Source organism: Mesorhizobium newzealandense, from assembly GCF_042682145.1.
Taxonomy (GTDB): Bacteria; Pseudomonadota; Alphaproteobacteria; order Rhizobiales; family Rhizobiaceae; genus Mesorhizobium; species Mesorhizobium newzealandense.
Map to the genome: position 1 here is coordinate 340606 of NZ_JBHUGZ010000014.1, position 55981 is coordinate 396586.

52 protein-coding genes (1 of these 52 cut by a window edge) are annotated in these 55981 nt (G+C 63.6%); 27 read left to right on the forward strand and 25 right to left on the reverse strand.

Going from position 1 to position 55981, the window contains the following annotated elements:
- Positions 1-205: 205 nt before the first annotated feature.
- Both ACFSOZ_RS22225 and ACFSOZ_RS22230 read left to right on the forward strand, forming a co-directional pair.
- A complete protein-coding gene (locus tag ACFSOZ_RS22225; RefSeq protein ID WP_379101533.1) occupies positions 206-2485 on the forward strand; it encodes an NADP-dependent malic enzyme in 2280 nt (759 codons plus the stop codon).
- 267 nt (positions 2486-2752) lie between these two features.
- On the forward strand, positions 2753-3841 hold the full coding sequence (locus ACFSOZ_RS22230) for a sensor domain-containing diguanylate cyclase (RefSeq protein WP_379101535.1): 1089 nt from the start codon (positions 2753-2755) through the stop codon (positions 3839-3841).
- A gap of 33 nt (positions 3842-3874) precedes the next feature.
- Here ACFSOZ_RS22230 and ACFSOZ_RS22235 read toward each other — a convergent pair whose 3' ends face one another.
- On the reverse strand, positions 3875-4780 hold the full coding sequence (locus tag ACFSOZ_RS22235; RefSeq protein WP_379101536.1) for a LysR substrate-binding domain-containing protein: 906 nt from the start codon (positions 4778-4780) through the stop codon (positions 3875-3877).
- 117 nt (positions 4781-4897) lie between these two features.
- On the opposite strand from ACFSOZ_RS22235, the gene ACFSOZ_RS22240 reads away from it, so the two are divergent.
- A complete protein-coding gene (locus ACFSOZ_RS22240; protein WP_379101538.1) occupies positions 4898-6004 on the forward strand; it encodes a polyamine ABC transporter substrate-binding protein in 1107 nt (368 codons plus the stop codon).
- Between the two features lie 50 nt (positions 6005-6054).
- The gene (gene speB, locus ACFSOZ_RS22245; protein ID WP_379101540.1) at positions 6055-7014 is read left to right on the forward strand and encodes an agmatinase; all 960 of its coding nucleotides are present in this window, start codon (positions 6055-6057) and stop codon (positions 7012-7014) included.
- 7 nt (positions 7015-7021) lie between these two features.
- On the opposite strand, the gene ACFSOZ_RS22250 is transcribed toward speB, so the two are convergent.
- Complete coding sequence (locus tag ACFSOZ_RS22250; protein WP_379101542.1) at positions 7022-7735, reverse strand: antitoxin Xre/MbcA/ParS-like domain-containing protein; 714 nt, start codon at positions 7733-7735, stop codon at positions 7022-7024.
- A 397-nt stretch (positions 7736-8132) separates the two neighbouring features.
- The gene (locus ACFSOZ_RS22255) at positions 8133-9125 is read right to left on the reverse strand and encodes an adenosine kinase (protein ID WP_379101544.1); all 993 of its coding nucleotides are present in this window, start codon (positions 9123-9125) and stop codon (positions 8133-8135) included.
- Positions 9126-9356: 231 nt separating this feature from the next.
- On the opposite strand from ACFSOZ_RS22255, the gene ACFSOZ_RS22260 reads away from it, so the two are divergent.
- Positions 9357-10274: a DMT family transporter gene (locus ACFSOZ_RS22260; protein ID WP_379101546.1), complete on the forward strand. Its 918-nt coding sequence runs from the start codon at positions 9357-9359 to the stop codon at positions 10272-10274.
- Between the two features lie 75 nt (positions 10275-10349).
- The gene (locus tag ACFSOZ_RS22265) at positions 10350-11051 is read left to right on the forward strand and encodes a sulfate transporter family protein (protein ID WP_379101548.1); all 702 of its coding nucleotides are present in this window, start codon (positions 10350-10352) and stop codon (positions 11049-11051) included.
- Positions 11052-11163: 112 nt separating this feature from the next.
- Here the strand turns inward: ACFSOZ_RS22265 and ACFSOZ_RS22270 are convergent, their stop codons facing one another.
- From ACFSOZ_RS22270 to ACFSOZ_RS22290, 5 genes are all read right to left on the reverse strand, one after another.
- Complete coding sequence (locus ACFSOZ_RS22270; RefSeq protein WP_379101550.1) at positions 11164-11967, reverse strand: isocitrate lyase/PEP mutase family protein; 804 nt, start codon at positions 11965-11967, stop codon at positions 11164-11166.
- A gap of 80 nt (positions 11968-12047) precedes the next feature.
- The gene (locus tag ACFSOZ_RS22275) at positions 12048-12902 is read right to left on the reverse strand and encodes a hypothetical protein (protein WP_379101551.1); all 855 of its coding nucleotides are present in this window, start codon (positions 12900-12902) and stop codon (positions 12048-12050) included.
- A gap of 78 nt (positions 12903-12980) precedes the next feature.
- The gene (locus ACFSOZ_RS22280) at positions 12981-13640 is read right to left on the reverse strand and encodes an HAD family hydrolase (protein WP_379101553.1); all 660 of its coding nucleotides are present in this window, start codon (positions 13638-13640) and stop codon (positions 12981-12983) included.
- Positions 13640-14125 (reverse strand): dUTP diphosphatase, encoded by a 486-nt coding sequence (gene dut, locus ACFSOZ_RS22285; RefSeq protein WP_379101555.1) that lies wholly within the window; start codon positions 14123-14125, stop codon positions 13640-13642. The genes ACFSOZ_RS22280 and dut overlap by 1 nt, the downstream gene beginning before the upstream one ends.
- A gap of 78 nt (positions 14126-14203) precedes the next feature.
- On the reverse strand, positions 14204-14674 hold the full coding sequence (locus ACFSOZ_RS22290) for an Lrp/AsnC family transcriptional regulator (RefSeq protein WP_379101559.1): 471 nt from the start codon (positions 14672-14674) through the stop codon (positions 14204-14206).
- A gap of 114 nt (positions 14675-14788) precedes the next feature.
- Here ACFSOZ_RS22290 and ACFSOZ_RS22295 point away from each other — a divergent pair, with 114 nt between their 5' ends.
- From ACFSOZ_RS22295 to ACFSOZ_RS22305, 3 genes are all read left to right on the forward strand, one after another.
- The gene (locus ACFSOZ_RS22295; RefSeq protein WP_379101561.1) at positions 14789-15043 is read left to right on the forward strand and encodes a DUF6356 family protein; all 255 of its coding nucleotides are present in this window, start codon (positions 14789-14791) and stop codon (positions 15041-15043) included.
- Between the two features lie 14 nt (positions 15044-15057).
- Positions 15058-15858, forward strand: coding sequence for a class II glutamine amidotransferase (locus ACFSOZ_RS22300; protein ID WP_379101563.1), 801 nt, complete (start codon positions 15058-15060; stop codon positions 15856-15858).
- A 166-nt stretch (positions 15859-16024) separates the two neighbouring features.
- Positions 16025-17398 carry an amidase gene (locus ACFSOZ_RS22305; protein WP_379101565.1) on the forward strand — a complete coding sequence of 458 codons (1374 nt, stop codon included), beginning with the start codon at positions 16025-16027 and terminating at the stop codon, positions 17396-17398.
- Here the strand turns inward: ACFSOZ_RS22305 and ACFSOZ_RS22310 are convergent.
- Positions 17392-18465, reverse strand: coding sequence for an NAD(P)/FAD-dependent oxidoreductase (locus ACFSOZ_RS22310; protein WP_379101567.1), 1074 nt, complete (start codon positions 18463-18465; stop codon positions 17392-17394). The genes ACFSOZ_RS22305 and ACFSOZ_RS22310 overlap by 7 nt on opposite strands.
- Before the next feature lie 140 nt (positions 18466-18605).
- Between ACFSOZ_RS22310 and ACFSOZ_RS22315 the strand changes: the two genes are divergently transcribed.
- Complete coding sequence (locus tag ACFSOZ_RS22315) at positions 18606-20198, forward strand: peptide chain release factor 3 (protein WP_379101569.1); 1593 nt, start codon at positions 18606-18608, stop codon at positions 20196-20198.
- Between the two features lie 179 nt (positions 20199-20377).
- Here ACFSOZ_RS22315 and ACFSOZ_RS22320 read toward each other — a convergent pair whose 3' ends face one another.
- The gene (locus tag ACFSOZ_RS22320; RefSeq protein ID WP_379101571.1) at positions 20378-20848 is read right to left on the reverse strand and encodes a VOC family protein; all 471 of its coding nucleotides are present in this window, start codon (positions 20846-20848) and stop codon (positions 20378-20380) included.
- A gap of 272 nt (positions 20849-21120) precedes the next feature.
- Between ACFSOZ_RS22320 and ilvD the strand changes: the two genes are divergently transcribed.
- From ilvD to ACFSOZ_RS22335, 3 genes are all read left to right on the forward strand, one after another.
- Positions 21121-22965 carry a dihydroxy-acid dehydratase gene (gene ilvD, locus ACFSOZ_RS22325; protein ID WP_379101573.1) on the forward strand — a complete coding sequence of 615 codons (1845 nt, stop codon included), beginning with the start codon at positions 21121-21123 and terminating at the stop codon, positions 22963-22965.
- A 78-nt stretch (positions 22966-23043) separates the two neighbouring features.
- A complete protein-coding gene (locus ACFSOZ_RS22330; RefSeq protein WP_379101575.1) occupies positions 23044-24336 on the forward strand; it encodes an amidohydrolase family protein in 1293 nt (430 codons plus the stop codon).
- Positions 24337-24453: 117 nt separating this feature from the next.
- Positions 24454-25377 carry a DMT family transporter gene (locus ACFSOZ_RS22335; protein WP_379101577.1) on the forward strand — a complete coding sequence of 308 codons (924 nt, stop codon included), beginning with the start codon at positions 24454-24456 and terminating at the stop codon, positions 25375-25377.
- 18 nt (positions 25378-25395) lie between these two features.
- Here ACFSOZ_RS22335 and ACFSOZ_RS22340 read toward each other — a convergent pair whose 3' ends face one another.
- On the reverse strand, positions 25396-26298 hold the full coding sequence (locus ACFSOZ_RS22340) for a phosphotransferase (RefSeq protein WP_379101579.1): 903 nt from the start codon (positions 26296-26298) through the stop codon (positions 25396-25398).
- A gap of 107 nt (positions 26299-26405) precedes the next feature.
- Here ACFSOZ_RS22340 and ACFSOZ_RS22345 point away from each other — a divergent pair, with 107 nt between their 5' ends.
- Positions 26406-27038, forward strand: coding sequence for a class I SAM-dependent DNA methyltransferase (locus ACFSOZ_RS22345; RefSeq protein WP_379101581.1), 633 nt, complete (start codon positions 26406-26408; stop codon positions 27036-27038).
- 1 nt (position 27039) lies between these two features.
- Here ACFSOZ_RS22345 and ACFSOZ_RS22350 read toward each other — a convergent pair whose 3' ends face one another.
- Positions 27040-29481: a GcvT family protein gene (locus tag ACFSOZ_RS22350; RefSeq protein ID WP_379101583.1), complete on the reverse strand. Its 2442-nt coding sequence runs from the start codon at positions 29479-29481 to the stop codon at positions 27040-27042.
- On the reverse strand, positions 29478-30365 hold the full coding sequence (locus ACFSOZ_RS22355; protein WP_379101585.1) for a phosphotransferase: 888 nt from the start codon (positions 30363-30365) through the stop codon (positions 29478-29480). The genes ACFSOZ_RS22350 and ACFSOZ_RS22355 overlap by 4 nt, the downstream gene beginning before the upstream one ends.
- A gap of 412 nt (positions 30366-30777) precedes the next feature.
- Between ACFSOZ_RS22355 and ACFSOZ_RS22360 the strand changes: the two genes are divergently transcribed.
- From ACFSOZ_RS22360 to ACFSOZ_RS22395, 8 genes are all read left to right on the forward strand, one after another.
- On the forward strand, positions 30778-31554 hold the full coding sequence (locus ACFSOZ_RS22360; RefSeq protein WP_379101587.1) for a DeoR/GlpR family DNA-binding transcription regulator: 777 nt from the start codon (positions 30778-30780) through the stop codon (positions 31552-31554).
- 107 nt (positions 31555-31661) lie between these two features.
- The gene (locus tag ACFSOZ_RS22365; protein ID WP_379101589.1) at positions 31662-32573 is read left to right on the forward strand and encodes a LysR family transcriptional regulator; all 912 of its coding nucleotides are present in this window, start codon (positions 31662-31664) and stop codon (positions 32571-32573) included.
- A gap of 220 nt (positions 32574-32793) precedes the next feature.
- Positions 32794-33948, forward strand: coding sequence for an ABC transporter substrate-binding protein (locus ACFSOZ_RS22370; protein ID WP_379101590.1), 1155 nt, complete (start codon positions 32794-32796; stop codon positions 33946-33948).
- Positions 33949-34150: 202 nt separating this feature from the next.
- Positions 34151-35149: an ABC transporter ATP-binding protein gene (locus tag ACFSOZ_RS22375; RefSeq protein WP_379101592.1), complete on the forward strand. Its 999-nt coding sequence runs from the start codon at positions 34151-34153 to the stop codon at positions 35147-35149.
- Complete coding sequence (locus ACFSOZ_RS22380) at positions 35146-36114, forward strand: ABC transporter permease (RefSeq protein WP_379101594.1); 969 nt, start codon at positions 35146-35148, stop codon at positions 36112-36114. The genes ACFSOZ_RS22375 and ACFSOZ_RS22380 overlap by 4 nt, the downstream gene beginning before the upstream one ends.
- Entirely contained in the window at positions 36104-36919 is an 816-nt protein-coding gene (locus tag ACFSOZ_RS22385; protein WP_379101596.1) for an ABC transporter permease, read from the forward strand. The genes ACFSOZ_RS22380 and ACFSOZ_RS22385 overlap by 11 nt, the downstream gene beginning before the upstream one ends.
- A gap of 30 nt (positions 36920-36949) precedes the next feature.
- Complete coding sequence (locus ACFSOZ_RS22390; RefSeq protein WP_379101597.1) at positions 36950-38377, forward strand: gamma-aminobutyraldehyde dehydrogenase; 1428 nt, start codon at positions 36950-36952, stop codon at positions 38375-38377.
- Positions 38378-38520: 143 nt separating this feature from the next.
- Positions 38521-39006 carry an ester cyclase gene (locus ACFSOZ_RS22395; protein WP_379101598.1) on the forward strand — a complete coding sequence of 162 codons (486 nt, stop codon included), beginning with the start codon at positions 38521-38523 and terminating at the stop codon, positions 39004-39006.
- Between the two features lie 208 nt (positions 39007-39214).
- Here the strand turns inward: ACFSOZ_RS22395 and ACFSOZ_RS22400 are convergent, their stop codons facing one another.
- The 10 genes from ACFSOZ_RS22400 to ACFSOZ_RS22445 all read right to left on the reverse strand — a co-directional run bounded on the left by ACFSOZ_RS22400 (position 39215) and on the right by ACFSOZ_RS22445 (position 49415).
- Positions 39215-39529: a hypothetical protein gene (locus tag ACFSOZ_RS22400; RefSeq protein ID WP_379101600.1), complete on the reverse strand. Its 315-nt coding sequence runs from the start codon at positions 39527-39529 to the stop codon at positions 39215-39217.
- A 55-nt stretch (positions 39530-39584) separates the two neighbouring features.
- Entirely contained in the window at positions 39585-39947 is a 363-nt protein-coding gene (locus tag ACFSOZ_RS22405; RefSeq protein ID WP_379101601.1) for a nuclear transport factor 2 family protein, read from the reverse strand.
- An 86-nt stretch (positions 39948-40033) separates the two neighbouring features.
- Positions 40034-40513 carry a carboxymuconolactone decarboxylase family protein gene (locus ACFSOZ_RS22410; protein WP_379101603.1) on the reverse strand — a complete coding sequence of 160 codons (480 nt, stop codon included), beginning with the start codon at positions 40511-40513 and terminating at the stop codon, positions 40034-40036.
- Positions 40514-40623: 110 nt separating this feature from the next.
- Positions 40624-42177: an alpha/beta fold hydrolase gene (locus ACFSOZ_RS22415; RefSeq protein ID WP_379101605.1), complete on the reverse strand. Its 1554-nt coding sequence runs from the start codon at positions 42175-42177 to the stop codon at positions 40624-40626.
- Positions 42178-42289: 112 nt separating this feature from the next.
- On the reverse strand, positions 42290-42601 hold the full coding sequence (locus tag ACFSOZ_RS22420; protein ID WP_379101607.1) for a formate dehydrogenase subunit delta: 312 nt from the start codon (positions 42599-42601) through the stop codon (positions 42290-42292).
- Positions 42591-43421 (reverse strand): formate dehydrogenase accessory sulfurtransferase FdhD, encoded by an 831-nt coding sequence (gene fdhD, locus ACFSOZ_RS22425; protein ID WP_379101609.1) that lies wholly within the window; start codon positions 43419-43421, stop codon positions 42591-42593. Before fdhD ends, ACFSOZ_RS22420 begins: the two co-directional genes overlap by 11 nt.
- Before the next feature lie 2 nt (positions 43422-43423).
- Positions 43424-46336 (reverse strand): formate dehydrogenase subunit alpha, encoded by a 2913-nt coding sequence (gene fdhF, locus ACFSOZ_RS22430; RefSeq protein WP_379101611.1) that lies wholly within the window; start codon positions 46334-46336, stop codon positions 43424-43426.
- A gap of 10 nt (positions 46337-46346) precedes the next feature.
- Positions 46347-47903 (reverse strand): formate dehydrogenase beta subunit, encoded by a 1557-nt coding sequence (locus ACFSOZ_RS22435; protein ID WP_379101613.1) that lies wholly within the window; start codon positions 47901-47903, stop codon positions 46347-46349.
- A complete protein-coding gene (locus tag ACFSOZ_RS22440) occupies positions 47900-48379 on the reverse strand; it encodes a formate dehydrogenase subunit gamma (protein WP_379101615.1) in 480 nt (159 codons plus the stop codon). The genes ACFSOZ_RS22435 and ACFSOZ_RS22440 overlap by 4 nt, the downstream gene beginning before the upstream one ends.
- A 136-nt stretch (positions 48380-48515) precedes the next feature.
- Positions 48516-49415, reverse strand: a complete 900-nt coding sequence (locus ACFSOZ_RS22445) for a LysR family transcriptional regulator (RefSeq protein WP_379101616.1) — start codon at positions 49413-49415, stop codon at positions 48516-48518.
- Positions 49416-49565: 150 nt separating this feature from the next.
- Between ACFSOZ_RS22445 and ACFSOZ_RS22450 the strand changes: the two genes are divergently transcribed.
- Together ACFSOZ_RS22450 and ACFSOZ_RS22455 are read left to right on the forward strand one after the other, a co-directional pair.
- Positions 49566-50207, forward strand: a complete 642-nt coding sequence (locus tag ACFSOZ_RS22450; RefSeq protein ID WP_379101618.1) for a DUF47 family protein — start codon at positions 49566-49568, stop codon at positions 50205-50207.
- A gap of 3 nt (positions 50208-50210) precedes the next feature.
- Positions 50211-51215 carry an inorganic phosphate transporter gene (locus ACFSOZ_RS22455; RefSeq protein WP_379101620.1) on the forward strand — a complete coding sequence of 335 codons (1005 nt, stop codon included), beginning with the start codon at positions 50211-50213 and terminating at the stop codon, positions 51213-51215.
- 44 nt (positions 51216-51259) lie between these two features.
- Here ACFSOZ_RS22455 and ACFSOZ_RS22460 read toward each other — a convergent pair whose 3' ends face one another.
- Complete coding sequence (locus tag ACFSOZ_RS22460; protein WP_379101622.1) at positions 51260-51637, reverse strand: VOC family protein; 378 nt, start codon at positions 51635-51637, stop codon at positions 51260-51262.
- A gap of 203 nt (positions 51638-51840) precedes the next feature.
- Between ACFSOZ_RS22460 and ACFSOZ_RS22465 the strand changes: the two genes are divergently transcribed.
- Positions 51841-53010, forward strand: coding sequence for an Mrp/NBP35 family ATP-binding protein (locus ACFSOZ_RS22465; protein WP_379101623.1), 1170 nt, complete (start codon positions 51841-51843; stop codon positions 53008-53010).
- Between the two features lie 32 nt (positions 53011-53042).
- Here the strand turns inward: ACFSOZ_RS22465 and ACFSOZ_RS22470 are convergent, their stop codons facing one another.
- The gene (locus ACFSOZ_RS22470) at positions 53043-53492 is read right to left on the reverse strand and encodes an SRPBCC family protein (RefSeq protein WP_379101625.1); all 450 of its coding nucleotides are present in this window, start codon (positions 53490-53492) and stop codon (positions 53043-53045) included.
- A 146-nt stretch (positions 53493-53638) separates the two neighbouring features.
- On the opposite strand from ACFSOZ_RS22470, the gene ACFSOZ_RS22475 reads away from it, so the two are divergent.
- On the forward strand, positions 53639-55444 hold the full coding sequence (locus tag ACFSOZ_RS22475) for an IlvD/Edd family dehydratase (protein ID WP_379101627.1): 1806 nt from the start codon (positions 53639-53641) through the stop codon (positions 55442-55444).
- A 206-nt stretch (positions 55445-55650) separates the two neighbouring features.
- Positions 55651-55981, forward strand: partial view of a chromate resistance protein ChrB domain-containing protein gene (locus ACFSOZ_RS22480; protein ID WP_379101629.1) — the beginning only. It continues 494 nt past the right edge of the window; only the first 331 of its 825 coding nucleotides appear in the window; the start codon lies at positions 55651-55653; its stop codon lies off the right edge, out of view.

Here is a 55981-nt window from a genome sequence, read left to right on the forward strand (position 1 = left end):
TAGCAGATGTGATCGCGCGGTTTAATGCCGGCGCCTCGAAAAACGGGGGACGACCGATACGGCCGCTTGCTCGCAATCGCCAGCACCAACCGCGATTCCCGAACGCTGGCGGTTTACACGCGGCGGCGTGTGGTCTTAATTCGGAACCGACACAAGGCACCCCGCTTCAAGGAGGTGCCGCACCGGCGAGGAAATCAAAAGCATCATGGCCAGGAAAACCGAGAACAGCGGTCCGTCCGTCAGTGCGCAGGAAGCGCTCGAATTCCATGCCATGGGCCGCCCCGGCAAGCTGGAGGTCGTCGCCACCAAGCCGATGGCGACGCAGCGCGACCTCAGCCTCGCCTATTCGCCCGGCGTCGCGGTTCCTGTTCTGGCCATCGCCGAGGATCCCAGCCGCGCCTTCGACTACACGACGCGCGGCAACATGGTCGCCGTCATCTCCAACGGCACTGCCATCCTCGGTCTCGGCAATCTCGGCGCGCTGGCCTCCAAGCCGGTCATGGAAGGCAAGGCGGTGCTGTTCAAGCGTTTCGCCGACGTCGATTCCATCGACCTCGAGGTCGACACCGAGGACGCCGACGAGTTCATCAACTGCGTGCGCTTCCTCGGCCCGTCTTTCGGCGGCATCAACCTGGAGGACATCAAGGCGCCGGAGTGCTTCATCATCGAGCAGCGGCTGCGCGAGCTGATGGACATCCCGGTCTTCCATGACGACCAGCACGGCACCGCGATCATCTCGGCAGCCGGCCTGATCAACGCGCTGGAGATCACCGGCCGCGACATGAAAAACACGAAGATGGTCTGCAACGGCGCCGGCGCCGCCGGCATCGCCTGCATCGAATTGATGAAGGCAATGGGCTTTGCGCCCGACAACATCATCCTGTGCGACACCAAGGGCGTGGTCTTCCAAGGCCGCACCGAAGGCATGAACCAGTGGAAGTCGGCGCATGCGGTCAAGACCGAGGCGCGCAGCCTCGCCGAGGCGCTCGACGGCGCCGACGTTTTCCTCGGCCTCTCCGCCAAGGGCGCGCTGACCACCGCCATGGTGCAGTCGATGGCCAAGAACCCGATCATCTTCGCCATGGCCAATCCCGACCCGGAAATCACGCCGGAGGAAGTCGCCGAAATCCGCACCGATGCCATCATGGCGACCGGGCGCTCGGACTATCCGAACCAGGTCAACAACGTCCTCGGCTTCCCCTACATCTTCCGTGGTGCGCTGGATGTGCGGGCCACCACCATCAACGACGACATGAAGATCGCCGCCGCGCGCGCTTTGGCCGACCTGGCGCGCAAGGACGTGCCCGACGACGTCGCCGCCGCCTATCAGGGCAACCGGCCGAAATTCGGCCCCAACTACATCATCCCGGTCCCGTTCGACCCGCGTCTGATCTCGGCCATTCCGATCGCGGTCGCCAAGGCGGCGATGGATTCAGGCGTTGCCCGCAAGCCGATCCTCGATCTCGACCGATATGCCCAGGAGCTGTCGGCCCGCCGCGACCCGATCGCCTCGACCCTGCAGCGCATCTACGACCGCGTGCGCCGCCAGCCCAAGCGCATCGTCTTCGCCGAGGGCGAGGAGGAGCAGGTGATGCGCGCCGCCGTCTCCTATGTGAACCAGCGGCTTGGCACCGCCATCCTGCTCGGCCGCGACGACGTCATCAAGGAGAATGCCAAGCACGCCGGCATCGACCTCAACAAGCAAGGCATCGAGATCATCAATGCCCGGCTGTCGCGCCGCAACGGCATCTACACCGACTATCTCTACGAGCGCATGCAGCGCAAAGGTTTCCTGTTCCGCGATTGCCAGCGGCTGATCAACAACGACCGCAACCATTTCGCTGCCTGCATGGTGGCGCTGGGCGATGCCGATGGCATCGTCACCGGCGTGACCCGCAACTACTCCACCGCGCTCGACGACATCCGCCGCGTCATCGACGCCAAGCCCGGCCACCGCGTCATCGGTGTCTCGATCGTGCTCGCGCGGGGCAAGACCGTCCTCGTCGCCGACACCGCCGTGCACGACATGCCGAACGCCGAGCAGATCGCCGACATCGCCGAGGAGGCTGCAGGCTTTGCCCGCCGCATGGGCTACGAGCCGAGGCTTGCCATGCTCGCCTATTCGACCTTCGGCCATCCGCAGGGCGAGCGCTCCGAGCGCGTCCAGGAAGCCGTGCGCATCCTCGACAAGCGCCGCGTCGATTTCGAATATGATGGCGAAATGGCCGCCGACGTCGCGCTCAACGCCCGCGCCATGGCGCAGTATCCGTTCATCCGGCTGACCGGCCCGGCCAATGTGCTGATCATGCCGGCGTTCCACTCGGCCTCGATCTCGACCAAGATGCTGCAGGAACTCGGCGGGTCCACCGTCATCGGCCCGCTGCTGGTCGGGCTGAACAAGCCGGTGCAGATCGTCTCGCTGAATGCCAAGGATTCAGACATCGTCAACATGGCGGCGATCGCGGCATATACCGCGGGGGCTTGAGGAGCGGTCGCAGCGGACGAAAAGCCCACGAATGCTTTTCGAGCAAGGCAAGGCCTTGCGCGAGGGCAGCCCGAACGGAATTGCCGGCGCCACTCCGTCTGGATGTGTGAATCGCAGAATCCTGCGATTCAAGCCGAATTTGCGGGAAAATCACCGAAATCCATAAGATATTGATAATATTCGGTTGTTATACCAGAGAGCTGTCATCGATGTGCCAGCGCGGCATTTTGGACAGACTGGGGTGGTGACAATCATGGATTTGCAGCCGTGAAGCACGATACGACTCCCGCATCCGTGGTCGGCCAGGGAGCCTATCACGACGAGCGCCTGGACGCGCTGCTCAGCATCACCGGCCGCATGGATGGCTACCTCTACCGCTGCCGTAACGATGCGTCCTACACCATGCTCTATATCAGCGACGGTATTCTCACCGTCAGCGGCTATCCACCCATGGATTTCGTGCACAACGCCGTGCGCGACTACGTCTCGGCCATCCACCCGGACGACCTCGCCTCGGTCTATGCCGCCGTCGACGCCGCGCTCGAAGCGCGCCGCAACTGGAACGTTGACTATCGCATCGTACCGAGGGCCGGCGAACCGCTTTGGGTCCGCGAGATCGGCGGCGGTGTCTGGGACGCCGCCGGCGAACTCGAATTCCTGGAAGGCTTCGTCGTCGACATCAGCGACCGCAAGGTTGTCGAGGACCTCAATTCCCAGCTGCTGCTGGATCTGAAGACCGCCAACGAGGAGCTATCCGTGCAGAAGCGCGAGATCGAATTGGCGAAGCAGCAGAGCGACCATTCGGCTAACCATGATCTGTTGACGGACCTGCCCAACCGGCGTGCCTTCCACAACGAACTCAAATCGGTGGTCGCCCGCTGCGGCGCCACCGGGGAGGCGGCCGGTCTTCTGTTCATCGACCTCGACCGCTTCAAGGAAGTCAACGACACGCTCGGCCACGAGGCCGGCGATGCGCTGCTGCAGCGCGTATCGAGCCAGCTTCGCTCGATCCTGCGCAGCGCCGATTTCGTGGCCCGGCTTGGCGGTGACGAGTTCGCCTTCCTGTTCTCGGGCGACGCCGATCTGGCACAGCAGAAGGCCGTGCGCGTTGCCGAGCGCATCCTGGAAAGGTTGCGGATCAAGGTTCCCACGCCGAATGGCGCCATCCAGGTCGGCTGCACCGTTGGCGTGGCCATGTACCCGGCGGAAGCCGCCGATTCCGAAGCGTTGATCGCACTCGCCGACCGGCTGATGTACATCGGAAAAAAGAGTGGCCGCAACCGGTTGGTCACCGCCAACGAAATGGCGCCGCAGCCATCGTCCGGGCCTCAACATTCAATTCGCAAGACTGCCTAGATGTAGAGCCTCGGAGGGTGTCCATCAAAGCCCTCAAGCCATATCCATCACCCGCTTGTGGCTGGCAATCTCCGCCAACAGCCACTCCCGGAACCGCCTGATGCCGGCCGAGCCACGATTGCCGGGCTTCTGTTGCAGGCAGTAGCTTTCGGGAATTGTGTGGCGGACCGGGAACGGTGCGACCAGCTGCCCGCTGGCCAGCAGGTCCTGCGCCATGATGTTGTCGACCAGCGCCACACCGCCGCCATTGACCGCCTCGCGCACGGCGAGCGCCGGGTCGTGGAAGATCGGGCCGGATTTCGCCTCGACCTTCAGGCCTTCCTCCTCGAACCATTCCTCCCACCAGGCGGTGGTGTTCTCGTGCAGCAGCCGGAGCCGGGCAAGATCGGCGAGCGTTGTTGGCGCATGCGGTCCGGCAAGAAGGGCCGGCGCGCAGACCGGAAAGATCACCAGCGAAACAAGCGGCACATAGTCGGCATTGCCGGCATCGGCGGTGAACAGCACGCGCAGATCGGCGCTCGGGTTGCCGCCCCTGTTCTGGTCGTCGTGGATCGACAGGTCGAGTTCGAAGTCGGGATTTTCAGTGCGGAAGCGCGGCAGACGGTCGGCCAGCCACAGATTCATGAAGGTCGCGTTGATCGACAGCGAGGCGCGCTTGGCGGTGTCCGGCCGGCCGTGGCTGCCCATCTCTTCGGTGGCATTCTCGATCGACCTGAAGGCGGCGGATAGCCGGCGGGCATAGTGGGTGGCTTTCGGCGTCAGCGTCACCTGCCGGAAGCCGCGCTCGAACAGCTCCATGCCCAGCCCCTGTTCCAGCGAGCGGATGTGGCGGCTCACCGCTGAGGGCGTCAGCCGCAGCTCGTCGGCGGCGTTCTTGAAGCTGCGCAGGCGCGCTGCCGCTTCGAAAGCCCGGATCGCATTCAACGAAGGCAGCTTCATGGATCGCAGACATGCCATGAGATGAGTTTTTGTCAAGCGTCAGCGGATAAAATGCCGTTTGTCGGGCCATGTTGCTGCGGGCAATCCTCAAGCGATCCAATCCTTGGGGAAATCGCCATGCGCCGTCTCGCCGCCCTTGCAATATCGATGCTTGCCCTGTCGGCTTCCGACCTCACGAGCAGCGCTTCGGCGGCCGAGGACAAGACCGTCAACATCTATTTCTGGTACGACTACGTGCCGGCCGACACCATTGCCGAATTCGAGAAGCAAACCGGCATCAAGGTCGTCTACGACACATTCGATGCCGTCGAGATGCTGACGACCAAGGCGCTGACCGGCGGCTCCGGCTACGACCTGGTCATGCCGGGCGCAGCGATCGTCGGCCAGTACATCAAGGCCGGCGCCGTCCAGAAACTCGACAAGGCGAAGCTTCCCGGCGTCAGGGGCCTCAATCCTGACATCATGGCCTTCCTGGCCAGGCAGGATCCGGGCAACGTCTACGCGGTGCCCTATGCCTATGGCACCACAGGCATCATCTACAACAAGGCAAAAATCGCCGAGCGCATGAAGGACGCGCCGGTCGACAGCCTCGACATGATCTTCAAGCCGGAGGTGGTAAGCAAATTCGCGGATTGCGGCATCGCCATGGTCGATTCCCCCGAGGGCGTCATGTCGATCGCGCTCAACTACCTCGGCTTCGACCCATTCTCGACCGACGAAGGCGAGATCAGGAAGGCCGCCGATCTGCTGACGGCGATCAAGCCTTACGTCCGCCACTTCAAATCGGGTTCGATCATGGGCGAAATGGCGGCCGGAGATCTCTGCCTGGCGCTTGGCTGGAGCGGCGATGCGATGGGTGCCGCGACGCGGGCGGCGGATGCCAAAAGCGGCGCCGATGTCGGCTACTCCATCCCGAAAGAGGGCACGGAAATCTTCTTCGACGTCGTCACCATTCCTGTCGATGCGCCGCATCCCGAAAACGCCCACGCCCTCATGGATTTCCTGATGACGCCGAGGGTTGCCGCCCGCTTTACCAACGCGACGCTCTACCCGAACGCGGTCGAGGCGGCGGCGCCGATGGTCAACGAGGCTGTCCGCGACAATCCCGACATCTATCTTTCGAAAGACACGATGAAGCACCTCTTCGCTGCCCAGCCGCGCGACCAGAAATCGCTGCGCCTGGTCACCCGGCTGTGGACCGGCTTCATCACCGGCACGAACTGATCCCGGCCTGCTCTGGCTCTACACCTCCCTCCAGCAAAGATGTGACCGACATGCTCAAATCCCTGCCGCGTTCGCGCGAAACCGACGATGCCGTTTTCGGCAAGAACATCTATGGCGGCTCGCACGAGCCGGTCTATGGCGGTGTGTTGTCCTTCATGCGCCGCAGGCTGACCCGCAACCTCGACGGCGTCGATGTCGCCATATGGGGCATCCCGTTCGACGCCGCCGTTTCCAACCGGCCGGGTGCTCGCTTCGGTCCGCAGGGCGTGCGGCGCGCCTCGGCGATCCTGGAAGGCGATCCGCAATATCCTTTCCGCGCCGATCCGTTCGAGCGGCTGGCGGTCATCGATTACGGCGATTGCGGCCTCGATTTCGGCCGCCATGACGAAACCCCATGGCAGATCGAGGCGCAGGCGAGCGAGGTCGTCGATGCCGGCGTCACGCTGCTGTCCATCGGCGGCGACCACTACGTCACCTGGCCGCTGCTCAGGGCGCATGCGAGGAAATATGGGCCGCTGGCGCTGGTCCAGTTCGATGCACACCAGGACACCTGGCTCGACGAGGAAAAGCGCCTCGACCATGGCTCGTTCGTCGCCAGGGCCGTTGCCGAAGGCCTGGTCAGGCCGGACCGCTCGATCCAGGTCGGCATCCGCACCCATGCGCCGGAAACCTGCGGCCTTGAAATCCTGCATGGTGAGGATGTCGCGGAACTCGGTGTGGCCGGTGTCGTCGAACGCATCAAGGCGCGCGTCGGCGATGCCAGGACCTATCTGACCTTCGACATCGATTGTCTTGACCCGGCCTTTGCCCCGGGCACCGGCACCCCGGTCGCCGGCGGCCTGTCCTCACGCGAGGCGCTGATGATCCTGCGGCGTCTCGGCTCGCTCGATATTGTCGGCGCCGATGTCGTCGAGGTGGCGCCCGCCTATGACCATGCCGATGTCACGTCGATCGCCGGCGCTGCGGTGCTGCAGCATTATCTTGGGCTGCTGGCCGAAAGGAAACGCTAGCCCGGTTTCAGCCCGGCGCGAACACGCGTGCGGCCTCGACGACCTCATCGACCTGATCCTGCCGGAGCAGGTCGATCGCAATACGACCTTCGAGCTGCGCCGAGGGACGCGTCAGCCACAGCCAGGCCAGTCTGGGATTGCTGATCAGGGCCTGCACGTCGCGGATGCCCGCTACCGGCCTGCCGTCGACGAACTGCGCCAGCGGGAAGACATGCTTGCGGCCGCCCTTGCGCAGGGCGATGACCTCACCCCGCCTTTGCCAGCGATGCAGGGTCGAGCGGGCGATGCGCAGATTCTCTTCCAGATAGGTCGATCCGGCGACGCGGCCGGCCCAGTCCTCGATCAGCATCGATTCGAGGTCGTCGGCTCGCGGCGGTGAGGAAACAGGTCCATCGATATCCGCCAGGGATGCCGGCGGCAGCGCCGTTGCGCCGCTTGTGCCGGCCTCGCTGCGGCGCGCGGCTTCCGCCGCCAGTGCGCGCACGAATTTCGACGCAAGGCCTGGAAGGTCGGCATGGATGGCATCGATGGCACGCTGATGCTTCGGCGACAGCAAGGTGACCGCGGACGCTATGCTGCCGGCGATCTTGCCGACCGAGACCATGGTGGGTCTGTTGATGGCCTCGTCATAGTGGGCAAGCGCACGTTCGACCTTTTCCGCGACCATCTCCGCGAAGTCATCGGGCTTGATGCCGGTGCTCTGGAACTGAAATCTGTTCATGCGTCTGTCTTCTGGCCGCGCGCTCCCCTCCCACAGCTACGGCCGGTTGTTGAACGGCTAGAGCGGAAAGCGGAAATCGCGGCGGCAACAGAGGCAGCGGCCTGACAGCATGCTGTCTTGCATTTTTTGACACCCCAACTGGCTGCGGGCGCCCTGAAATGTCAGTCCAAGGTCGCCTCGATTGCGTGTAGGGGCGATGTATGACAGCTGCGCGACGGTGAGAAGCGGGGCGCGCCTTCCCTTCTCCCCTTGTGGGAGAAGGTGGATCGGCGCGCAGCGCCGAGACGGATGAGGGGTGTTGGACGGAGAGCGGTCGGTGCCAAGCTGGAGCACCCCTCATCCGACCTCGCTTCGCGAGGCCACCTTCTCCCGCAAGGGGAGAAGGGAGAAACTGCCCCTACAGCAACCCCGCCTGTTCAGCCTCGCGGCGCAGGTTCTGGCGCGGGCGCGGGCCGATCTGCTGGATCACCAATCCGGCTGCCAGTGAGCCAAGGTCGCCGCAGGTCTTGAGGTCGCGGCCTTGCGTGTAGCCATGCAGGAAACCGGCGGCATAGAGGTCGCCGGCGCCTGTCGTGTCGACCAGTTCCTTGATCGCCGTCGCCTGGATGACCACGGTCTCGTCGCCGCGCACGATGACCGAGCCTTTTTCCGATCGGGTGACGGCGGCGATCCGGCAATCCTTGCGGATCTGCGCCAGCGCCTCGTCGAACGACGATGTCTGGTAGAGCGACTTGATCTCGTCGCTGTTGGCAAAGACGATGTCTACCGTGCCCGAGCGCATCAGATCGAGGAACTCGTCGCGGTAGCGGTCGACGCAGAACGAATCCGAGAGAGTCATCGACACTTCGCGGCCCGCCGCGTGCGCCAGCTTGGCTGTCTGCCGGATCGCCTCCTTGGCGCGCGGCGGATCCCACAGATAGCCTTCGAAATACGTGACCTTGGCGCCGGAAGCCTTGTCGGCCTCGACATCCTCCGGCCCGAGCTCGACGCAGGCGCCGAGATAGGTGTTCATCGAGCGTTCGCCGTCGGGGGTGACGAAGATCATCGAGCGCGCCGTCGGCGGCAGGCCTGACAGCGGCCTGGTGTCGAAGGCGACGCCTTGTGCATGGATGTCGTGCGCATAGATTTCGCCCAGCGCATCGTTGGAGACCTTGCCGAAGAAGGCGGCGCGGCCGCCGAAGCTGGCGACGCCGGCCGCCGTGTTGCCGGCGCTGCCGCCGGACGCTTCGATCGCCGGGCCCATGCGGCTGTAGAGCAGTTCGGCGCGCTGGGTGTCGATGAGGTTCATCGCGCCCTTGATGATGCCGTTGGTCTCGAGGAATTCCTCGTCGCACTGGGCGATGATGTCGACAATGGCATTGCCGATGCAAAGCACGTCATAATTCGGCATCAATGTCTCCGCCAAAAACCCCAGCAGGCTTCTTGCCATGCCGGCCGGGCGCGGGTCTAGCGATTTGAAACCGGTTTGCCTAGGGCGCGATACGCAGATCGCGCCGCAAACAAGCCAAAAGGCGCATCCGCAACCAGGCGCTATGACAATTCGACCGTGGCCGAAGCATTTCATCGCGCCGCCGCCTACAAGCCTGATCAGCCAATTACGCTTCGAAGGCGAGCCAGTCCCATGTCGACAAAGAACGGGCCAACAAAGAACGATATGACGACCGACCTGGCGCTGCTCGCCGTGCTGGCGGTGCTTTGGGGCGCCTCCTATACCTTCATCAAGATCGGCGTCGAAACGATCCCGCCGGTCACGTTCATTGCCGCGCGCACACTGATCGCGGGTGGTATTCTCTTCGCCATCATCCGCTGGCGTGGGCTCACCATGCCGGGCGATGCGGCAAGCTGGCGCCGCTTCGCCTTCCAGGCATGCCTCAACAGCGTCGTGCCGTTCACGCTGATCGCCGCGGCCGAACGCTCGGTTGACGCGGGCCTCGCCACCATCCTCAACGCGACCTCGCCTATCTTCACCTTCCTGCTGACCGCGCTCATCACCCGCCATGAACCGGTCACGTTGCGCAAACTGATTGGCGTCGGCGCCGGCATCGCCGGCATCTGTCTCATCATCGGCACCGAGGCGCTGGGTGGTCTCGGTCACGAGCTCTGGGCGCAGTTGGCAATCGTCGCGGCGACGATCTGCTATGCCGGTGCGGCGATTTTCGGCCGTGGCTTCAAGGGCCTCGATCCGATGCTGCCCGCCGCCGGTTCGATGCTCTGCGGCGCCATCATATTGGTGCCGCTCAGCCTGGTCGTCGACCAGCCATGGACGCGGACACCGTCGACGGCGTCGATCCTGGCCTTGCTCGGCCTGTCGGTGTTTTCGACCGCGCTGGCCTTCGTCATCTATTTCCGCCTCATCCACACGCTGGGCTCGGTCGGCACCACCTCGCAAGCCTATCTGCGCGTGCCGATCGGCGTCGGCATCGGCGCCGTCTTTCTTGGCGAAAGCCTTGGGTCGACGGCGTGGCTTGGCATGGGTTTTGTTGTCGCCGGCGTCGCGGCGATGACCATCCCGGTTCGAAAGCCGGCGATGGCGCGGTAGCTATCCGGCGCTTGTGGCGGGTGGGTGCGTCGCCTATCTCCGGGGCGACCCGTTCGACGTGAGGTTGGAAGCACCGTGATCTCAAGCGCCGCCCGTACCGCCGCCGGCCAGTTGTTCTCGCCCGAGTTCCGTTCGGTGTTCATCAAGACGCTGGGCTTGACCTTGCTGGCGCTGGTGGCCTTGTGGTTCGGCCTCACCAGCCTCGTCGAGTGGCTGGCCCTGCCATGGCTCCATGCGCTGTTGCCCGGCATGCCGTCCTGGGCCGGCGCGCTGGGCGGCATCATCGCCGCCATCGCGCTGGCCTTCGGCATGGCGTTGCTCATCGCACCAGTGACGGCGATCGTCGCCGGCCTGTTTCTCGACGACATCGCCGAAGTGGTCGAACGCACCGACTATCCCGGCGATCCGACCGGACGCGCCATGCCCGCGCTGCGCTCGCTGGTCTTGTCAGCCAGGTTCCTGGGCGTCGTCATCCTCGGCAACCTCGTCGCCCTGCTGCTTCTCTTGGTGCCGGGTGTCAACATTGCCGCCTTCTTCATCGTCAATGGCTATCTCCTCGGCCGCGAGTTCTTCGAATTCGCCGCCATGCGCTTTCGCCCGGAAGAAGAGGCAAGGGCCTTGCGCAGGCACTATGCCGGCACGGTGTTTCTCGCCGGGCTGGTCATATCAGCCTTCCTCGCCGTGCCGCTGCTCAACCTAGTGACGCCGCTGTTCGCCGCCGCCATGATGGTGCATCTGCACAAGGCGATTTCGACACGGGAAGCTGGCTCGACTTGAGTATCGGCGAACTTGGCGAAGGAGAAATCCGCGCCCGAGCTCATCACGATTCTCAGCGGCTCGCCGCCCGTATGCATGTCGACGACGGTCGGCGTCATGCGACGGGCCTCATTCAAGTTGAAGATTTGGCAAACAGCGCCTGCAATTTGCCGAACGGCATGGCGGCGCGGGTGAAGTCGAACGTGCCGTCCTGCTGGATCTCGCGCGCCGCCGTTTCCAGCATGCCATAGGCAAAATTGGCCAGCCACGGCCCGAGCGAAATGCGTTTGACGCCGGCCGTAGCGAGATCGGCAATGGTGAAACCGGGCCTCGCCATGACGTTGACAGGCTTGCTTACCGCCGAGCAGATCGTGCGGACCATCTCGACATCGCTGATCCCTGGCGCATAAAGCACGTCGGCGCCAGCCTTCTCGAAGGCCTGCAGCCGCTTGATCGTGTCGTCGAGATCCGACTTTCCCCACAGGAAATTCTCGGCCCGCGCCGTGAAGACGAAATCGCGCTTCAACGCCCGCGCCGCCTCAACGGCCGCGGCGACGCGCTCGACGGCGTGCGAGAAATCATAGATCGGCTTGTCCGGATCGCCGGTGTGGTCCTCGATCGAGCAGCCGGCAAGGCCGGCCGCTTCGGCCGCGAAGATGGTTTCGGCGGCACGCTCGGCGCTGTCGCCCTTGCCTTTCTCGAGGTCGGCCGAGACCGGCAGGCTGGTCGCCGCCGTCACTTCGCGGCAATGATGGATCATCGCCTCGAAGGTCACCGACCCGTCCGGCAGGCCGCGCGAAAAGGCGAAGCCGGCACTGGTCGTCGCCAGCGCCTTGAAGCCGAACGAATCCAGCAGCTTCGTCGTGCCGACATCCCAGGGATTGGGCATGACGAAAGTCGAGGCATGCAGGTCACGAAAGATCTTGCCCTTGTCCATGGTAGTTCCCCCATCATGTGCGGCGTGGTGGAGAGGATTCTAGCTTGCCCTCCTTGCCCGGGCAAACGAATGCGCTTGGTTCAGAAGCGTTTCTCGTTCTCTGCTGCCAATCTGTCCAGCGCGTCGGAATCCTTGACGTAGCGCGACGTTTTTGTGTCCCAGCGATAGGTGGCCGAAATGTCCTGCGATGCCGCTTCGGGCGGCGCGTCGTCGCAGCTTTCCTCGCTGGGCGCGGTGGTGTCGGTCACCGTCACCTTAAGGGCGGCATAAGGCTGGCCGTCGGCGATGGTCTGGAACGCCACGTCCTGCTTGCGGCTGTAGGCGCACAGCTTTTCATCGAACGTATAGATCATGTCGATCAGTTCGAACTTGTCATCGCGGACCATGATCAGCGGCGTGATCACATAGTTCTGGTTCGAATTGAAATGCATGCTCATGGTGATGAGGACGTCATCGTTGGCGCTGACCGAAAGCTTGCCGGGGTCGCGGAAATAGGTGCCACGGTCGACGGCGACATTGACGGCGTCGAGCAGCGTCGGCTTGCCGGCAATGTCGTACAGCGCCAGCACCGCATAGCCTTCGGCGCTGTCAGGAGAATCGCCGAGGTCGAACAGCATCGTCAGCCGGTCCTCGCCGCCGGCCTTGATGGCAAGCACTGCGGCATTGGAAAAGCCCGATGTCTCTGGCGGCGAACCGCCACTATCGGGCCCCTCGACATGCCGCATCTTGATCGGCAACCCGCCTCTGTAGAGGCCGTCCTTGTCTGCGGCGAGATCTGGAATGACCATCCTCGCCAGGTCGAGATAGGTGACGTCCTTGTGGCCCGGCAACGCGCTGGCGAGGTCCGGGAAGCTGACGGCTTGCGCATCCGCCGCGGTCCACAAGAACGGCAGCAGCATCAGGGCGAGGATGAAGCGAAGCAGGGTCGTTGGCATGGGCGCCTCGGGCTGTCGGGCGCGCGGAAGGTAGCATAGCGGTCCGGGGCGTCCAGTCCGTCCGTCAAAGCCGGCGGATCAGCAGATTGGCACCAGTCCGGCCAGTTCGCGCATGTCGTCGAACAGGATGCCGCCGGCCTGGATCAGGCCGTCGCGGTCGGAATAGGGATCGCCATGATAGGAGAACACCCGCATGCCCGCGGCGATGCCGGCTTGCGTGCCGGCGACGCTGTCCTCGATGACGATGCAGTCGGCAGGCGCAAAGCCCATGGTCTTCGCCGCATGCAGGAACAGGTCGGGGAACGGCTTGCCGCGTCCGACCATGGTTGAGCTGAACATCGCATGTTCGAACAGCGGCAACAGCCCGGTCTGGCCAAGCGTGATGTGCATCTTCGACACCCGGGCAGAGGTGGCGACGCAATAGGCGATACCGGCTGAGCGCACGGCTTCGACAAATTCGCGGACGTAAGGGATCGCCTCGACCCCGTGCGCGAACAGGTCCGGCAGTCCGGCATTCCAGCGCTCGACGAAATCGGCGCCGAGCCTGACGCTGGTTTCCTCTTCGATCTCTTTTTGCACCGAAGCCATGCTGCGGCCGGAGAAATTCTTGCGGCAATATTCGAAGCTTGTCGGATAGCCAGCAGCGCTCAGCCATTCGCCGAGGCGTCGATTGGCGAGATTCTCGGTATCGACCAGAATCCCGTCGCAGTCGAAGATGACAAGCTTCGGAATTTGCATCAGGCGGTGCCGGTCGATCCGAACCCGCCCGAGCCACGCGCCGTGCCGCCGGCCAACGTCCGCTCTTCCACCGCCGCCTGCGTCACCGCCGCGAAAACGATCTGGGCGATGCGCATGCCGCGCGTCACCGCGAAATCCTCGTCGCCGAGATTGATCAGCAGCACCTTCACCTCGCCGCGATAGTCGCTGTCGATGGTGCCGGGTGTGTTGAGAACGGTAAGTCCATGTTTGAAGGCGAGGCCAGAGCGTGGCCGGACCTGGCCTTCCATGCCTTCCGGAATTTCCAGGATCAGCCCGGTCGGCACCAGCGCGCGTTTTCCCGGCAGGATCAGCAGCGGCCGGTCGTCGGGCACCGCGGCCCGCAGATCCATGCCGGCCGCACCTGTGCTTTCATAGGCAGGGAGGGGAAGTCCTTCACCATGCGGCAACCTGACGAAGCCGACGGTCGGACCGATGACGGAGGGAGTTTGAAGGGCTGCGCGCATAAAATCGATCCTATCGGCGCGAACGGCGATTCGGTCAACTCGGCTCTGGGGCTATCAACGGCTTTCTTTCGGGCATCACTATGGCATGACCATCGGAACAACCGTAGTCTCCTTGATCTCCTCCATCACGAAGGACGCCGAAACATCCGACAGCGCCACCTTGGCGATGAGCCGCTGATAGAGCCGGTCATAGGCCTTCACGTCGGCGACGCGGGCGCGCAGCACATAGTCGAGGTCACCGGACATGCGATAGACGCCGGTGATCTCGGGAAAGCCGGTCACCGCGGCCCGGAATTTCTGCAGCCAGTCCGGGTCGTGGTTGGACGTGCGGATCAGGATGAATACCGAAAGGCCAAGCCCGAGCTTGTCGGCATCGACCAACGCCACGCGGCCGGTGATGACACCATCCTCCTCAAGCCGCTTCACCCGGCGCCAGCAGGCATTGCGCGACAAGGCCACCCGTTCCGACAGCTGGTCGACCGACAGCGTGCCGTCGCGCTGCAATTCAGTCAGCAATTTTCGGTCGATTTCATCGATTTCCAGCGCCATGTGGGATGTTTGTCCCATGGAATGGCCAAATACAAGGACATTTTGAGACCGATGAACCGGCAAAGCGTGTCAGGATACTCATATCAGGAACTCAAGCGCTGAAGGGGAACCAACATGTCGGCACGGCTCGCAAAGATTTTCACCTCGCATCCGGCCAAGGTCGGCGAAACCTATTTCGGCCATATGGGCTTTGCCGCCTGGTTCTCGTCACGGTTGCTGGTGGCGGCGGGTGCCGCGCTCGTTCACGCTTTCTTGCCATTTCTGTTTGAGACTACCGCCAGCCGAATCGTCCGCGAGCTTTACGAGCGGACGCACAACAGAGGCACACGCACGACCGAAGGCCCCTCGGCGCTTCCGGATCGTGCCTAGAGGACGACAGAGCGATGTGCCGGTGGGCGGCCTATTTCGGTGAAGCGGTCTTTCTCGAAGACATCCTCACGGCGCCCTGTCACTCACTGATCGCCCAGAGCCATTGTGCCCAGGAAGCAAAATCGCCGACCAATGGCGACGGTTTCGGCCTTGCCTGGTATGGCGACCGTCCGGAGCCGGGTCTTTACCGCGATATCCTGCCGGCCTGGTCCGATCCCAACCTGAAGAGCCTGTGCCGGCAGATCAAATCCGGCCTGTTCCTTGCCCATGTACGGGCGTCGACCGGCGGCGCCACCAGCCGTATGAACTGCCATCCCTTTATCTCGGGCCGCTGGTCGTTCATGCACAACGGCCAGATCGGCGGCTTCGAGAAGATCCGCCGCGCGCTGGAGAATTCGCTGTCCGACGCCGTCTTTGACCAGCGCGAAGGCACCACCGATTCCGAACTGTTTTTTCTCCTTATGATCGACGAGGGATTGGCCGCCGATCCGCAAGGCGCCGTCTCGCGCGCCACCAGCCGCGTGCTCGACGCCTCGCGCCGCGCCGGGCTCGAGCCGGCGTTGAAACTCACCGCCGCCTTTTCGGACGGGCAGGCGCTGCATGCGGTGCGCTATGCCACCGACGCCCACGCCCCGACGCTCTACACCTCCGTCTTGCGCAAAGGCGGCGGCCGCTGCATCGTTTCCGAACCCTTCGATCGCGAAGGCGGCGACTGGCAGGCGATCCCGCCATCGAGCTTCGTCACCATGACCAGCGACGGCATCACCATCCGTCCCTTTGCTCCGGCATCGGCCAGGCTGGCGCTGGCCGTCTAGGTGCAATTGCAGCAACGTGGCCGGATAGCGCCGACCTCAATCGACCAGAGCGCAATTCCGATCAAATGCGGCGGACCCTCCAGTGCTCCACTCCGCTTGAAGTCTTGAAGTCGCGCCGCTATCCGCCATCTTGCCGGACGAGCGCGGCCAAGCAGGAGCATTCGTCATGGACCTCGTCTTTTCCTCGACCGTCGAACTGGCCGCCGCGATCGCCACGCGGAAAATCTCCGCCGTCGAAGCATTCGACGCGCATTTGGCGCAGATCGACAAGCACAACGAGGCGGTCAACGGCGTCATTTCGCTCGACCGGGAGGGCGCTCGCGAGCGCGCCAAAAAGGCCGACGCAGCCCAAGCGCGCGGCGCCGCACTCGGGCCGCTGCACGGCGTGCCGTTCACGCTGAAGGACATGCATGAGACGGCAGGCATGAAGACCACGGTCGGCTTCCCGCCCTTCGCCGACTATGTCGCCAAACGGGACAGCCCGGTTGTTGCCCGGCTGAAGGCGGCCGGCGGCGTGCTGATGGCCAAGACCAATGTCGCCGCCATGCTGTCGGATTGGCAGTCGAACAATCCGCTGTTCGGCCGCACCAGCAATCCCTGGAACCTCCAGCGCACCGCCGGCGGCTCCAGTGGCGGTGCGGCGGCCGCACTTTGCTCAGGGATGACGCCGTTCGATGTCGGCACCGACATGCAGGATTCGATCCGCCTGCCTGCCGCCTTCTGCGGTGTCTATGGCCTCAAACCGACCGAACATCGCGTCTCGCTGGCCGGCGCCTTCCCCGATCCGGGCGGTGCCGCGCGCAGCGTGCGGTTGATGTCCTGCCTCGGTCCGCTGGCGCGTAGCGTCGAGGACCTGGCGCTTATCTACCGGATCATAGCCGGGCCTGACGGAAGCGACACCGATCTTGCGCCGGTGCCGGTCGAAGACATGCCGAAGCTCAGCCTCAAGACACTGCGCGTCGCCTTCGCGCCGTCCTTTCCCGGGTTTCCGGTGGCCGGTGACATCAGCGCTGCAGTCGAAGGTCTCGCCAGGCATCTGCAATCGGCAGGAGCGACCGTCGAGGAAGCGAAACTCCCAAAGCTCGATCTGCACGACGATCTCGAGCGGGGCGGCGCGCTGATCGGCATGATGATGGAAGCGGCACAGCCGCAGCCCCCAGAGGAACCGACATCGGTGTCACTCTGGTTCGAGGCGCTTGCCCGCCGCGACAAATCCATTCTCGCCTGGGACCAGTTCTTCGAAAACTGGGATGCGCTGCTCTGCCCGGTCGCCATGACCACAGCCTTCCCGCATTGCGAGCCCGGCACGCCGATCCAGGTCGACGGCAAGGAACAGAGCTACTGGATGCTGCCGGCCAATGGCGCTGTCTTCAACTACAGCGGCCATCCGGCACTTTCGCTGCCGTGCGGACAGCATAGCGACGGCTTGCCGATTGGCCTGCAACTGGTCGGCAAACGCTGGTCGGACGAGCGGTTGCTCGGCATTGCCAAGGCAATCGAACCCTTGACCGGTGGCTTTTGCCGTCCGCCTGACTATTGAGCGAAGCGCGACAATCCGTAAGCGCCCAGCAGCGGGTCGCGGTCGCCGTCGAGGATTTCCCGTGCGGCGAACAGGCCGACAGCCGGCGCCAGCGTGATGCCGGAATGCATGACGGCGACGTAGACACCGTCCATGCCTTCAGCGCGGCCGATGATCGGAAACCCGTCGATCGGCGTCGGCCGGTAGCCGACCGTGTGGAAATCCAGCTCCAGTTCGTCGCCGCCGCGCAGGCTGGCTTTCAGGGCCGCAAACAAATCGCGGGCGGTGACTTCGGCATCCATGCCCGGGTCGGCGCCGCCAAAATCCGAGCCGGCGATGATGCGGCCCTCCGCCGTCTGGCGCATGTGCAGCCGCTCGGCCAGCACCAGCCCGTTGAGCAGTTTTCTGTATGGCCGCGAATGGACGATCAGGCCGGGCGGCGTCTCGATCGGCAGTCTGATCCCGGCGGTCGCGGCAATATCCGGTGAGCCGACGCCGGCCGCGATCACCACTTCGTCGGCTTCTATCAGGCCATGCGACGTGTCCACCCCGGTGATCCTGCCGCCGGTCTGGACCAGCGCCGTCACCGTGCTGGAAATGATCCGCGCTCCGCGCCGTTCGGCATCGGCCAGCAGCGCCTTGGTGGCGGCGACCGGCTCGGCGACGCCCTCTTCGGCGACATGCAAGGCGACATCGGGAAGCTCGGCGAGATTGGGCTCGATGCGCGCGACGCCAACGCGGTCGACTTGGCTGATGCCGTAGCCCCAGGCGGAATGCTCGGTGGCGTAGGTTTCCATCGCCGCCGCCGACAAATCCCAGCACAAGCCGCCGCACCAACTGAGCGGAATTTCGGGCAACTTCTGCGCCAGCCGCGACCATTCGGCCATCGCACGGATGCGCAGCCGGAAATACGGCTCCGGATTGCCCCAACTGGCGTTGATCCAAGCGAACGAGTTCGGCGTCGCGACCCCGCCTGCGGCGCTGTCGGCGATCACCGTCACCTGGGCACCCGCCTTGCTCAGATGCCAGGCTATGGAGGCACCGATGATCCCGGCGCCGATGACGATCACTTGCTTGACTGCACTCATGCTGAACCTCTGCCGAACGGATCTTTTGATGCCATCGCGGCGGGCCTATCTCAAGTGCCAGGAGGTCAATCCGGTCAAATCTGTTCGACAGGCTGGAAATGCACTGCTAGAAGCCCGCGCCACAGACAGGATTCCAGACATTGGCTGAAGACATCGAACAAGCGGTATCCCGCCGCCGCACCTTCGCGATCATCGCGCACCCTGACGCCGGCAAGACGACGCTGACTGAAAAGCTGCTGCTGTTCGGCGGCGCCATCCAGCTTGCCGGCGAGGTCAAGGCCAAGAAGGACAAGATCCAGACCCGGTCCGACTGGATGAAGATCGAGCGCGAGCGCGGTATTTCGGTCGTTACCTCGGTGATGACCTTCGAGTACGAGGACAATGTCTTCAACCTGCTCGACACGCCCGGCCACGAGGATTTCGCCGACGACACCTATCGCACGCTGTCGGCGGTCGACAGCGCGGTCATGGTCATCGATGCCGCCAAGGGCATCGAGCCGCGCACGCTGAAACTGTTCGAGGTCTGCCGGCTGCGCGACATCCCGATCATCACCTTCGTCAACAAGATGGACCGCGAAAGCCGCGACCCGTTCGAGATTTTGGACGAGATCGAGCAGAAGCTGGCGCTGGACACAGCACCCATCACCTGGCCGATCGGCCGCGGCAAGACGTTTTCAGGCACCTATCATCTGGCGCTGAACGCCGTGCGCAGGGGCGACGACGAGAAGGAACGCACGCCGGTCAACGGTCCCGATTCCAACCGCGTCGCCGGGCTGCTGCCCGAGAACGAGCGCGAAGCCTTCATCGAGGAACTGGAACTGGCGCGTGAAGCCTGCCGTCCGCTCGACATCGACGCTTTTCGCGAAGGCCATCTGACGCCGGTCTATTTCGGCTCGGCGCTGCGCAATTATGGCGTCCGCGACCTGATCGAGGCGCTCGGCGCCTTCGGGCCGCCGCCGCGCGCCCAGGAAGCCGACACCCGCAAGGTCGAGGCGACCGAGGACAAGATGACGTCCTTCGTCTTCAAGATCCAGGCCAACATGGACCCCAACCACCGCGACCGCATCGCCTTTGTCCGCGTCTGCTCGGGCAAGCTCGAACGCGGCATGAAGGCGAAATTGGTGCGCACCGGCAAGCCGATGTCGCTGTCGGCGCCGCAGTTCTTCTTTGCCCGCACCCGCGTCACCGCCGACGAGGCCTTTGCCGGCGACGTCGTCGGCATCCCCAACCACGGCACGCTGCGCATCGGCGACACGCTTACCGAGGGTGAGGAAATCCTGTTCCGCGGCGTGCCGAATTTCGCCCCGGAAATCCTGCGCCGTGTCCGCCTCGGCGACGCGATGAAGGCCAAGAAGCTCAAGGAAGCGCTGCACCAGATGGCCGAGGAGGGCGTCGTCCAGCTGTTTTCGCCCGAGGACGGCTCGCCGGCCATCGTCGGCGTCGTCGGCGCCCTGCAACTCGACGTGCTGAAGGAGCGGCTGAACTTCGAATACACGCTACCGGTCGAGTTCGAAATGTCGCGCTTTTCGGTCTGCCGCTGGATCTCGGCCGACGACAAAGCGGAGGTTCTGCGTTTCATCGAGGCGCATCGTGGCGACATCGCCCGCGACCTCGACAATGATCCGGTGTTCCTCGCCCAGCACGCCTTCTCGCTCAATTACGAAGCGGAACGCTGGAAAGCGATCCGCTTCGCCACGATCAAGGACTATCAGGTCCGCGACAAGGCGGCTTGATACGCCGCTCTCCCTTCTCCCCGTTCACGGGGAGAAGGTGCCCGAAGGGCGGATGAGGGGCAGCGCCGACCTCGATGATCAATCTGCTCCAATGAGCCACCCGGCCCGTCGCAGGCTCCGGGCGTTCGAAGCTCGAAAAGCCAAGCAATTGGCTTTTCGTTCGCTGCGCGAACCGCTTCTCACCCCTTTGCTGCCTCTTCGATCTTGGCGATGTCGATCTTGCCCATCTGCATCATCGCCGACATGACCCGGCCAGCCTTGGCCCCGTCCGGATCCTGAAGCAGCCTGGGCAGTTGCTCCGGCACGACCTGCCAGGAGACGCCGAACTTGTCCTTCAGCCAGCCGCATGGGCCGGGCTCGCCGCCGCCCTCCGTGAGCCTGGTCCAGAAATGGTCGACCTCTTCCTGCGTCTTGCAGTCGATCGACTGCGACATCGCCTCGGTGAATTTGTATTGCGGTCCACCATTGAGCGCTTGGAACAGCACGCCGTCGAGCTCGAACGAGGCCACCAGCACTTTGCCTTCATCGGCGTGGCCCTTGGGCCAACGCATCACGCTCAGCACCTTCGAGTTCTTGAAAATGGAGGTGTAAAGGTTCATGGCCTCTTCGGCCTGGCCATCGAACCACAGGCAGGTGGTGATCTTTTGCATGTCGTGCTCCTCGCGCTGTTTCGGTTGCTGATACGGTGAAACGGCTCACTCCGAGAATGGGGTGCCATTCTCTTGCCATTTGTCCAAGGACGGGCGTGCGGCGCGCAATCCGACAGCGGTCTGCAATTTTTTCGCAGAAACCGGTTTTTCGAAGAATCTGGCGCATCGCAAAATTGTGGCCAGACCAGGCTTGCGCGTCTATAACGCCTGCGGTCCGAATTCAGCGCCGCCACGCTCCGCATCGAGCGCAGCCAGCCAGCCAAGGAAAATTCATGCCTGCCTATCGCTCCCGCACCACCACCCATGGCCGGAACATGGCCGGCGCCCGCGGCCTCTGGCGCGCCACCGGTATGAAGGATTCCGATTTCGGCAAGCCGATCATCGCGGTGGTCAACTCCTTCACCCAGTTCGTGCCGGGCCATGTCCACCTGAAGGACCTTGGCCAGTTGGTCGCGCGCGAGATCGAGAAGGCCGGCGGCGTTGCCAAGGAATTCAACACCATCGCCGTCGATGACGGCATCGCCATGGGCCATGACGGCATGCTCTATTCGCTGCCGTCGCGCGAGCTGATCGCCGATTCCGTCGAGTACATGGTCAACGCGCACTGCGCCGACGCCATGGTCTGCATCTCCAATTGCGACAAGATCACGCCCGGCATGCTGATGGCGTCGCTGCGCCTCAACATCCCGACCGTGTTCGTTTCCGGCGGCCCGATGGAAGCCGGCAAGGTGGTGCTGGCCGGCAAGACGCAGGCGCTCGACCTCGTCGACGCCATGGTCGCGGCCGCCGACGACAAAATTTCCGATGAGGACGTCAAGGTCATCGAACGCTCGGCCTGTCCGACCTGCGGCTCCTGCTCCGGCATGTTCACCGCCAATTCGATGAATTGTTTGACCGAGGCGCTGGGGCTCTCGCTGCCCGGCAACGGCTCGACGCTGGCCACACATGCCGACCGCAAGCGGCTGTTTGTCGAGGCCGGCCATCTGATCGTCGATCTCGCCCAGCGCTATTACGAGCAGGACGACGAGACGGCGCTGCCGCGCAACATCGCCTCGAAGGGTGCCTTCGAGAACGCCATGACGCTCGATATCGCCATGGGCGGTTCGACCAACACCGTGCTGCACATTCTCGCCGCCGCGCATGAGGGCGAGATCGACTTCGATCAGGATGACATCGACGCGCTCTCACGCAAGGTGCCGGTGCTGTGCAAGGTGGCTCCCGCCAAGTCCGATGTCCATATGGAAGACGTCCACCGTGCCGGCGGCATTTTTGCCATCCTCGGCCAGCTCGACAATGCCGGCTTGATCAACCGCGACCTGCCGACCGTGCACACGCGCACGCTTGGTGACGCACTCGACCATTGGGATATTTCCCGCTCGACCAGCCAGAGCGTGCGTGATTTCTTCCTCGCCGCACCTGGTGGTGTGCCGACGCAGGTCGCCTTTAGCCAGGACCGCCGCTGGGACGAGCTCGACCTCGACCGCGAAAAGGGTGTCATCCGTTCAGCCCAGCATCCCTTCTCAAAGGATGGCGGCCTTGCCGTGCTGAAAGGCAATCTGGCGCTCGACGGCTGCATCGTGAAGACGGCCGGCGTCGACGAGTCGATCCTGAAGTTCACTGGCCCGGCTCGGGTGTTCGAAAGCCAGGACGCCAGCGTCAAGGCGATCCTGTCCAACGAGATCAAGGCCGGCGATGTCGTCGTCATCCGCTATGAGGGACCGCGCGGCGGCCCCGGCATGCAGGAGATGCTCTATCCGACCAGCTATCTGAAGTCGAAGGGGCTGGGCAAAGCCTGCGCGCTGGTCACCGACGGCCGCTTCTCTGGCGGCACCTCTGGCCTGTCGATCGGCCATGTCTCGCCGGAAGCCGCCGAGGGTGGTTTGATCGGCCTGGTGCAGGAGGGCGACACGGTCGAGATCGACATCCCGAACCGGAGCATCCGTCTCGCCGTCAGCGATGCTGAACTCGCCGCGCGTCGTGCGGCCATGGATGCCAAGGGTACGGCTGCCTGGAAGCCCGAGGAAAAGCGCAAGCGCAAGGTGACGACAGCGTTGCGCGCCTATGCCGCGATGGCGACCAGCGCGGCCAAGGGCGCGGTCAGGTTCGTGCCGGAATAGGGCCCCGCCTTTTCCTTCTCCCCTTGTGGGAGAAGGAAAAGCCGCGCCGGATGGTTCTTTCAAGCGGGATGACGACAGATGGATTTCGACCTTATCGTTCGCGGCGGCACGCTGCCTGATGGCAGGGTCGCCGACATCGGCATCAATGGCGAGACGATCGCGGCGATCGAGCCGAAGCTCGACGTCGCTGCCGGCACGACGATCGATGCCAGTGGCAATCTGGTCTCGCCGCCCTTCGTCGACCCGCATTTCCACATGGATGCAACGCTCTCCTACGGCATTCCGCGCATCAACGCGTCGGGCACGCTGCTCGAAGGCATTTCGCTGTGGGGCGAACTGAAGCCGCTGCTGACGCATGAGGCGGTGCGCGACCGCGCGCTTGCCTATTGCGACTGGGCGGTGTCGATGGGCCTGCTCGCCATCCGCACCCATGTCGATGTCTGCGATGACAGGCTGCTGGCGGTCGAAGCCCTGCTCGAGGTCAAGAAGACGATCGCCCCTTACATCGATCTGCAACTCGTCGCCTTCCCGCAGGACGGGTTCTATCGTTCGCCGACAGCGCGCGAAAACACCATCCGCGCTTTGGACATGGGGGTCGACATCGTCGGTGGCATTCCGCATTTCGAGCGCACCATGGCCGACGGCACGCGCTCGGTGACGGAGCTCTGCGAGATCGCGGCGAGGCGCGGCCTGATGGTCGACCTGCATTGTGACGAGACCGATGATCCGCTGTCGCGTCACATCGAGCAGCTTGCCTATGAGACGCAACGCCTCGGCTTGCAAGGCAAGGTCGCCGGTTCACACCTCACCTCGATGCATTCGATGGACAATTACTATGTTTCGAAATTGCTGCCGCTGATCGCCGAGGCGGGTGTTTCGGCCATTCCCAATCCGCTGATCAACATCATGCTGCAGGGTCGTCACGACACCTTCCCGAAGCGCCGCGGTATGACTCGGGTCAAGGAGATGCAGGCGCTGGGTATCCGCGTTGGCTGGGGCCAGGATTGCGTGCTCGATCCCTGGTATTCGCTCGGCACCGCCGACATGCTCGACGTTGCCTTCATGGGCCTGCACGTGGCCCAGATGTCGAGCCCGGCCGACATGGCGCGCTGCTTCGACATGGTCACTAATGTCAACGCGTCGATCATGGGGCTCGATCATCTCGGCCTGGCGGTCGGCAAGCGCGCCAGCCTGGTCATCCTCGATGCCGGCAATCCGATCGAGGCCTTGCGCCTGCGCGCCGAGCGCCTGTGCGTCATCGCCAGGGGCAAGGTGGTGGCGGAGCGGACGAGGCAGGATACCAGGCTTTCCATTCCGGGCAGGCCAGGCCTGGTGAACCGCAGGCACCGGACGCCGCATCAGGCCCAATAGAACAGGCCAGACCCAGCCGATTCCCGGTTCTGGCCTTGCCGATTTCCGGATTTCTCCTCGTCAAAGCAGCCGCTTCCGTCTACGACGCGGCTACGCAGGGGAGGAATCGGGATCGGCATGACGCAGCCCGTGGCGCAGAATTCGACCATCAGGAACGTGCTTCTGGCCGGCATTCTGCTGATGCTGGCCGGCGACTTCCTGTTTGCCCTGAACGACGCGATGGGCAAGTGGCTGGTCGCCAGCTTCTCCGTTGGCCAGGTGGTGCTGATCCGATCCATCGGCGCCTTCTTCGTGCTTGGCCCGATGATCGCCCATCAGGGCACGGCCAAGCTGTTTCGCATGGAACGCCTCGAACTGCAGCTGCTGCGCGTGGTGATGACCACGCTCGACACCGCGTTGTTCTACGCCGCCGTCGTCTACCTGCCGCTTGCCGACGTGATGAGCTTCTACATGGCCGGACCGATCTATGTCGCGGCACTCTCGCATTTGCTGCTTGGCGAAAAGGTCGGCTGGCGCCGCTGGGTGGCGATCCTGCTCGGCTTTTGCGGCGTGGTGATCATGCTGAAACCGTCCTCGGCGGCGTTCTCGCTGTCATCGAGTTTCGCACTCGCCGGCAGCATTGCCTTCGCCTTCGCCATCATCCTCAACCGGCGGCTGCGCGGCACCAGCGACACCAATCTGGTGACATGGCAGACCATCGGCACGATGGTGGTCGGCGGTGTGCTGACCATCGGCGCCTGGCAGACGCCGTCAGCGCTCGATTTCGGCGCCATGCTGCTGCTCGGCATCGTCTCTTGTGGCGCGCATCTGATGATCACCAGGGCGCTCAAGCTGGCGCCGGCCTCGACACTGGCGCCGTTGCACTACACGCTGCTTCTGTGGGCGGTGGTGTTTGGACTGGTGTTCTTTGGCGATGTTCCAGGCCCGCGCATCCTGATCGGCTCGGGCATCGTCGTTCTCGCCGGCCTCTTCATCTTCCACCGCCAGAAAGTGGTCGACACCACGGTGCCGCCGGAAAACGTGCCGAAGGGTGTGAATTAGGGTCCAGATTTCTGGTACCTAACCCCGGCACACCGCAGCAAGGTGCCGTGAAAACTCCGGCGTCTCCATCAGGGCCTTGCAGCGGGCAAACCGCCCGTCGGCATAGGCGCGGAAATCGTCGACCGGGTTGTTGTTGGCAAGCTGGATCAGCCCCCACAGCGTCCACAGCAGGTCGCACATCGCCTTGTAGATGACGATGCGGCCGCGCTCGTCCGGCCTGGCCTCACCGCCGAAATAGGCGCGCATCATCTCTTCGTCCTGCGCCGTGTCGAATTTTCCTTCCACGCTGAGGTCGCCAAGGTCCCAGAGCGGATCGTTCATGCCCGAATATTCCCAGTCGACGATCCACATCCTGTCGCCCGCATCGAGAAAGTTCTCGCACAGTGGATCGCAGTGACAGGCGGCGAGGGGCAGGGGATGGACGGCAAGCGCCAATCGAACGCTCTCGGCTTCGCGCACCACGTCGTGATAGCCGGCCGGCAGGGCGACATCCTTGGTCGACAGCACCTTGAGATAATCGTCGATCATCGCGAACAGTTCGAAGCGGAACGGAAACACCGCGCCTGACTTGTGCAGCTTACGAAAGGCCTCGCCGGCGCGCTCCGGGCTGCCGGGTCGAACCTTGAATTTTTCCGGCGACATCGTCTCGGCGCCAGCGATGAAGCGCGTCACCATGATCCCGGTGCCGGGGTCGACATGCAGCACCTCGGGACTGACCCCCGCCTTCGCCGCTTCGCGCGCCGCCACCGCTTCGTTGGCGCGGTTGATGTATTCCTCGGTGCCCTTGCCAGGGATGCGCAGGCAGAACTCGCCAGCCTTGAAAACCAGATTGGTGAGGCCGCCGAGCCGTTCGAGCGGCCCGGTGTAGTCGGCCAGCATGGGAATGGCGGCAAGTGCTACACGTGCCTCGTCTGTCATCATGCCGGCCGCCCCCTTGGCTTGTTATTTCTTGCGATAACGGTTCCACAGTTTTCGCCGTTTGGCTATCATCCGATAGTGGCGAACAGCGAGCTGGCGGAGAAACAGCGATGGCGGACGGCAAGGATCATGGCGGCCTCGGCGCTGCCTACGCGGCGAAACGGCCCGAGGACGTGGCCGCGATCTACGATCGCTGGGCGCAGACCTATGACGCCGACATGTCGGCCGCCGGTTACCGCCATCCGACGATCTGCCTTGCCTTGCTGGCCCGCCATCTGCCGCGCGGTGCCGCACCGCTGCTTGATGCCGGCGCGGGCACCGGGCTCATCGGCGAATGGTTGAACATTGCCGGCTATCCCCAGGTCGAGGCGCTCGACATTTCTGAAGGCATGCTGGCCCAGGCGGCCCGCAAAGGGGTCTATTCGGCGCTTCATTGCCTGGCGCTCGGCGGCAAGTTGCCCTTTGCCGACGATGCCTATGCCGGCATCATTTCGGCCGGCGTCTTCACCTCCGGCCATGTCGGCACTGAGGGGCTGGACGAGCTGATCCGTATCTGCCGGCCGGGCGGCATCATCGTGTTGACGGTCAAGAACACGCTGTGGGATGCCGGTTTTGCCGCGCGCATTGCCGAACTCGAGGCGAAAGGTCTGGTCACCCGCGTCGAGGAAACGCGTCCTTACGTCTCCATGCCGGGCGAGGCCGACACCGTGCCCAGCCGCGGTCTCGCTTTGCGCGTCACCTGATCTACGCTTTGACCCTGGCGGCTGCCGGGTCGTACATCGGCTCGATATGGATTTTGGCCGGCGTCCGCTCCATCGCCACAACCAGCTCGTAGTCGCCCGAGGCGAGAAAATCGTCGCTCACCCCATCGGCGTTGCGCACGTAGCCGTAGCCGATGTTCCGGTCCACCGTGTAGCCATAGCCGCCGCTTGTGAGATAGCCGACCGGCTCGCCGTTGCGCAGGATGGTCTCACGGCCGAGCAGCACGATCTCCGGATCATCGACCGTGAAGCCGGCAAAGCGCTTCTTCAATGCCGCGCCGCTGATCGTCTCAAGCGCACGCCGTCCAACGAAATCCGTGTTCTTGCGCAGCTTGACCGCCCAGCCGAGGCCGGCTTCGTGCGGCGTGTCGTTGGGCGTGATGTCGGAGCCCCAGGCGCGGTAGCCCTTTTCCAACCGCAGCGATTCCAGCGCCCGATAGCCAACGGGTCGAATGCGGTGTTTCCCGCCGGCCGACATCAGCGCGTCAAAGACTTCGCCTGTCGCCGCGATCGGCACATGCAGTTCCCAGCCGAGTTCGCCGACATAGGTGACACGCAGCGCCCGCACTGTATGGCCGGCGATGACAATCTCGCGCACATGGCCGAACGGGAATGCCGCGTTCGACACGTCCGTTTCGGTCACGGCCGAAAGCACGTCGCGGGCCCGAGGACCCATCAGCGACAGCGTGCCGAAATCCTCGGTGACATCGACAAGCGTGGCCTTGAGCCCGTCGCCGATATGGTCACCGATCCATGACAGATCATGCGTGCGGAACCCGGTGCCGGTGACGATGTAGAACTTCTCCTCGGCCAGCCGCGCTACGGTCAGATCGGCCTCGATGCCGCCGCGCGTGTTGAGAAGCTGCGTGTAGGTCAGCCGGCCGACCGGCTTGTTGACATCGTTGGCGCAGATCCAGTCCAGCGCCTTCAGCACATCAGGTCCGCTCAGCTCATATTTGGCGAAGGAGGATTGGTCGAAGATGCCGACCTTTTCGCGCACGTGCCGGTGCTCGTCGCCGACCGCTGCGAACCAGTTCTGGCGCCCCATCGAATAGACGTCGTTCGGCTCGATGCCTTCTGGCGCGAACCAGTTCGGCCGTTCCCAGCCGAGCTTCGAGCCGAACACGGCGCGCTGCTGTTTCAGTCGATCGTAGAGTGGCGAGACGATGTGGGGTCGTCCGCTGGCGTACTCCTCATGTGGGAAGCCGATCGTATAGTGCTTGCCATATGCTTCCAGCGTGCGGTCGCAGACCCACTGCCGGTCGCGGTGCAGGTTGGAAAAACGCCTGATGTCGACGACCCACAGGTCGAGCGGCGCTTCGCCGTCGACCACCCACTGCGCCAGCACCCAACCGGCGCCGCCACCCGACGCGATGCCGAAGGCGTTGAAGCCGGCGCCGACGAACATGTTGGCGCATTCGGGTGCTGCACCAAGGATGAAATTGCCGTCCGGCGTAAAGCTCTCCGGCCCGTTGATCATCTGCTTGACGCCGACGGTTTCCAGCGCCGGCACGCGCGCCATCGCTTGGCGCATGTGCTGCTCGAAATGGTCGTAGTCGTCGTCGAACAGCCGGAACTCCCAATCATCGGGCACATCGCCGGTCGTCCACGCCTGCGGGTTCGGCTCATAGCCGCCCATCACCAGTCCGCCGACCTCTTCCTTGAAATAGGTGCGCCGGTCCGGGTCGCGAATGGTCGGCGCGTCGGTCGCCAGTCCGTCGATCTTCTCGGTGATGATGTACTGGTGTTTCACCGGCTGCAGCGGCACGTTGATGCCGGCCATGGCGCCGACCTGCCGCGCCCATTGCCCGGCGCAGTTGACCACCTTGTCGCAGGCGATGTCGCCCTTGCTGGTCTTCACCACCGTGATGCGGCCATCCTTCATCTCGAAGCCGGAGACGCGCACATCCTCGAACAGTTTGGCGCCATGCATGCGCGCGCCCTTGGCCAGCGACTGCGTGATGTCGGAGGGGCTCGCCTGGCCATCGGTCGGCAGCCAGGAAGCGCCGACGAGATCGCCGGTTTCCAGCAGCGGCCACATCGCCTTGACCTCCGCCGCCGACAGCAATTGCATGTCCATGCCGAAGCTTTTTGCCGTCGTCGCCAGCCTCCTGTATTCGGTCCAGCGGTCGGCATTGGTGGCGAGCCGCAGGCAGCCGGTCATCTTCCAGCCGGTGGCAAGGCCGGTTTCGGCCTCCAGCCCCTTGTAGAGGTCGACGGAGTATTTGAGCACGCGGGTGATCGAGGCGGACGAGCGCAGCTGGCCAACCAGGCCGGCGGCGTGCCAGGTCGAGCCCGAGGTCAGCTTGCCCTGTTCGAGCAACACCACGTCGGCCTTGTGGTCGCGCGCCAGGTGATAGGCCGTCGAACAGCCGATGATGCCACCACCGATGACGACGATGGCGGCCTGGCTGGGCAATGTCATGATTTTTGTATCCCGTATTTTGTTCTGTAGTTTTCCAGCGCCGCATCGAGCCGCGTCAGGTTTTCCTCGGTGTAGGCGACGTAGTCGATGCCGGGCGCGTCGAGGTAGAGTTCGGACACCATGCTCCACATCGCCTCGCGCAGCAGCGAGGCGCATTGCATGGCTGCATGCGAGCGGCGGATCGCCCCGTCCGGCTCCTTCATGAAATAGGCGGTCAGGAATGCGAAGGATTCCTCGTCGCTCATGCCGGCATTCGAGGCGACGCCGGCGAGATCGAACATCGCCGTGTTGAAGCCGGCATACTCGAAGTCGATCAGCCACAGCCTGTTGCCGTCGTCGAGAATATTGGCCGGCAAAAGATCATTGTGGCCGAACACGATTGGCAGCAATTTCTGCGCGCGCTCCAGTTCGTCGGCCAGCGCCAGCAGGCGGGGCAATTCGCTGCGCTTGCGGCTGTCGCCCTCTTCAAGCGTGCGCGCATAGTCGCGAATGACATGGAACACCCAGAACATGAAGCCGGCGCCGGAGACGTGATTGGGCATCTCCCGGTGGAAGCCGCGCATCAGGGCGGCGACGCGGCCAAGATTGGCGCGCACGTCCTCGGCGAGATAGGTTTTGGCGCCAAGGAATTCCGTCACCAGGATGCCCGGTTCGGCATGGAGGACGGCGGGCGCGAAACCGGCGGCATGTGCCGCCCGCGCGGTCATCACCTCGCGCTCGCGAAAGACGTGATGGAACGGATAGTCCTGGCCGAAGCGCACGACGTGCTTTCCGGCGGCGTCCTCGACCACATAATTGGCATTGCTCAGGCCGCCGGGCAGCGGCGCGATCTCGATGCCGCCGGTCCAGCAGGGCAGGGCGCGGATGCGATCCTCGGCGGTCATGCAATCATTCCTGGTTTGCTGCTGGGCTTCGACAAGGCGCCATGGACAGCGCGACGACAGCGGGGAGAAACGCAAAAAATCTCGTCGGTGCGGGACGCCAGGATTGGTATCCCGCACCGCACCGACGAGCCCCTTGGCCAGGTTTTTGACCCCGCCATCCGCCCCCGCGGATCTGAAAATTCCTTGCACCAGGCACGTTCCAGACCGCCTGGTCAGTGAGTTGCGGCTCTGCCATCACCCTCCCGTTGCAGCTCCGAACCCCTGTTTGGATTTGGATTTCACGCCAAGGTTGCCCGGCTGTCAACAAAAATATGTGACTTTTTTTGGGTATTTTGCCCGAAAGCATGGGCGCTGCCTTTAAAAGCAATTGAATTACCTTAGAATCGGTCAAAAGGCTAAGTCGGGGAACCAAATGACCCATTCGAAACGACACGGCGAGATCCTGCGGCTGCTGCAGGAAGAGGGGACCGTCACCATCGCAAGTCTGGCCGACCGGCTGGGCGTTTCACTCGAGACCGTGCGCCGTGACGTCAAGCCGCTCACCGGTGATGGCTCAGTCCTCAAGATGCATGGCGCCATCGGCCTGCCGTCGATGATCGGCGAAGCGCCGTTCGAACGGCGCATGCGCGACAATGCCGACGCCAAGCGCCTCATTGCCCGGATGGTCGCCGCCACCATTCGCGACGGTGAATCAATCATGCTCGATACCGGCACGACGACCTCTTTCCTGGCCCGCGAGCTGCTCGGCCACCGCCGCCTGACGGTCGTCACCAACTCGTCGGACATCGCCCGCACGCTGGCCACCGTCAATGGCAACAAGGTCTACATGGCAGGTGGCGAATTGCGCAGCGATTCAGGCGCTGCCTTCGGCGCCTCGGCCATAGACTTCGTCAGCCGTTTCTCGGTCAGCCATGCCATCATCTCCACCGGCGCCGTCGATGCGGTGATGGGCGTCATGGACTACGATCTGGAAGAGGCCGAGTTCGCCCGCATGGTGCTGTCGCGCGGCCAGCGTTCGCTCGTCATCACCGATCACAGCAAGTTCGGCCGCCTGGGCCTGGTCCAGGTCTGCGGCTTTGACGGCTTTTCCGAACTCGCCACCGACCGGTCGCCATCGCGCGACATTGCCGCCGCGCTTGCGCAGGCCGGCGCTCGCCTCAGCATCGCCGGCGGCGAAGCCGGATTCTAGTTCGGTTCATCGTTTCGCGCTTGCGGAAATGCGGCACCGGTCGCCAGGCACGGGATAAGCTCTGCCGTCGGCTTTCCTTCCCCTGCGCGCCGGTGTTTAGTCCGGCCATGGCCTTCACCATCCGCCAGTTGCAGTTCTTCATCGCCGTCGCCGAGCAAGGCACGGTGTCGGGCGCCGCTCAGAACCTCTCGATCTCGCAGTCGTCGGTCACCGAAGCGATCAAGGAGCTCGAAAGCGATCTCGGCGTCGAACTGTTCGAACGCCATCCGCGCGGCCTGAACATCACCCACAAGGGCCACCAGTTCCTGCGCCATGCGACAAAAATCCTTGCCGACGTTTCCGACGCCCGCCGCTCTTTCTCCGGCGAACAGGCAGCGGTCGGCGGCCGGCTGCAACTCGGCGTGACCTCGCTGGTCGCCGGCTATGTACTGTCGGATCTGCTGGCCCGCTACCGCCGCGCCTACCCCGGCGTCGAAGTCTCTGCCATCGAGGACAATGGCGACTACCTCGAACATCTCTTGATCGGCGGCAAGCTGGACATCGCCGTGATGGTGACGTCCAACCTGCGCGACCGCACGGCGCTGCAATCGGAAATCCTCGAGGTCTCGGCCTATCGCCTGTGGCTGCCGCTTGGCCATCCGCTGGCTGGCGCCGACATCATCGGCATTGGCGACATCGCCGGCGAGCCGCTGATCATGCTCACCGTCGACGAGATCGAGGAGAACACGGGAAAACTGTTGGCGGCGATCGGCGCCAAGCCGCATGTCGCCTTCCGCACTCGTTCCGTGGAAGCGGTGCGCAGTCTCGTCGCCACCGGCGCCGGCGTGGCACTGCTGCCCGACCTCGTCTACCGGCCCTGGTCGCTGGAAGGCGACCGCATCGAATCGCGCGACATTTCCGGCTCCTTGCCGGTGGTCCAGGTCGGCATGGTGTGGCGGCGCGGCTCCGGCCTGCCGCAGGCGTCACGTGATTTCATCGGCCTGGCCCAGTCGCAACGGACGGTCCGTCAGCGTCCCTGATGGGTCAGTCGCCGATCTATCGGAAAAACCGATATCGCCTTTCTGATAAATGAATTTGCGAAACCGGAATTTTCAAAGCACCTTCAGGTTCAGGGACCAAAGTCGCCACCAGAGCGACATGCGTCCAACGGACGAACTGACAGTTTTTCAGTCCGCGCGTGACCCCTAGCGAAGACCGAAACCGGCTTTCGGGGTCAGGCGCCAAAATGGGAGATCGATGATGAATTCATTCCTGAAGTCATGCACTGCTTTGACGGTCGCGCTGACCTTCTCCGGCCAGGCTGTCGCCCAGGTCAAGGAACTTGGCAAGGGCGAAGGCCAGGTCAACATCGTTGCCTGGCCGGGCTACATCGAACGCGGCGAAACCGACAAGGGCTATGACTGGGTGACTTCCTTCGAGAAGGAGACCGGCTGCAAGGTCAACGTCAAGACCGCCAACACCTCCGACGAGATGGTCTCTCTGATGAACGAGGGTGGCTTCGACCTCGTCACCGCTTCGGGCGATGCGTCGCTGCGCCTCGTTGCCGGCAAGCGAGTGCAGCCGATCAACACCGATCTCATCCCGAGCTGGAAGACGGTCGACGACCGCCTGAAGGACGCCCCGTGGTTCACCATCGGCGGCGTCCACTACGGCGTTCCCTACCAGTGGGGTCCGAACATCCTGATGTACAACACCGAGGTGTTCAAGGAAGCGCCGAAGAGCTGGAACGTGGTCTTCGAGGAAATGAACCTGCCGGACGGCAAGTCCAACAAGGGTCGCGTCCAGGCCTATGACGGCCCGATCCACATCGCCGACGCTGCCAACTATCTGATGTTCCACAAGCCGGAACTCGGCATCAAGGATCCCTATGAACTGAACGAGGACCAGTACAAGGCAGCGCTCGACCTGCTGCGCGTCCAGCGCACCCTGGTCGGCCGCTACTGGCACGATGCCGCCATCCAGGTAGATGATTTCCAGAACGAGGGCGTCGTCGCCTCGGGCTCCTGGCCGTATCAGGTCAATGCGCTGGTCGCCGCCAAGAAACCGGTCGCGTCGACCGTGCCGGAAGAAGGCGTCACCGGCTGGGCCGACACCACCATGATGGAGGCCGACTCCGCCAATCCGAACTGCGCCTACATGTGGCTGGAGCACTCGCTGTCGCCGAAAGTGCAGGGCGATGTCTCGGCCTGGTTCGGTTCGCTGCCGGTCGTGCCCGCCGCCTGCAAGGGCAACGAGCTGTTGACTGACGAAGGCTGCAAGACCAACGGCTACGACAATTTCGAGAAGATCAAGTTCTGGAAGACGCCGGTGTCGAAATGCGCCAGCCAGAACGACCAATGCGTGCCTTATTACCGCTGGGTGTCGGACTATATCGGCGTCATCGGCGGTAGGTGAGTGCCCTTACCCTCCCCCTTGTGGGGAGGGTTGACGCGCAGCGTCGGGGTGGGGGTAGCTTTTGCGATCACCCTCACCCGCGGCTTCGCCGCGACCTCCCCCATCGAGGGGGAGGTGAGCTGGCGCGCGAACTCACCATCCCGGCCCTGATTTGCAGACGAGGGTGATCGACAGAACTAAACCGGCAACAGACTGACAGCCCATGACATCAGCCGTCTCCTTCCGACAAGTCTCGCGCCATTTCGGCAGCGTTCGCGCCGTCGACGCGGTCGATCTCGACATCGTGCCGGGCGAGTTCTTCGCCATGCTCGGGCCGTCGGGTTCCGGCAAGACCACGTGCCTGCGCCTCATCGCCGGTTTCGAGCAGCCGACCTCGGGCTCGATCGCGATCTTCGGCGAACGCGCCGAGGGTGTGCCGCCCTATCGCCGCAACGTCAACACCGTGTTCCAGGACTATGCGCTGTTCCCGCATCTGAATGTGCTCGACAACGTCGCCTACGGGCTGATGGTCAAGGGCGTCGGCAAGGCTGAACGGCACAAGGCGGCGGAAGAGGCGCTGTCGCTGGTGCGGCTGCCCGGCTATGGCGCCCGCCGCCCCGGCCAGCTTTCCGGTGGTCAGCGCCAGCGCGTCGCGCTCGCCCGCGCACTGGTCAACCAGCCCAAGGTGCTGCTGCTCGACGAGCCGCTCGGCGCCCTCGACCTGAAACTGCGCGAGAACATGCAGGAGGAGCTGAAGTCGCTGCAGAAGGCGCTCGGCATCACCTTCGTGTTCGTCACCCACGACCAGGGCGAGGCGCTGTCGATGGCCGACCGCGTCGCCGTCTTCAACGACGGCAAGATCATGCAGATCGGCACGCCGGAGGATATCTACCAGCGGCCGAAGACCCGCTTCGTCGCCGATTTCGTCGGTTCCTCCAACGTGCTGCCGCCGGATTTCGTCCAGCGCTATTCCGGCCAGCATCGCTGGGGCAGTCTGCGCCCTGAATCCATTCGCGTCGGTCGCGCGGCAAGTGGCGAAGGCGTTTCCGCCCGCCTCGTCTCGACCAACTATCTCGGCGCCACGACAAGACTGGCGCTCGATGCCGACGGATTGAAGCTGCACGCCATCGTGCCGGCCGGCACTGCCTTGCCTGGGGAAGGCGAGGCGGTCGTGCTCACCTTCAACCGCGAGCACCTGCACCTGATGGACGAGCCGGCATGAGCCTCGACGCCGCCATGCCACGCGCCACGGCGCCCGCCATCCTGCCGGGCAGCGGCGGCCTGCGCGGCGCTCTGTCGGATTTGTTCTGGCGCAGACCCAAGGTCTTGCTGTTGCTGATGCTGCTGCCGCCTGTAATGTGGCTCGGCATCGTCTATATCGGCTCGCTGTTCGCGCTGCTGGCGCAGAGCTTTTTTTCCATCGACGAGTACTCCGGGCTGATCAACCGTGAGTTCACGCTGAAGACCTACGGCGACCTGTTCCAGGCGGCCAATCTCGACATCATCCTGCGCACGGTGACGATGGCGGCCCTCGTCACGTTGGCCTCGGCGATCATCGCCTTTCCCATTGCCTACTACGCGGCTCGCTATGCCCGCGGACGCTGGAAGGCGCTGTTCTATCTCGGCATCATGCTGCCGCTGTGGTCGAGTTATCTGGTCAAGATCTACGCCTGGAAGCTGATCCTGGCCAAGGAAGGCATCCTCACCTGGCTGTTCGGCAAGCTGCATCTGCAATGGCTGATTGACGCCTGGCTGTCGCTGCCGGTCGTCGGCGGCAACTCGCTGTCGGTGTCGTTCACCGGCACCTTCATCGTCTTCGTCTATGTCTGGCTGCCGTTCATGATCCTGCCGGTACAGGCGGCCCTCGAGCGCGTGCCCGGCAATCTGGTCGAGGCCTCGTCCGATCTAGGGGCTTCGCCGGGACAGACCTTCCGCAACGTCCTGTTCCCGCTGGCGCTGCCCGGCATCGTCGCCGGTTCGATCTTCACCTTCTCGCTGACGCTCGGCGACTACATCATTCCGCAGATCATCGGCACCTCGCGCCTGTTCATCGGCCAGGCGGTCTATTCGCAGCAAGGCACCGCCGGCAACATCCCGCTCGCCGCCGCCTTCACCGTCGTGCCGATCGTCATCATGGGTTTCTACCTCTGGGGCGCCAAGCGCATGGGAGCCTTCGATGCGCTCTGATGGCTCTCGGTCGGCTCCGCTAGGCCTGAAGGTCGCTGCTGCCTGCGGGCTGCTGTTTCTGCATCTGCCGATCCTGCTGATCTTCGTCTACGCCTTCACGACGGAGGAAAAGAGCTTCGTCTGGCCGCCGCCCGGGCTGACGACGCAGTGGTTCGCCGTTACCTGGAACCGGCCGGATGTCTGGCAGGCGCTGTCGCTGTCGGTCAGGGTTGCCGCGATCTCGACGGCGATCGCGCTGATCCTCGGCACGCTCTGTTCGGCGGCGGTGTCGCGGACCAAATTCTTCGGCCGCGAAACCATCTCGCTGCTGGTCATCCTGCCGATCGCGTTGCCCGGCATCATCACCGGCATTGCACTGCGCTCGGCCTTTTCGCTGGCCGACATCCCGTTCTCGTTCTGGACGATCGTGCTCGGCCACGCCACCTTCTGCGTCGTCGTCGTCTACAACAACGCCGTCGCCCGTTTCCGCCGCACCTCGGGTTCGATGATCGAGGCATCGATGGATCTCGGGGCCGATGGCTTCCAGACATTTAGGCATGTCGTGCTGCCCAACATCGCCACCGCGCTGCTCGCCGGCGGCATGCTGGCCTTCGCGCTGTCATTCGACGAGGTCATCGTCACCACCTTCACCGCCGGCCGGCAGCAGACGTTGCCGATCTGGATGCTGGAAGAGCTGATCCGGCCGCGCCAGCGTCCGGTCACCAATGTCGTCGCGATGGTAGTCGTGCTGGTGACGCTGCTGCCGATTCTCGCTGCTTATTACCTGACCCGCGATGGCGACCAGATCGCCGGTTCGGGCAAATAAGATTCAAGAGTTCATAAGGGAGAGATGTCCATGGACACCCAGATGCTGATCGGCTCGAAGTTCGAGAAGGGCACCGAAACCGAGGAGCCGATCCTCAATCCGAAGACCGGGGCGACCATCCTCAACCTGCCCGAAGCCAGTCCGGCGCAGATCGAGGCGGCGGTGCTTGCGGCCGAGAAAGCGTTCGTCACCTGGTCGCGCACCACGCCTGCGCAGCGCTCCGGTTATCTCCTGAAGATCGCCGACCGCATCGAGGCCGAGGCACAACAGTTCGCCACGCTCGAGGCGCTCAACTGCGGCAAGCCTATCAATGCCGTGCTCAATGACGAGATTCCGGCGATCGTCGACTGCTACCGCTTCTTTGCCGGCGCGGTCCGCTCGATGCCCGGCGTCGTTGCCGGTGAATACATTCCCGGCCACACCTCGATGGTGCGCCGCGACGCCATCGGCATCGTCGCCTCGATCGCGCCGTGGAACTATCCGCTGATGATGATGGCCTGGAAGCTGGCGCCGGCGATCGCCGGCGGCAACACCGTGGTCTTCAAGCCGTCGGAGCAGACACCGCTGACGGCGCTGAAGCTTGCCAGGATTCTGGCCGAAATCCTGCCGGAAGGCGTCGTCAACGTCGTGCTCGGCCGCGGTGACAGTGTCGGCAACACGCTGATCAACCATCCCAAGGTCAACATGATCTCGATCACCGGTGACGTCGCCACCGGCAAGAAGGTGCTGCAGGCAGCCGCCAAGTCGGTCAAGCGCACGCATCTCGAACTCGGCGGCAAGGCGCCGGTCATCGTTTTCGACGACGCCGACCTTGGTGCGGTGGTCAACGGCCTGCGCGCCTTCGGCTACTACAATGCCGGCCAGGACTGCACCGCCGCTTGCCGCATCTATGCCGGCAAGAAGATCTACGACAAGCTCGTCGCCGATCTCTCCTCGGCCGTCTCGACCATCAAATACAATCGCCCCGACGACACCGAAAACGAGATCGGGCCGCTGATCTCGCGCCGCCAGCGCGACCGCGTCTCGAGCTTCGTCGAGCGCGCCTCGGAACTGAAGCACATCGAGATCACCACCGGCGGCAAGCCGGGTGAGGGCTCGGGCTTCTACTACCAGCCGACCGTCGTTGCCGGCGCGCTGCAGGAAGACGAGATCGTACGCCGCGAAGTGTTCGGCCCGGTCGTCTCGGTCACGCGCTTCTCGGAAGTCGACGAAGCGGTGAACTGGGCCAACGACAGCGACTATGGCCTGGCGTCATCGGTGTGGACCAAGGACGTCTCTCGCGCCATGGCGACGGCCGCCCGCCTGCAATATGGCTGCACCTGGATCAACACCCATTTCATGCTCACCAACGAGATGCCGCATGGCGGGTTGAAGCAATCCGGCTACGGCAAGGACATGTCGCTCTATGCGCTGGAAGACTACACCGCCGTGCGCCATGTGATGGTGGCTCACGGGTAGAGCGGTTCATCGTTTCACGGAAACGCCGAACCGCTCTATCTCTTTGTTTTGACGCAATTCCGGACGGAAAACCGTTTCACATTTTTCCTGGAATTGCTCTGACGCAGAAGGAAGGCAAGCATTCAACAAGGGAGGAAAGAACCATGCATCGTCGCCGATTTCTGACATCCGCAGCTTTCGCCGCCACGCTCTTCGTCGCGGCGCCGTCCCTTGCCGCCGACACCGCGCAATCGGTGGTCGAAGCATATGTCGCCGCCTGGAACGCCCATGACTCGGCCAAGGCCGCCGGCTTTTTCGCCGACGACGTCACCTACTACGACGCCTCGGTCGGCAAACCGATCAACGGCAAGGAAGTCGCCAAGACCGGCGTCATCGACAATTTCCTGAAAGCAGTCCCCGACGCGGTGTGGACGATGAAGGGCGCGCCCGTCGTAGAGGGCGACCGTGTCTCGTTCGAATGGGAATTTTCCGGCACCAATACGGGCGCCTGGGCCGACGGCACCGCCGCCACCGGCAAAAAGTTCTCCTTCACCGGCGCATCGATGTTCTCGATCAAGGACGGCAAGATCGCGACTCAGAGCGACTATTACGATGCGCTCGGCTTCTACAAGCAGCTTGGCCTGATGTAGGCGCGGCCACTTCCCATCTCCCCGGTTACGGGCAGATGGTGGCCCGAAGGGCCGGATGAGGGCAGCACTGTCAAGTCGGCTCTGCCCCTCATCTGCCTGCCGGTAGCCCTCCGCTATGGCTTCGGGCGTTCGTCGCTTCAATCGACAAATCGTTGTCACCCGCCTGCAGCGGGCGCTTCCCTTGTCCCCGCAGAACGGGAGAAGACCGCTACTCCACGATACGATAGATGTTCCACAGGCTGGTGCCTGACACGACATACGGTTCCAACTCCTTGCCCCATTTGGCGTGCGCGTCGATCTTGCCGATCTTGGCGAAGAATGCCTCCAACTGGGCCAGGCTTTCGACCTTGTGATGGGATTCGACCGTCGCCTCCCGCGCGCCGATCGATCCGGTCATGATCTGGAATTCCAGGTCGGCGATGCCGACCTGCGAGCCGATCTCGCGTTCCCATTTCTTCAACAGTTCAAGCACGGTCTGCTTGTGCCCGAACTTGGCGTCGATCTGCCATCTGGCGCTGAACATCTTCTTCTCCTCCAGGTTTGCGGCCCAAGCCGCAGTTGAGTTATCCGCGGTTGACCTATTCGTCCCAGGCCTGCACGACGGTCTGCCGTGCGATCCGCCCGTTCTTCAGCTCCAGCATCGCCGCGGCGAACACTTTCGTGCCGTCCGGATAGGCGCAGGCCTGGGTGAAGGCGAGGCTGTCGCCATCGGCGATCGTGGTGTCGACCTTGTGGGTCATCGCCCGGCTGCAAATGTCGTCCCAGAAGGTCGTGATCGCTGCGCGCCCGCGGATTTCGCGCGGCTTGCTCGGCGGGTTGTTGCGGTCGATCACCCGCACCAGCGCGTCGTCGGTATAGAAGCTCGACAGCATCTTTCCATCACGGCCTTCGATTGCCTTCTTGATCGCCGCGCCGTCCACGGTCTGTGTCTTGGTCAGCATTTTATCCTCCATATGCCCGTCTTCGCGATCGGGCGGTTGATAATCAGAAGTGTTTGCCCGGCGCTCATCGCCGGGCAGTGATTTCTTCACTGCGACTTCGCCTTGACGGCCGCGAACACGTCGTCGGTCTGCTTCTTGAAGGTCGCGAGATCGACCTGGCTGCCATTGAGCATCGTCGACCAGTGGCGCACGATCGCGGCCATCGCCACCGCCTCCTTGATCTCCTCATCGCTGGCGCCGTTGAGCCTGGCCGCCTCGGTATGGAAATAGATGCAATATTGGCATGGGATCTGCGCCGCGACGGCGAGCCCCAACAGTTCCTTGGTCTTGCCGTCGAGCGCGGTCTTCGGGTTGAGCTGCACGCCCTTGATCTCGGCCCAGGCGCCGGCGACGGCCACGTCGGGCAACGTCTTGAACATGTCCGGCACCGAGCCGAGCGTCGCCTGGATGTCCTTGTAGGCGGCCGCTGCCGACGCATCCTCGGCCTTTGCGGGAGCGATAGCGAACAACGCTCCAACGCCTGCCGCAATCACCAGCGATTTGAGTGTCCGGTTTGACTTCAGCATTTCATCCTCCCTTCGCAGCGCCTTTCCCGGCGGCGTCCGCCCGGCCTGCATGGAGAGAAATGATAGCGTCTGCATGTCTCACGCCGCTTCGCCCGAAAGCGCCATGGCTCTCATGGCCCGTCCGGGCCAGTGTGCCGGGCGGAAAATGCCGCCGCCGCCGCTCGCGACGGCAGGTCGAGCTTGAGCAATATGTTGGCGACGTGGCGCTTGACCGTGTGCTCGCTCAGCCTGAGCTCGGCGGCAATCGCGGCATTGCTCTTGCCGTCGGCAATCAGGCCCACCACTTCGCTTTCGCGTGCCGTCAGCACGGCCGGTTCGGTCGTTCGGGTCCTGGCGCGGCAGTCGGGCTCCAGATGCTGTTCGGACATCGCCCGCACCAGCGCCAAAGGCTCGTCCAGATCGTCCAGCGTGATCCGGCTGGCGTCCGTGAAATGCAGGCCCGAGCCGGTTGCGAGATCCGCGACCAGCCGCGAAGCGATTATGTCGCCGCGGCTGGCGTGCGCGGCAAGCTGCATCGTCACCCGCGCCGTCAGCCCCACCGGCGGCCCACGCAGTTCGATCTCGCCGACATGCGCGCCCTGCGCGCTGGCCACGCCAATGCCTTGTGCCGCCTCGCGCAGCGCGGCCGCGCAGCGTATGGCGCGCGCGGGCCCGTCGAAGCGCGAGATCATCATCTCGCCATGCGTACCCACCGCGCGGCCGCCATGGCGGCCGACCAGCAGCCGCCAGGTTTCCTGGAAGCGCTGGCTGCGTTCGCTCCACATGCGGTCGCCCATCCGCGCCGTGTCGTAGATGCGTGTCGCCAGCAGTGCCGCCAGCACACGGTCCACCTCGGCCACGGCACGCTCGCCGGTCAGGAATTCCTCGATCAGGTCGGCCACCCGGTCGACGTCGCCAGTCCAGATCGGGTGGTCGCGTCCGGGAATCTCGACCAGTCGTGAATTGGGAATCTTCCTGGCCAGGAAGCGGCTGGCGTCCGGGTCGACCCGCACGTCGTTGTGGCGATGAATGAGCAGCGTCGGTGCGCTGATCGCGGCCAGCACGCCGCGCACGTCGATCCCGGCGTTCATGCGCGCCAGTGCCGCCGCCGCCGTCGGGCTCGCCGACAATCGTTCGAAACGTGCCCACCACTGGCTGAAATGCGCGTCGTCGACCCGGCTCGGCGCGAAATGGGGCAGGGTGGCGCCGGTACCCCAGGCCGTCTCAGCCATCTCGATGAAGGCGTCGAGGCGTTCGGGCGACATCACCCATTTGTGGAAATGCGCATAGCCGCCATAGAGCGCCAGCGCCCGCGTCCGTTCCGGATAGGTGGCGGCGAACAGCATTGCCATAGGCGCGCCTTCCGAGGCGCCAAGCAGTGCCGCGCGGCCGCTGCCGGTGGCGTCCATCACCGCACGCACATCATCCATGCGCGTTTCGAGGCTGGGCAGTTGGTGCGCGTCGACACGGTCGGACAGACCCGTGCCGCGCTTGTCAAACAGGATCAGCCGCGAGAACGCCGAAAGCCGCTTCAGGAGCCGGCTGTAGCCTTGGTCTTCCCAGTGCAGATCGAGATTGGAAATGAAGCCCGGCACGAAGACGAGGTCGAGCGATCCCTGCCCGACCACCTGATAGGCGATCCGCACATCGCCGCTACGGGCATATCGGGTCTCGATCGGCCTCACGAGGTTTCCGCCCCGGCCTGACGATTTCAGATCGCCAACCATAGCAGGGCAGTGCCGATTGCGGCAGCTCAAATCTTAGCGATAGAAAATAGAAGCCGGCTTGGCTCTGCGGTTATTTTTGCGAGGCGGCGACGTCGGCCGGGGAGGCCTCGAGCCCGAGTTTGAGGTCGGCCTCAGCCGGCGTGATCGGTCGCCTGATCTTAGCGGAGGCGGCCACCACCAACTCGTTGAAGTTCTCGGTGCCGCCATCCAGCATCTCGAACAGCTGCCGCCGCATCCTCGGCTCCCAGAACTTGTTGATATGCTCGGCGACGCCGGCAATGCCTTCCTCGCGCGGCTTGGAATGGAAGAAATCGGCGATCTGGTTTGCCATGCGCACCAGCTTCTCGCTCGTGCTCATGATGTGTTCTTCGTCATGCGACATGCTTGGCAACTCCCAGGACCACCCGGTCGGGGTGGGTGAAAACATCGAAATCATCGCCGCGCACCAACGCCACCAACGTCATGCCAGCCTCTTGCGCCGTGCGGATGGCCAGTGCGGTCGGCGCCGAGACGGCGATGATGAAGGCCGAGCCGATCGCTGCCGTCTTTTGCACCATCTCGACCGACACCCGCGATGTGACGACGATAGCACCGGATGCGCCATCGATGCCGGCTTTCGCCAACGCGCCGGCGAGTTTGTCGAGCGCATTGTGGCGGCCGACATCCTCGCGCGCCATGACGATGCCCTTGCCCGGCACATAGAAGCCGGCGGCATGCACGGCTCCGGTCTCCGTGTGCAACGGCTGCACTTTCGACAGGAGCTTGACGGAACGGACGATGTCATCGACCTCAAGCGTAAGCTTTGACGCACCAACCGCATCGACCGAACGCATCGCTTCCTCGATCGATTCGATACCGCACAATCCGCAGCCGACCGGGCCGGCCAGTCGCCGGCGCCGCGCTTCGAAACGCGTGTTGGCGCTGTCCTTCAGCCGGATCTGGATATCGATACCGGCGCCATGATCCTCGACCTCGATGGCCTCGATCTCCTGGCGGTCGGCAATGATGCCCTCGGTCAGCGAGAAGCCGAGCGCGAAATCCTCGAAATCGGCCGGGCTTGCCATCATCACCGCATGCGTGGTGCCGGCGAAGGAAAACGCCACCGGCGTCTCTTCCGGCACCATCCGGTTGGCAGCCACCGTGCCGCTGGCGCGGCGCGCCAGCCGCGATACCTGCGTCGTGGCTTTGCGGCGCTCGCTCAAAACTACTCCGCCGCTTCCAACTTCGCGATGCGACGGCTGTTGCGCGCCTGCTCGTCATAGTCGCGCTGCCATTCCGACGGCCCGTTGGAGGCGCCGACCTGCACCGCCGTCACCTTGTATTCCGGGCAGTTGGTCGCCCAGTCGGAGAAGTCGGTCGTGATCACGTTGGCCTGCGTGTCCGGATGATGGAAGGTCGTGTAGACCACGCCGGGTGACACCCGGTCGGTGATCAGCGCGCGGAGCGTCGTCTCGCCCGAGCGGCTGGTCAGCCGGACCCAGTCGCCGTCGCGGATGCCACGGTTTTCGGCGTCATGCGGGTGGATTTCGAGCCGATCCTCGCTGTGCCACATGATGTTGTCGGTGCGCCTGGTCTGTGCGCCGACATTGTACTGCGACAGGATGCGGCCGGTGGTGAGCAGCAGCGGGAAGCGCGGCCCGGTCCGTTCGTCCGTCGCCACATATTCGGTGCGGATGAACTTGCCCTTACCGCGCACGAAACCATCGACATGCATGATCGGAGTGCCGAGCGGTGCCTTCTCGTTGCAGGGCCATTGCACCGATCCGACACGGTCGAGCAACTCGAAGGAAACGCCGGCGAAGCTCGGCGTCGTCTGGGCGATCTCGTCCATGATCTCGGAGGGATGCTGGTAGTTCCAATCCAGCCCGATCGCGCGGGCAAGCTCCTGCGTCGCTTCCCAATCGGCGTAGCGCGCCTTCGGCTCCAGAACCTTGCGCACCATGTTGATGCGACGCTCTGCGTTGGTGAAGGTGCCGTCTTTCTCCAGGAAGGTCGAGCCCGGCAGGAAGACATGCGCGTAGTTGGCCGTCTCGTTGAGGAAGAGGTCATGCACGACGACGCATTCCATCGCGGCCAAACCGGCTGCGACATGCTTGGTGTCGGGATCGGACTGCAGAATGTCCTCGCCCTGGATGTAGATGCCCTTGAAAGTGCCGTCGACCGCGGCATCCAGCATGTTGGGAATGCGCAGGCCGGGTTCGTCGTCGAGCTTCACGCCCCACAGGCTCTCATAGATGTCGCGCACGGCTTCGCCGGAGATATGGCGGTAGCCGGGCAGTTCGTGCGGGAACGAGCCCATGTCGCACGACCCTTGCACGTTGTTCTGGCCACGCAGCGGGTTCACGCCGACGCCTGGCCGGCCGATATTGCCGGTGGCCATGGCAAGATTGGCGATCGCCATCACCGTGGTTGAACCCTGGCTGTGTTCCGTCACCCCGAGGCCGTAATAGATCGCGCCGTTGCCCCCGGTAGCGTAGAGGCGCGCCGCGCCGCGGATCAGCTCGGGATCGACGCCAGACAATTTGCCGACGGTTTCGGGGCTGTTTTCCGGCAAGGCGACGAACGATGCCCAATCCTGGAACTCCGCCCAGTCGCAGCGTTCGCGGATGAAGGCTTCGTTGAAAAGACCTTCGGTGACGATCACATGCGCCAGCGCCGTCAGCACAGCCACATTGGTGCCGGGCTTCAGCGGCAGGTGATAATCCGCTTCAACATGCGCCGACTTGACCATCTCGGTGCGACGTGGATCGAGCACGATCAGCTTGGCGCCCTGACGCAGCCGCTTCTTCAGCCGCGAGGCGAACACCGGATGGGCTGAAACGGGATTGGCACCGATAATGACGGCGACGTCGGTGTAGTCGACGGAGTCGAAATCCTGCGTGCCAGCCGAGGTGCCATAGGTCTGGCCGAGCCCGTAGCCCGTAGGCGAGTGGCAGACGCGTGCGCAGGTGTCGACATTGTTGTTGCGGAAGCCCTGCCGCACCATCTTCTGGACGAGGTAGGTTTCCTCGTTGGTGCAGCGCGACGAGGTGATGCCGCCAATCGCGGTGCGGCCGTACTGATACTGGATACGGCGGAATTCCTGGGCCGTGTGGGAAATAGCCTCTTCCCAGGTCACCTCGCGCCAAGGGTCGGTGATCTTTTCCCGGATCATCGGCGACAGGATGCGGTCCTTGTGGGTGGCGTAGCCATAAGCGAAACGGCCCTTCACGCAGGAATGACCGTGGTTCGCCTTGCCCTCCTTGTAGGGCATCATGCGAATGACCTCGTCATCCTTCACTTCGGCCTTGAACGAGCAGCCAACGCCGCAATAAGCGCAGGTGGTGACGAGCGAGCGCTCCGGCAGGCCCTTGGCAAGGACCGCTTTCTCGCGCAACGCATCGGTCGGACAGGCCTGCACGCAGGCGCCGCAGGACACGCATTCCGAATCGATGAACGCCTCGTGCATTCCCGCCGAAACTCTGGATTCGAAACCACGCCCTTCGATAGTCAGCGCGAAGGTGCCCTGCACCTCTTCGCAGGCCCTCACGCAGCGCGAGCAGACGATGCATTGCGTGGGATCATAGGTGAAATAAGGATTGGATTCGTCGCGTGCGATGTAATCGACCGTCAGCGAGCCGTGGCCTGGCGCTACGCCGTTTTCCTGCTTGACGTGGTTGCGGCCCTCGATGCCGTAGCGGTTCTCGGTCAAGCCGATCGACTTCGCCACCGCGTCGAACTCGCTGGCGCCGGTTCCGGCCTTCTCATTCCAGCCGGTCGGATGATCGGAAACGTAAAGTTCCATGACGCCGCGGCGAATGGCCTCGAGCCGATCGGACTGCGTACGCACCACCATACCTTCGCCGACAGGTGTGGTACACGACGCTGGCGTGCCACCGCGCCCTTCGATCTCGACAAGGCAGATACGACACGAACCGAAAGAGTCGAGCGTGTCGGTGGCGCAAAGCTTCGGGATCTCGACCCCGCCTTCCATCGCGGCACGCATGATCGAGGTGCCTTCCGGTACGGTGATGCTGCGGCCGTCGACGCTCAGCGTGACCTGCTTCTGCGCCGTCGATTGCGGGGTTCCGTAGTCGATCTCTTCGACGAGGGACGGGAAGTCGGCCTTGATGTTCATCTGCCAGCTCCTATTCAGCAGCCACGCGCACGGGCGCAGGCTTGAAGTCGTCGGGGAAATGGGTGATCGAGCTCATGACAGGGTAAGGCGTGAAGCCGCCCAGCGCACAAAGCGAGCCGAATTTCATCGTGTTGCAGAGGTCGGTGACCAGAGCGAGGTTCTTCTCCGGCTCGATGCCGGCAGTGATCTTGTCGATGGTCTCGACACCGCGCGTCGAGCCAATGCGGCAGGGTGTGCACTTGCCGCAACTTTCGATGGCGCAGAACTCCATGGCGAAGCGGGCCTGTTTCAGCATGTCGGCAGTGTCGTCGAACACCACGATACCGGCATGGCCGATCAGCCCGTCCTTGGCCGCAAAGGCTTCATAATCGAATGGCGTGTCAAACAGCGCGCGCGGGAAATAAGCACCCAGCGGTCCGCCGACCTGCACCGCCTTAACCGGACGTCCCGTCGCCGTGCCGCCGCCGATCTCGTCGACGATCTCGCCCAGCGTCATGCCGAAGGCCGCTTCGAACAGGCCGCCATATTTGACGTTGCCGGCGATCTGGATCGGGATCGTGCCGCGCGAGCGGCCCATGCCGAAATCCTTGTAGAAGGCCGCACCCTTGTCCATGATCACAGGCACCGAGGCCAGCGAGATGACGTTGTTGATCACCGTCGGCTTGCCGAACAGCCCCTTGTGAGCCGGTAGCGGCGGCTTTGCCCGTACCATGCCGCGCTTGCCTTCGAGCGAGTCAAGCAGCGCCGTCTCCTCGCCGCAGACATAGGCGCCTGCGCCGACCCGGATCTCCATGTCGAAAGCGTAGGAAGATCCCAGCACGCTGGCGCCAAGCACCCCGGCCTTGCGGGCGACTTCGACGGCTTTGTTCATCACCGCCACTGCATGCGGATATTCCGAGCGGATATAGACAAAACCCTTGGTCGCGCCGGTCGCGACGCCGGCGATTGTCATGCCCTCGATCAGCACGAAGGGGTCGCCCTCCATGATCATGCGGTCGGCGAAGGTGCCTGAGTCGCCTTCGTCGGCGTTGCAGACGATGTATTTGCGGTCGCCAACGGTATCGAGCACCGTCTTCCACTTGATGCCGGTCGGGAAGCCCGCGCCACCGCGCCCGCGCAGTCCGGATTCGGTGACCTGGGCGACAATGGCGGCGGGCGTCAATTCCAACGCGTTCGTCAGTCCATTCAACCCGCCGTGTTTCTTGTAGGATTCGAGTGACAGCGGATCTGTGACGCCACAGCGCGCGAAAGTCAGCCGCGTCTGCTTGGCCAGGAAGGGGATTTTGTCCGGGGCGCCCAGCCAGCGCTTGTGAGGGCCGCCGGTGAGGAAGCCGCTGTCGAACAGGCTCTTGACGTCGGATGGCCTGACCGGCCCATAGGCAACGCGGCCGTTGGCTGTCGCAACTTCGACCATTGGTTCGAGGAAATAAGCGCCGCGCGAACCGTTGCGCACGATCTTGGCCTCGATGCCGCGCTCCGCCAGTTCACTGGCGATCGCCTTGGCGACCTTTTCGGCGCCAAGCGCCAGTGCGCCGGAATCGGCTGGAATGTAGATGCGGGGGATCATGAGCGCACCTCGGCAACGATCTGGTCGAGCTTTTCGTCATCGAGCCGCCCGATCACCTCGCCGTCGAGCATGGCGGCGGGCGAACAGGCGCACAGGCCGAGACAATAGACCGGCTCCAGCGTCACCGAACCGTCGCGGGTCGTCTCATGGAAGCCGATGCCCAGCAACTGCTTCAGTTTGGCGGCGATGGCGTCAGAACCCATCGACTGGCAGGATTCTGCCTGGCAAACCTTCAGCACATGCCGGCCTGCCGGATGGCTGCGGTAATCGTGATAGAAGGTGACGACGCCGTGCACTTCGGCCCTGGAGATGTTCAGCGCTTCGGCGATGACAGGCAGTGCATCCTGCGGCACATGGCCGAACTCTTCCTGGATGCCGTGGAGGATCGGCAGCAGCGGGCCTTCGAGGCCTTTCAGCTCCTGGATGATCGCGGCCGTGCGCGACGTGATCTCGGTACTTGCAGGCTGCATCGTCATGCAGCGCCCTCCCTGGTCGATAGCTTTTTTATCGCTAAGTCTTTACAAAATCAGAGGAAACCCTCGGAATCAATAAAGCAGTTTCGTTGCTCGATAGAAATCTTCTATCGAGCTTGGTCAGCCACCATTGTCTAGCCTAGCGGCGGGCGTGGAAATCGTCCGCCAGCGCCATTGCCTCGTCCAGCAGCGCCGAGACCAGCGGCGTGTGTGGTTCGCGCGGCGCCGCCACCAGGCCAACGGTGTGGCTGGCGTCCGGCTCAACGATCGGGATGGCCCGGATCGGTTCGGAAAAGCCGAATGTTTCCGCGAGGTTGAGCGGCATGATCGATGACCATTTGCCGGTGCGGATGTGCGAGAAAAGCACGATCATCGAATTGGATTCGAGCGTCGGCCGTACCTGCACGCCGGCCTCGGCCAGGTGCTGATCGATGATGCGGCGGTTCTGCATGTCCGGCGTCAGCAGGCAAAGCGGCAGGCTGCTCAGCTCTGCCCATGTCACTTTGTCGCGATCGGAATAGGGATTTCCCATGGCCGTGATCAACTGATAGCGCTCGTCATAGAGCGGCACGCTGGTCACCCGCCCGAGCGGCTCGTTGTCGAGATAGGTGATGCCGGCATCGATGTCGAAATTGCCGAGCAGGGACAGCACTTCGATCGAGGTCCGCGACAGCACCGAGAAGGTGACGCCAGGGTGCTTTTCGCGGAACGGAGTCGTCAGCCGCGGCAGCATGGCCAGCGCCGTCGGGATGGCGGCGATGCGGATGCGGCCGGACAGGCCATGGCGCGCCGCCCGCATCTCTTCTCTCATGGTGCGGGTGTCGCCGACGATGCGGCGCGCCCAGACCAGTACCTGCTTGCCTTCGGGCGTCAGCCCCTGGAAGCGTGAGCCGCGCAGCACCAGCATCACGCCGAGCTGGCCCTCGAGCTGCTTGATGCCGGCCGACAGTGTCGGCTGGGTGACGCCGCACACGTCCGCCGCCCGCCCGAAATGCTCTTCCTTGGCCAGTGCGATGAAGAATTCCAGCTTGTCGATCATGCCATCTTTCCGTGCGTTCCGTGCAAGGTCGGGGAAATCGTCTTTCGCCGCAAGCGGTATGCGCAATCGCAGCGCATCCACATCTTTCAGCCGGCTTACTGTTCCCTGCGACGCAATGCGGCGTTATGTGGATGAAACGGGAGGTCGACCATGCTGGGCTGGTTCCGCAAGCTTTTGCCGCGCGAAGATCGCTTCTTCGAGCTGTTCGAACGACATTCCCGCACCGTGGTCGGCGGCGCCGAGGCCCTGGAGCAGCTTCTCCAGGGCAAGGACATCGATCGCTGGTGTCAGAAAATCATCGATCTCGAAGACCAGGCCGACCATATCACCGCGGAAGTCCTGCTGGCGGTGCGACGCTCCTTCATCACGCCTTTCGATCGCGGTGACATCAAGGACCTGATCCAGTCGATGGATGACGCCATCGACATGATGCACAAGACCGTCAAGACGGTGAAGCTGTTCGAGAAGAAGGAATTCGATCCGCTGATGCAGGAAATGGGCGGCGTCATCGTCGCCGCCGCCAAGCTGGTCGCCGAGGCGATCCCGCTGCTCGGCAAGGTCGGCGTGCACGCGGTGCGCCTCAACGCCATCGCCGAAGAGGTCATGCGCGTCGAAAGCCGGGCAGACGATCTGCACGAGCAAGGTCTGAAAGACCTCTTCAAGCGGCATGGACGCAGCGATCCCATGGCCTACATGATCGGCAGCGAGATCTATGGCCAGTTGGAGAAGGTGGTTGACCGCTTCGAGGACGTCGCCAATGAGATCAGCGGCATCGTCATCGAGAATGTATAGGCGATGGAAGCAACCATCGCCTTTCCCGTGCTGATCGGCCTTGTCGCCGTAGCCTTGTTCTTCGATTTTCTCAACGGCCTGCACGATGCCGCCAATTCCATTGCCACCATTGTCTCCACGCGCGTGCTCAGGCCGCAATACGCGGTGCTCTGGGCAGCCTTTTTCAATTTCATCGCCTTCATGTTCTTCGGTCTTCATGTCGCCGAGACCGTGGGGAAGGGAATCGTCGACGTCACTATTGTCACGCCGGCGGTGATCTTCGCCGCCCTTGTCGGCGCCATTGTCTGGAACATCGTCACCTGGATCGCCGGCATCCCTTCGAGCAGCTCGCATGCCCTGATCGGCGGGCTGGTCGGCGCCGGCGTCGCAAAGGCAGGCGTGGGCGCTATCGTCTGGACGGGCCTTGGCAAGACGGTCGCCGCGATCGTTGTGTCGCCGGCGACCGGTTTTGTGCTGGCGCTTGTCCTGATCCTTGCGGTTTCATGGCTGTTCGTGCGCCAGACGCCGTTCGCGGTCGACCGCACCTTCCGCGTCATGCAGTTCTTTTCCGCTTCGCTCTATTCCCTCGGGCACGGTGGCAATGACGCCCAGAAGACCATGGGCATCATCGCCGTGCTGCTCTATTCGCAAGGCATGCTCGGCACGACGTTCTATGTGCCGCTCTGGGTCGTCCTTACCTGTCAGTCGGCGCTGGCGCTCGGCACCTTGTTCGGCGGCTGGCGCATCGTTCACACAATGGGCTCGAAGATCACCCGGCTGAACCCGATGCAGGGCTTCTGTGCCGAAACCGGAGGCGCCATCACGCTGTTCGCCGCCACATGGCTCGGCGTTCCCGTTTCGACCACCCACACCATCACCGGCGCCATCATCGGCGTTGGCGCCGCCCGCCGCGTCTCGGCCGTGCGCTGGGGCATTGCCAGCAACATCGTCATTGCCTGGATTGTCACCTTGCCGGCCACCGCCGCCATTTCGGCGCTCACCTACCTCGCGATTGGCCTGGCGGGGTGAGGTGAACCTCGCGGCGCGTGGAGCGCCGGCAATCGCGATACGATCTACCGGCTCACAAGATTGAGGATGTTGCCGTCCGGATCCTTGAACCATGCGACCTTCATGCCGTAGCCGACATGGACGTCGCCCTCCAGCGTCAGGCCGGGCATCTCATAGTGCTCGAAGGCGACGCCCTTCGACTTCAACGACTTGACGATGGTCTCGATCTCGCCGCCGACCGTCCAGGTCACCGCCGTTGCCTTGTTGGTGCCTGCGAATTGCGAATGATAGACATTGATAAGCGTGTCGCCGCTTTTGTAGACGATCAGTTCGCCACCCATATCATCCACCTGCTTGAGGCCCAACGTCCCTTCATAAAAGGCCTTTGCCCTCGCCAGGTCTTTCACCGCGACATTGGCCGTTGCATTGCTGTTTGCGAGCATGATCGTCTCCTTCCCTGATTGCTCATGTCGATCCTTGAAATAGATCAGGTGGGCTGTTTGGCGACCGCCAGTTTTGCGAAATGCCGATCGCTCCGACACCGCCCGTCGTTTTTGCGGGCACACCAAGGCAGCTATTGCTCCACGGCTTGGTTCTGTCCGGAAACTGCACTATCTCAGGCAAAAGCCTGCATAAGGAAGCACTGATGTCTGTTACCAAGGAAATCGTCACCGAGCGCCTGAAGACGGTCAATGGGCCGGATTTCACCGGCAACATCGTCGACCTTGGCATGGTTTCCGAGATTTTCATCGCCGATTCCAAGGTCTTCTTCTCGATTACCGTTCCCGCCGCTCGCGCCCAGGAGATGGAACCGCTGCGGGCCGCCGCCGAGCGTGTCGTCAAGGCGATCCCCGGCGTCGCCGGCGCCGTCGTTGCGCTGACGGCGGAAAAGAAGGGCGGCGGCATGGAGGCACCGGTTCCTTCGCGCCCCGCACCGAGGCCAGCTCCGCCCGCAGCCGCGCCGCGTGCCGCGCCGCACGCTCCGGCTTCGCACAGTCAGGGCAAGCGTGGCGTGCCCGGCATCGAAGCGATCATCGCCGTCGCCTCCGGCAAGGGCGGTGTCGGCAAGTCGACCACCGCCGTCAACATCGCCCTTGGCCTCGCCGCCAATGGTTTGCGCGTCGGCGTACTCGACGCCGACATCTATGGCCCATCGATGCCGCGGCTGCTCAACATCCACGGCCGGCCGCAGACCGTCGACGGTAAGATCCTCAAACCCATGGAGAATTATGGGTTGAAGGTGATGTCGATGGGCTTCCTCGTCGATGAGGAGACGCCGATGATCTGGCGCGGGCCGATGGTGATGTCGGCGCTGACGCAGATGCTGCGCGAGGTCGAATGGGGCCGGCTCGACGTGCTCGTCGTCGATATGCCGCCCGGCACCGGCGACGCGCAGCTGACCATGGCCCAGCAGGTGCCATTGGCCGGCGCCGTCATCGTCTCGACGCCGCAGGATCTGGCCCTGATCGACGCTCGCAAGGGCCTCAACATGTTCAAGAAAGTCGACGTGCCGCTGCTCGGCATTGTCGAGAACATGAGCTATTTCATCGCTCCGGATACAGGAAAGCGCTACGACATCTTCGGCCATGGCGGCGCGCGGCGCGAGGCCGAGCGTCTCGGCGTCACCTTCCTCGGCGAAGTACCGCTCGAGATGGGCATTCGCGAGAGCTCGGATGCCGGCACGCCGGTAGTTGTCTCGAAGCCCGACGGCCCCGAGGCAAAGATCTACAGGGATATTGCCGGAAAAGTCTGGGACCGGATCAATGAAGAGCGTGGTGCAGCCGCGGACGCCGTGCCGAGCATCGTGTTTGAGTGATGCGGATATCCCTCCCCTCGAGGGGGAGGGGCTCAGCCGCCAACCTTTTCGCCGAAGTTGGAAAAAAACTGCCCGGCCAGTTTCTTCGAGGTCGATTCGATCAGCCGGCTGCCCAATTGCGCGATCTTGCCGCCGACATCGGCCTTGGCCGCGTATTTCAGCACCGTGGCATCCGGCCCATCTTCGGTCAGCGTCACGTCGGCACCGCCCTTGGCGAAGCCGGCGATGCCGCCCTTGCCTTCGCCCTGGATGGTGTAGGAGTGCGGTGGCTTGAGGTTCTTCAGCGTCACCTCGCCGTTGAACGTGGCCTTGATCGGCCCGATCTTCACCACCACGGTGGCCGCCATCTCGGTCGGCGACTTCATCTCCAGGCTCTGGCAGCCGGGAATGGTCGCCTTCAAGACTTCGGGATCGTTCAGTGCTTCCCACACCTTTTGCAGCGGTGCGGCAATGCGCTCCTCGCCTTCGATCACCAAAGCCATGAAAACCTCCCTGACAAGACTGACCGAAGCCCTAACGCACGGCTGGGGGCCTGTCTATCGCACCAAAGTCCGGATGCGACCGTGCGCCCTCTTGCCTGCTCCCGCGCGTTGCCATATCGATTTGTCTTACAAATACGGAGACCACGATGGCAGGCGCCCCCACCAGGAACAAAAAATTTCGCTCGCAGGAGTGGTTCGACAACCCCGACAATCCGGGCATGACGGCGCTTTATCTCGAGCGCTACCTGAATTACGGCCTGACGCGGGCCGAACTGATGTCCGGCAAGCCGCTGATCGGCATCGCCCAGACCGGTTCGGATCTCTCGCCCTGCAACCGCCATCACATCGAGCTGGCCAAGCGCGTGCGCGAAGGCATTGTCTCGATGGGCGGCATCCCCTTCGAATTTCCGTGCCATCCGATCCAGGAGACCGGCAAGCGCCCGACAGCGGCTCTTGATCGAAACCTTGCCTATCTCGGCCTGGTCGAAGTGCTCTACGGCTATCCGCTCGACGGCGTCGTGCTCACCATCGGCTGCGACAAGACGACGCCGGCCCTGCTGATGGCCGCAGCCACCGTCAACATCCCGGCCATCGCGCTGTCGGTCGGCCCGATGCTCAACGGCTGGCACAAGGGCAAGCGCACCGGCTCCGGTACCATCGTCTGGGAATCCCGCCAGCGCCTGTCGGCCGGCGAGATCGACTATGACGAGTTCATGGACATCGTCGCGTCCTCGGCGCCGTCCACCGGCTATTGCAACACCATGGGCACGGCCACGACGATGAATTCGCTGGCGGAGGCGCTTGGCATGCAATTGCCGGGCTCGGCCGCCATTCCCGCGCCCTATCGCGAGCGTGGCCAGATTTCTTATGAAACGGGCAAGCGTATCGTCGAGATGGTGCACGAGGATCTGAAGCCGTCCGACATCATGACGAGAGAGGCCTTCGAGAACGCCATCGTCGTCAATTCGGCAATTGGCGGCTCGACCAACGCGCCCATCCATCTCAACGCCATCGCCCGCCACCTCGGCGTCAAGCTCGACAATGACGACTGGCAGACGGTCGGCCTCAATGTGCCGCTGCTGGTCAATTTGCAGCCGACGGGCGAATATCTGGGCGAGGATTACCATCATGCCGGCGGCGTGCCAGCGGTCATCGCCGAACTGATGAAGGGCGGGCTGTTGCCGTATCCCGGTGCTCGCACGGTCAACGGTAAGTCTATCGGTGAGAATAGCGAGGGTGTCGCCAACGAGAACACCGACGTCATCCGCACCGTTGCCGAGCCGCTGAAGGCCAATGCCGGCTTCATCAACCTCAGGGGCAATCTGTTCGATTCGGCGATCATGAAGACCAGCGGCATCTCGCCGGAATTCCGCGAGCGCTATTTGTCCAATCCCAAGGACCCGGAAGCCTTCGAAGGCAACGCCATGGTCTTCGACGGGCCCGAGGACTACCACGCCCGCATCGACGATCCGGCGCAAGGCATCGACGAACACACAATCCTGTTCATGCGCGGCGCCGGCCCGATCGGCTATCCCGGTGGCGCCGAGGTCGTCAACATGCAGCCGCCGGCATACCTGATCAAGAAGGGCATCCATGCGCTCGCCTGCATCGGTGACGGCCGCCAGTCCGGCACGTCGGGTTCGCCGTCGATCCTCAACGCTTCGCCGGAAGCCGCGATCGGCGGCGGGCTGGCGCTGCTCAAGACGGGCGACCGTGTCCGCATTGACCTGCGCAAGGGCACGGCCGACATCCTCGTCACCGACGACGAGATCACCCGGCGCCGCGCCGAGCTGCAGAACAATGGCGGCTATCACTATCCCAAGCACCAGACGCCCTGGCAGGAGATCCAGCGCGGCATGGTCGCGCAGTTTTCAGAGGGAATGGTGCTGACGCCGGCGGTGAAATACCAGGATGTCGCGCACACCAGCGGCGTCCCCAGAGACAATCACTGATTGCTCTCAGGGGATGATTGCTGAGCATCTGTTCGCGGTTGCTTACATAGACGGCAAATGGCGGCTTGATTCGGATCAGGCCGCCACTATGCTTGACAAGCGCGCCCAACAAATCCACCATCATGACAAGGGGTGCATCGCGACGACCCCGTGAGGCGTCAGCCCAACGTTCGCGTCCAAGCTTCTCTTTCCAGGAGGTGGACGCCATGCCGTCAACAACCGTTATAACCGTATCGCAACTATCCCGCCTGATCGGTCTGCCAGGCGCGCCTGTCATCATCGATGTCCGTATCGATGAAGATTTCGACGCCGATCCGCGCCTGCTGCCGGCCTCAAGCCGGCGCGATTTCAAAACCGTCTCGACCTGGGCACCGGCCTTCGCCGGCCAATCGGTGGCGGTCGTTTGCCAGAAGGGGCTGAAACTCTCGCAAGGTGTCGCCGCATGGCTGCGCCATGAGGGCATTTCCGCCGAAAACCTCGACGGCGGGTTCGAAGCCTGGCGCGATGCAAAGGGACTTCTGGTCCGCACCGACACCT

What these genes read in the sequence shown, in the direction of transcription:
- ACFSOZ_RS22410 (WP_379101603.1), bottom strand. Translation starts at nt 40,513, where the DNA reads ATGCTGAAGTCAAACCGGACACTCAAATCGCTGGTGATTGCGGCAGGC.
- ACFSOZ_RS22440 (WP_379101615.1), bottom strand. Translation starts at nt 48,379, where the DNA reads ATGACGATGCAGCCTGCAAGTACCGAGATCACGTCGCGCACGGCCGCG.
- ACFSOZ_RS22460 (WP_379101622.1), bottom strand. Translation starts at nt 51,637, where the DNA reads ATGCTCGCAAACAGCAATGCAACGGCCAATGTCGCGGTGAAAGACCTG.
- ACFSOZ_RS22305 (WP_379101565.1), top strand. Translation starts at nt 16,025, where the DNA reads ATGGACCTCGTCTTTTCCTCGACCGTCGAACTGGCCGCCGCGATCGCC.
- ACFSOZ_RS22225 (WP_379101533.1), top strand. Translation starts at nt 206, where the DNA reads ATGGCCAGGAAAACCGAGAACAGCGGTCCGTCCGTCAGTGCGCAGGAA.
- ilvD (WP_379101573.1), top strand. Translation starts at nt 21,121, where the DNA reads ATGCCTGCCTATCGCTCCCGCACCACCACCCATGGCCGGAACATGGCC.
- ACFSOZ_RS22280 (WP_379101553.1), bottom strand. Translation starts at nt 13,640, where the DNA reads ATGCAAATTCCGAAGCTTGTCATCTTCGACTGCGACGGGATTCTGGTC.
- ACFSOZ_RS22350 (WP_379101583.1), bottom strand. Translation starts at nt 29,481, where the DNA reads ATGACATTGCCCAGCCAGGCCGCCATCGTCGTCATCGGTGGTGGCATC.
- ACFSOZ_RS22395 (WP_379101598.1), top strand. Translation starts at nt 38,521, where the DNA reads ATGCATCGTCGCCGATTTCTGACATCCGCAGCTTTCGCCGCCACGCTC.
- ACFSOZ_RS22370 (WP_379101590.1), top strand. Translation starts at nt 32,794, where the DNA reads ATGAATTCATTCCTGAAGTCATGCACTGCTTTGACGGTCGCGCTGACC.
- ACFSOZ_RS22330 (WP_379101575.1), top strand. Translation starts at nt 23,044, where the DNA reads ATGGATTTCGACCTTATCGTTCGCGGCGGCACGCTGCCTGATGGCAGG.
- ACFSOZ_RS22465 (WP_379101623.1), top strand. Translation starts at nt 51,841, where the DNA reads ATGTCTGTTACCAAGGAAATCGTCACCGAGCGCCTGAAGACGGTCAAT.
- ACFSOZ_RS22345 (WP_379101581.1), top strand. Translation starts at nt 26,406, where the DNA reads ATGGCGGACGGCAAGGATCATGGCGGCCTCGGCGCTGCCTACGCGGCG.
- ACFSOZ_RS22240 (WP_379101538.1), top strand. Translation starts at nt 4,898, where the DNA reads ATGCGCCGTCTCGCCGCCCTTGCAATATCGATGCTTGCCCTGTCGGCT.
- ACFSOZ_RS22290 (WP_379101559.1), bottom strand. Translation starts at nt 14,674, where the DNA reads ATGGCGCTGGAAATCGATGAAATCGACCGAAAATTGCTGACTGAATTG.
- speB (WP_379101540.1), top strand. Translation starts at nt 6,055, where the DNA reads ATGCTCAAATCCCTGCCGCGTTCGCGCGAAACCGACGATGCCGTTTTC.
- ACFSOZ_RS22340 (WP_379101579.1), bottom strand. Translation starts at nt 26,298, where the DNA reads ATGATGACAGACGAGGCACGTGTAGCACTTGCCGCCATTCCCATGCTG.
- ACFSOZ_RS22375 (WP_379101592.1), top strand. Translation starts at nt 34,151, where the DNA reads ATGACATCAGCCGTCTCCTTCCGACAAGTCTCGCGCCATTTCGGCAGC.
- dut (WP_379101555.1), bottom strand. Translation starts at nt 14,125, where the DNA reads ATGCGCGCAGCCCTTCAAACTCCCTCCGTCATCGGTCCGACCGTCGGC.
- ACFSOZ_RS22435 (WP_379101613.1), bottom strand. Translation starts at nt 47,903, where the DNA reads ATGATCCCCCGCATCTACATTCCAGCCGATTCCGGCGCACTGGCGCTT.
- ACFSOZ_RS22235 (WP_379101536.1), bottom strand. Translation starts at nt 4,780, where the DNA reads ATGAAGCTGCCTTCGTTGAATGCGATCCGGGCTTTCGAAGCGGCAGCG.
- ACFSOZ_RS22320 (WP_379101571.1), bottom strand. Translation starts at nt 20,848, where the DNA reads ATGCAAAAGATCACCACCTGCCTGTGGTTCGATGGCCAGGCCGAAGAG.
- ACFSOZ_RS22360 (WP_379101587.1), top strand. Translation starts at nt 30,778, where the DNA reads ATGACCCATTCGAAACGACACGGCGAGATCCTGCGGCTGCTGCAGGAA.
- ACFSOZ_RS22250 (WP_379101542.1), bottom strand. Translation starts at nt 7,735, where the DNA reads ATGAACAGATTTCAGTTCCAGAGCACCGGCATCAAGCCCGATGACTTC.
- ACFSOZ_RS22380 (WP_379101594.1), top strand. Translation starts at nt 35,146, where the DNA reads ATGAGCCTCGACGCCGCCATGCCACGCGCCACGGCGCCCGCCATCCTG.
- ACFSOZ_RS22405 (WP_379101601.1), bottom strand. Translation starts at nt 39,947, where the DNA reads ATGCTGACCAAGACACAGACCGTGGACGGCGCGGCGATCAAGAAGGCA.
- ACFSOZ_RS22445 (WP_379101616.1), bottom strand. Translation starts at nt 49,415, where the DNA reads ATGATCGACAAGCTGGAATTCTTCATCGCACTGGCCAAGGAAGAGCAT.
- ACFSOZ_RS22335 (WP_379101577.1), top strand. Translation starts at nt 24,454, where the DNA reads ATGACGCAGCCCGTGGCGCAGAATTCGACCATCAGGAACGTGCTTCTG.
- ACFSOZ_RS22400 (WP_379101600.1), bottom strand. Translation starts at nt 39,529, where the DNA reads ATGTTCAGCGCCAGATGGCAGATCGACGCCAAGTTCGGGCACAAGCAG.
- ACFSOZ_RS22355 (WP_379101585.1), bottom strand. Translation starts at nt 30,365, where the DNA reads ATGACCGCCGAGGATCGCATCCGCGCCCTGCCCTGCTGGACCGGCGGC.
- ACFSOZ_RS22300 (WP_379101563.1), top strand. Translation starts at nt 15,058, where the DNA reads ATGTGCCGGTGGGCGGCCTATTTCGGTGAAGCGGTCTTTCTCGAAGAC.
- ACFSOZ_RS22390 (WP_379101597.1), top strand. Translation starts at nt 36,950, where the DNA reads ATGGACACCCAGATGCTGATCGGCTCGAAGTTCGAGAAGGGCACCGAA.
- ACFSOZ_RS22450 (WP_379101618.1), top strand. Translation starts at nt 49,566, where the DNA reads ATGCTGGGCTGGTTCCGCAAGCTTTTGCCGCGCGAAGATCGCTTCTTC.
- ACFSOZ_RS22260 (WP_379101546.1), top strand. Translation starts at nt 9,357, where the DNA reads ATGTCGACAAAGAACGGGCCAACAAAGAACGATATGACGACCGACCTG.
- ACFSOZ_RS22455 (WP_379101620.1), top strand. Translation starts at nt 50,211, where the DNA reads ATGGAAGCAACCATCGCCTTTCCCGTGCTGATCGGCCTTGTCGCCGTA.
- ACFSOZ_RS22275 (WP_379101551.1), bottom strand. Translation starts at nt 12,902, where the DNA reads ATGCCAACGACCCTGCTTCGCTTCATCCTCGCCCTGATGCTGCTGCCG.
- ACFSOZ_RS22365 (WP_379101589.1), top strand. Translation starts at nt 31,662, where the DNA reads ATGGCCTTCACCATCCGCCAGTTGCAGTTCTTCATCGCCGTCGCCGAG.
- fdhF (WP_379101611.1), bottom strand. Translation starts at nt 46,336, where the DNA reads ATGAACATCAAGGCCGACTTCCCGTCCCTCGTCGAAGAGATCGACTAC.
- ACFSOZ_RS22475 (WP_379101627.1), top strand. Translation starts at nt 53,639, where the DNA reads ATGGCAGGCGCCCCCACCAGGAACAAAAAATTTCGCTCGCAGGAGTGG.
- ACFSOZ_RS22470 (WP_379101625.1), bottom strand. Translation starts at nt 53,492, where the DNA reads ATGGCTTTGGTGATCGAAGGCGAGGAGCGCATTGCCGCACCGCTGCAA.
- ACFSOZ_RS22255 (WP_379101544.1), bottom strand. Translation starts at nt 9,125, where the DNA reads ATGCCGAATTATGACGTGCTTTGCATCGGCAATGCCATTGTCGACATC.
- ACFSOZ_RS22385 (WP_379101596.1), top strand. Translation starts at nt 36,104, where the DNA reads ATGCGCTCTGATGGCTCTCGGTCGGCTCCGCTAGGCCTGAAGGTCGCT.
- ACFSOZ_RS22295 (WP_379101561.1), top strand. Translation starts at nt 14,789, where the DNA reads ATGTCGGCACGGCTCGCAAAGATTTTCACCTCGCATCCGGCCAAGGTC.
- ACFSOZ_RS22310 (WP_379101567.1), bottom strand. Translation starts at nt 18,465, where the DNA reads ATGAGTGCAGTCAAGCAAGTGATCGTCATCGGCGCCGGGATCATCGGT.
- ACFSOZ_RS22270 (WP_379101550.1), bottom strand. Translation starts at nt 11,967, where the DNA reads ATGGACAAGGGCAAGATCTTTCGTGACCTGCATGCCTCGACTTTCGTC.
- ACFSOZ_RS22420 (WP_379101607.1), bottom strand. Translation starts at nt 42,601, where the DNA reads ATGTCGCATGACGAAGAACACATCATGAGCACGAGCGAGAAGCTGGTG.